The organism is Burkholderia sp. 4M9327F10, assembly GCF_005503145.1.
Lineage (GTDB): Bacteria > Pseudomonadota > Gammaproteobacteria > Burkholderiales > Burkholderiaceae > Paraburkholderia.
In genome coordinates, this window is record NZ_SCNV01000021.1 from 57672 (window position 1) to 113571 (window position 55900).

The following is a 55900-nucleotide window of genomic DNA, read 5'->3' on the forward strand; positions in this document are numbered from 1 at the left end:
GGTGAGACGCAGCGCATTGGCGGCAACATGCCGGTCGTAATCGTTGGACAGATAATTGGGCGCGATCAGCGGCGGCGCATCGGGCTCGGGCGAGGTGATATGGATACTGCCGCGCGAGGTGGGACGTAGCTGGCACACTGAGGCGGTGAACGCGTTGAAGCGATGCAGCGGCTCGCCGAAGCGATCGAGCGAGAGCGGCTGCACGTGATACTCGAGATCGGGGCGCGTGAGCGAACGGTCATCCGGGTCCGATTTCGCAAATGCGCCGAGCTGCGACGGCGCCATCGACATGGGCCCGCTCTGAAACAGCGCGTACTCCAGACCGATCATGAGCTTGCCCCACCAATGCGCCGAGGCGGTATTGAGGGTGCGCACGCCTTCGACCTTGTACGCCATGCGCAACTGCAGATGATCCTGGAGATTCTCACCTACGCCTGGCAGATCCTGGACGACGTCGATGCCAAGGTTTTGCAGCCGCGCGCCATTGCCGACACCGGAGAGTTCGAGCAATTGCGGCGAGTTGACCGCACCTGAACTGAGAATGACCTCGCAGCGAGCCTTGGCGAAATAATCGGTGTTGTTGCCGCGATATTCGACACCGGTGCAGCGCCGCCCATCGAACACGACACGTTGGGTGAGGGCACCGGTAATGATGGTTAGATTGGGACGCTTGAGCGCGGGACGCAGAAAGGCCTTCGATGCGTTCCAGCGGATGCCGCGTTTCTGGTTGACATCGAAGTAGCCGACACCGCTGTTGTCACCGCGATTGAAGTCGTCGGTGGCGGCGATGCCGGTTTCCTGAGCGGCCTGCGAGAAGGTTTCGAGGATTTTCCATTTGAGGCGCTGCTTTTCGACGCGCCACGGGCCGCCGGCGCCATGCGATTCGTTGGCACCGCCGTAGTAGTCTTCGCTGCGTTTGAAGATGGGGAGGACGTTGGACCAGGACCATGCCGGGTCATTGGTGACGCGGGCCCATTCGTCATAGTCTTCGCGCTGGCCGCGCATGTAGATCATGCCGTTTATTGATGAGCTGCCGCCTAGCACTCTGCCGCGGGGGTATGAGAGCGCGCGGCCGTTCAGGCCGGGTTCTTCTCTCGTTTTGTAGAGCCAGTCTGTGCGGGGGTCGCCTATGCAGTATAAGTACCCTACCGGGACGTGGATCCAGTGGTAATCGTCCTTGCCGCCGGCTTCCAGTAGAAGTACTGAGATTTCCGGGTCTTCGCTCAGGCGATTTGCCAGCACGCAGCCGGCTGTGCCGGCGCCCACGATGATGTAGTCGAATTCGCCCTCAAGGGTCCGGTCGCTTCGCGGTTGCTTCGTGTTCACCCTTTGTCTCCTTGTCGAGCCACCTAGCGTGGCATTCGGCTTTGCGGGTTTTCGTTGGGTTCCGCCGGATGTTCAAGCGGAAGGTGTTGCCCTATACGTACTTCTCTGCCTGCGCGGCGCTTTGGTGGTTGTTCCTATGGTGTTGGCCTTTCCTTGTTGTCTTGTCGGTCTATTAGCGTTGCCCCTGTGCGGGGCGGCACTTACTTTCTTTGCCGCCGCAAAGAAAGTAAGCAAAGAAAGCGGGCTGCAACCGCTAGCCAGTAGTGAGCCATCCCGGTCTGCTACCGGAAACGGCCCAAGACAAGACCCGCCCTCGCATATCCCCACTCAGTGACACAGCACTCATCCGCTCCAGCGTCGCGCTTCGCGCCCCGCCGAAGGGCATAACTTTGCGTCGCGTCACTTTGCTCGCTTTGCAACGTTCATGCTTAGGTATCCAAATTTAGTTTTCTACCACACTCAGCCAAGCCTACCACTCCAACACTCCACCCTACCGGCACTGCCCTCGAGACCTAGCACCCCAGCTCTCCGCCGCACAGGCACCACGAGCTAGGCCCACCAACCCCAGCGCTCCACCGCGCTGGCGCCGCCAGCCGGACCCGGCATCCCACCATTGGCGGACCCCTCCGCCGCGCACGAAGTGTGCAGGCGGGATGAATGAGCCCTTTGTCACTAACTGGTGTAGTGCGATGGCAGGTCTTGTCTTGGGCCGTTCCCGGTAGCAGACCGGGATGGCTCACTACCGGCTAGCGGTTGCAGCCCGCTTTCTTTGCTTACTTTCTTTGCGGCGGCAAAGAAAGTAAGTGCCGCCCCGCACAGGGGCAACGCTAATAGACCGACAAGACAACAAGGAAAGGCCAACACCATAAAAAAACCACCAAAGCGCCGCGCAGGCAAACCAAAAGAGCTTACTTAGCCACAGGCATCGTAAACTCAGCCCCCTTAGCAATACTGTCAGGCCACCGCTGCATAATGCTCTTATACCGAGTGTAAAACCTCACCCCTTCCTCACCATAGGCATGGTGATCGCCAAAAAGAGACCTCTTCCACCCACCAAAAGAATGCCAGGCCATAGGCACAGGAATAGGCACATTAATCCCCACCATCCCGATCTGAATCTGCCGGGAAAACGCTCGGGCCACACCGCCGTCGGAGGTGAAGCACGCCACCCCATTAGCAAACTCATTAGCATTAATGAGCTCAACCGCCGATGCAAAATCAGGCACCCGAACCACACACAACACCGGCCCAAAAATCTCCTCACGATAAATCTTCATCCCGGTCTGCACATCATCAAACAGCGTGCCGCCAAGGAAAAACCCTTGCTCGTGCCCATCCACCCGATGCCCGCGCCCATCGACAACAAGCTTCGCGCCTTCAGCGATACCCGCATCGATATACCCCTCAACCTTCGCGCGATGCGCGCCCGTCACGAGCGGTCCCATCTCCGCGTCCGGTTCCATCCCGTTGCGAATCTTCAGTGTCTTCACTCGCGGTGTCAGCCGCTCAATCAGCTCATCGGCAATATGCCCCACCGCCACCGCCACCGAAATCGCCATGCAGCGCTCGCCCGCCGAACCATACGCCGCACCAATCAGCGCATCCACGGCCTGGTCCAGATCGGCGTCCGGCATCACCACCAGATGGTTCTTCGCGCCGCCTAACGCCTGCACCCGCTTGCCGCGCTTCGTGCCTTCCGTATAGATGTATTCCGCAATCGGCGTCGAGCCGACAAACGACAATGCACTGACTTCCGGATGCGCCAGCAATGCATCCACCGCCACCTTGTCGCCGTGTACCACGTTGAACACGCCGTTCGGCAAGCCGGCTTCCTTGAGCAGTTCCGCAAGCCGGATCGATGCCGATGGGTCGCGCTCCGATGGCTTCAGCACAAACGTGTTGCCGCATGCGATCGCGACCGGAAACATCCAGCACGGCACCATCATCGGGAAATTGAACGGCGTAATGCCCGCCACCACGCCCAGCGGCTGGCGCAGGTTCCAGTTGTCGATGCCGCCGCCAATCTGGTCGGTGAAATCCGTCTTCAGGAGATTCGGAATGCCGCAGGCAAATTCCACAATCTCAATGCCACGCATCACCTCGCCCTTCGCGTCGGAGAACACCTTGCCGTGTTCGCGCGTAATCAGCTCGGCCAACTCGTCGTGGTGACGGTCGAGCAATTCCTTGAACTTGAACAGCACCCGGGCGCGCTTGATCGGCGCCGTTTCGCTCCACGCCGGAAACGCCGCCTTGGCAGCCGCCACCGCCGCGTCGACCTCCGCCACGTTCGCCAGCGGCACGCGCGCGCTCACCGAGCCCAGTGCGGGATTGAAGACGTCGCCGTAACGGTCGCTGGTACCGTCGATCGCATGGCCGTTGATGAAATGGGTCAGCGCGCGGGCGCGCGTCTCGCTCCGATGTGTCTCGCTCATGTTTGTCTGCCTCGTTCGATGAATAAACTTGCGCCAGTGATCTAACCGCTTTGTCTCGGCCCTTACCTCGCGATGTTCGCAGCGTAATCGCCAACCCCCTTTGAAATCCAATGAGTAATGCTCAATTGCGCTATAAGGCGCGCTAATATCAGGGGATGGACCTAACCCTGCTACGTGCGTTCGTCACCGTCGCCAATGAGGGCAACCTCACCCGCGCCGCGGTGCAACTGCATCTCACCCAACCGGCCGTCAGCCTGCAGATCAAACATCTGCAGGAAACGCTCGGATTGACGCTGTTCACGCGCACCTCCCACGGGCTATCCCTGACGCGCGATGGCCAGGCGCTGCTGCCGCATGCGGAACGCGCGCTCGGCGCCGCCGGCGACGTGCAGCGCGCCGCGGCTTCCTTGCGGCATGAGGTGCGTGGACGGCTGCGTATCGGCACCATCCTCGATCCGGAATTCTTACGGCTGGGTGGCTTTCTCAAGCAGCTCGTCGAAACCTGGCCGCATATCGAAACCGCCCTGCGGCATGGCATGTCGGGCTGGGTGCTCGAACAGATTCGCGCCGGCGAACTCGACGTCGGTTATTACATCGGCCAGCCGTCGGAAGACGATGCGCGCGACGGAACCGCGTTTCATGCCGTCACGCTCACGCACTTCCAGTACCGCGTGCTTGCGCCCGCCGGCTGGAAGGACCGTGTGAAAGGCGCGCGCGACTGGCGTACGCTTGCCGCGCTGCCGTGGATCTGGACGCCGCCCGCCTCCGCGCATCACCGGCTGCTGTCGCGGCGCTTTGCCGATGCCGGCGTCAAGCCCGTGAAAGTGGCGGAGGTGGATCAGGAGCCGTCCATGCTCGATCTGGTCAAATCGGGCGTGGGCCTCACTCTGGCGCGCGATGCCATCGCCATCGCCGAAGCGCACGCTCACGCGCTGACGATCGTCGAAGGCGTCACCGTGCCGACCCAGTTGAGCTTCGTCACGCTGGCCGCGCGCCAGGACGATCCGGCGATTGCCGCCGCGCTCAAGCTGATCGAACAGCAATGGGCGATATGAGCCCCGCTCATGACAGTTTGGCGGTCTGCGACGCAGGATCGCGGACACCGTAACACCACCGTCACGCGCTTTTTGCTAGATTCACAGTTTGCGCGTGTGGCCCGCGCCCGCCTTTGTTTCAGTTTCGTTCGAGTTTGTCCTTCCCGGCGCGCTTCACCCCTGCCCCACCTGAAGCCGCCGACAATCCATCCTTCCACAGGAGCCTGACATGGCACGCAACATCGAAATCAAAGCCCGCGCCCAGCACTTCGATCAACTCCGCGAGCGCGCCGCCGAACTTTCGCCCGAGGCTCCGCTGATCTTCCGCCAGCAGGACTTCTTTTACGATGTGCCGCGCGGAAGGCTAAAGCTGCGCCAGTTCGACGACGGCACGCCGGCCGAACTGATCTTCTACCAGCGCGACGATCGTGACGGCCCGAAGGCGTCGTACTACACGCGCAGCCCGGTGACCAATCCGGAGGCCATGCACTCGCTGCTCGCCACCGCCCTGACCACGCGCGGCATCGTCACCAAGGAACGCCATGTCTTCATCGCCGGACGCACGCGGATTCACCTCGACCGTGTAGACGGTCTAGGCGACTTTATCGAGCTGGAAGTGGTCCTCGCCCAAGACGATGACGAGGAAGGCGGTCATGCCGAAGCGCGTGACATGTTCGCAAGGCTCGGCGTGCCGGAGTCGGATCTGGTGGCGGTCGCTTATGTGGATCTGCTCAGCCCGGAGAGTGAGCCGCGTCAGGCCGCATAAGCAGGTTGCATAAGCAGGCCGCATACGCAGGTTGCGAGGCGCCGGCTCAGCGCCGGAAAAGCGATACAGCACCACAGCGGGATCGCCGGGCGCGGTCCCGCCGCCTCAGTCGGCGGCCGCGCCGGGCGCCAGATGCCCCAACGGCAGCGGGCCATTGCGCTTGAATGTGGTGAGCACGATATTCGAGCGCACGCTGTCCACGCCGGGCACCCGCATCAGTTTTTTCATCACGAACGACGACAGCGCATTTAGGTCCGGCGCGACAATGCGCAGGAGATAATCGGCATCGCCTACCACCGCGTGGCACTCGAGCACTTCCGGCAGCACGTCGATCTGTTGCTGGAACTGCTCGATGATCGAGTCGCCATGATGCTTGAGCTTGAGACTCGTGAATGCCGTCACGCCGAGGCCGAGCTTTTCCGGGCGCAGCACCACCCGATAGCCGTCCACCACGCCCGCCTGTTCCAGGCGCTGTAGCCGCCGGCCGATCTGCGACGGCGACAAAGGCACCTGCTCGCCGAGTTGCTGATGGGTCGCCCGGCCAAAGCGCTGCAGCACCTCCAGTAGCGCGAGATCGAAGTGGTCGAGTTCAAGCATGATAAATCTCCGCATCAATTTAGTATTTGATGCACGATTATTGCATACTCGACGATATTTACGCTCACTTTGCGCTCTTCCCGCAGATCACTCGCTCTACACTGGTCACATTGAAACAGCGCCGCAAGCGAGCCGCATCATGTCCAGTCCCAACACCGCCAAACTGCAGGAGCAATTCGACGCCGGCCTCGAGACCCGCGCCGACTTCACCATCGACCAGCCGCTGCATCGCTACGGCAGCGTCGATCACGCGGTGTGGAAACAGCTCTATACGCGCCAGACTGCCATGCTGACGGGCCGGGTCTGCGACGCGTTTCTGGCCGGTGTCGAGCGTCTGAACCTGTCGGCCGAGCGCGTACCGTCATTTGCCGCCATCAATACCCAGCTCACACCCGCCACCGGCTGGGAAATCGTCGCAGTGCCGGGACTCGTGCCGGAGCAGGTGTTCTTCGAGCATCTGGCAAACCGGCGCTTTCCGGTGACATGGTGGATGCGCCGTCCCGATCAGCTCGATTACCTGCAGGAGCCGGACTGCTTTCACGACCTGTTCGGCCATGTGCCGCTGCTGATCAATCCGGTGTTCGCCAACTACATGCAGGCCTACGGCCGTGCAGCGCTCGCAGCAGATAACGTGAGCGCCTTGCCTCTGCTCGCGCGGCTCTACTGGTACACGGTCGAATTCGGCCTGATCCGCGATGCGGCCAGCCCGGGCGGCGTGCTGATCTACGGAGCGGGGATCGTTTCGAGCAAGAGCGAGACGCTCTACAGCCTGGAAAGCGCGGCGCCGAACCGGCTCGGCTTCGACCTCGCACGCGTGATGCAGACGCGCTACCGGATCGACACGTTTCAGAAGACGTACTTCGTGCTCGACGATTTCGCGCAACTGTTCGAGCTGGCAAGTACCGATCTAGCCCCACTGCTGGCAAAACTGGCCGATGCGCCGCCGTACCCGGCGGGAGCCGTACTGGACTCCGATCGCATACTCAATCGCGGCAACCAGCAGGGGTGGCAGGTTGACGGAGACGTCTGACAGCGGCACTCCCCGATCCGTGAAAAAATAGACAGATGTCCGCGCCGTGCGCGCCGCTTTGACGCAAGCGCGCGGCCGGTCAACAGGACGCGCGTCGGCGCGCCGTTCCAGACAAGCGAGGCATCCTCATGATTCACAAACTCACTTCCGAAGAGCGTTCCACCCAATTGAGCCAGCTGCAAGGCTGGGTGGCAGTGGCCGGTCGCGACGCGATCCAGCGGCATTTGAAGTTTACCGATTTTAACGAGGCGTTCGGCTTCATGACGCGGGTGGCAATCAAGGCCCAGGAAATGGACCATCACCCGGAATGGTTCAACGTCTACAACAAGGTGGAAATCACGCTCTCAACACATGAGGCAAACGGCCTCACGGAGCGGGATATCGCGTTGGCCCGTTTTATCGATCAGGTGGCCAAAGGGTCGCAGCAGGGCTAACCACTAGACACACGCAAGCTGGCGATTGCAGTACGATGAAAGCACTTTGCAGGGCTTCCGGCGCGCTAACCTTCACTTCTACAGGCCATTCTTAAGGCGAACGTAAGAATTCCATGCTTCCCGGGCGGTCCCATCCAAACCTTCCGGTGATAGCGCGGTCTGACGCTGTACAATCATCAGCGCATACGGCTTGGAGAGCGCGCTTGCCTCCTTGCACAGAACGAGTTCGTCGCCGCTCGAAGGTGAGCGGGCGCGCCAGAAGTTGATCGCGGCTTCCAGTTCGTGGATCGTAATATCGGACATGACTTTCGTGATCGCTCCATGGCCGCGCAGGCACGGCGACGCCGCCAGGCACCCTGTGCAGCAGGCGCCCCGGCGAACCGCGTGCCCGAACGCCTAAACCCATTGTACTTGAGCGAAACCCATGCGACTCCTTCTGATCGAAGATGACCGCCCCATCGCACGCGGCATCCAAAGCAGTCTCGAACAAGCCGGCTTCACAGTCGACATGGTCCACGACGGCATTTTCGCCGAACAGGCCCTCACGCAAAACCGCCATGAACTGGTGATCCTCGATCTGGGTCTGCCCGGTATCGACGGCATGACGCTGCTCTCGCGTTTTCGCCAGAGCAACCGGCACACGCCGGTGATCGTGCTGACCGCGCGCGACGAACTGAACGACCGCGTCCAGGGGCTGAACTCCGGCGCTGACGACTACATGCTCAAGCCGTTCGAGCCGGCTGAACTCGAAGCGCGCATCCGTGCCGTGATGCGCCGCAGCGGTCCGCACGGCGACATGCCGCGTCCGGAAGTGTCGCTCGGCGGTGTGCGCCTGTCGGGCGTCGACCGTCGCATCTTCAATGACGACAAGCCGCTCGAACTCTCCCCGCGCGAATTCGCGGTGCTCGAAATGCTGCTGCTGCGCCACGGCCGCGTGGTCAGCAAGGCCCAGTTGCAGGATCACCTGACGCACTTCGGCGGCGACCTCGGCGATACCGCAATTGAAGTCTATGTGCACCGTGTGCGCAAAAAGCTCGAAAACTGCCGTGTCGAAATCGTCACGGTGCGTGGCTTCGGCTACCTGTTGCAGGAAATCCGTCAGGCCGCATAATGGCTATGAAGGCTCGGGCTATGGCATCTGTAATAAACCGTAATAGCCCGATGACCTGACGGCGCTGGGCCGGCTATGCGCATTCATCGCACGGATGCGCCGTTTGCCGGCTCCCAGCGGCTTTCGGCGGCGCCTCTGCCGCCCTGCCTCTTTTATCGCCTTCCATCATGCCCCACCCGGCCGCGAATAGCCTGCGTCGCACGCTGCTACGCCGCCTCGCCGCTCCCCTTTCCCTGCTCGCTTTGATGAGCGGACTGATCGCCTACTGGCTGGCGTGGCAATACACGCAGCATGTGGTCGACCGGTCGCTGGCCGACCTTGCCACCGCCATCTCCAAGCAGATCCAGATCGCCGGCCGGGACGCTTCGATCACCGTGCGTCCGCTCGCCCAGGCAATGTTCTCCGATCCGGTCGAGCATCTGGTCTATCGCATCAGCGACGGCGAAAGCGAGATTGCCGGCGACCCGAAGCTGCCGCTGCAGGGTCAAAGCGTGCGCATCATGCATTACGCGTACGTATTCGAGGCGCAGTACGAAGGCGTCACCATGCGCGTCGCCCAGGTGCGCGTCGATCAGCCGCAGGGCAATCCGATCGTCGTCGAGGTGGGCCAGCCGGTTCAGCACCGCATCCAGATCGCCGCCGAATTCCTGGTCGCGATCATGATGCCACTGCTATTGCTGCTGCTCGCCGGCTGGGTGATCGTGTGGCGGGTAGTAAACCAGCAGCTCAATCCTCTGACCGATCTGGCCGATTCGCTGAACCGGCAAACGCACACCTCGCTCGAGCCGGTGGACGAAACCTATGTGCCGGTCGAAATTCGCCCGCTGACCGGCGCGCTGAACGCCCTGCTCGATCGCCTGAAAACCGCCCTCGACGCCCAGCGCAAGTTCATTGCCGACGCCGCGCATCAACTGCGCACGCCGCTGACTGCCGTCAAGCTGCATGCCGAACAGGCCGCCGTGGCACGCGACCCCCAACACACGCTGGCCGCCGTGCGCGAACTGCGCGCCGCCGCCGACCGCGCAGTGCGGCTTTCGAACCAGTTGCTGTCGTTGGCGCGCGCCGAACCAGGCGAGCAGGCGGCGCGTTTCGTCAACGTCGATATGGCGGCGCTCGCCTTCGAGACCGGCGCTGAATGGGTACCGCGTGCGCTCGCGGCGCACGTCGACCTCGGCTTCCAGCGGCTCGACGACCCCGCCAACGATCGTCCGCTGACGGCACGCGGCAATCCCGTGCTGCTGCGCGAGGTCATCGCCAATCTGCTCGACAACGCGCTCAAGTATGTGCCGCCCTCGCGCTTCGACGGTGGCCGCATCACGGTCACCGTGTCGCAGAGCCGCAGCGACAATATGGCGATGGCCGAGATCATCGTCGAAGATAACGGGCCCGGCGTGCCGCTGAATCAGCAAGCGGATCTGTTCAAGCGCTTTTTCCGCGGCGACGGCCAAAGCGAAAGCGGCGTCGATAGCGGCGCGGGTCTCGGCCTCGCCATCGTCCACGACATCATGGTGCTGCATCACGGCAGCGTGCATTACGAGGACGCGCCCGACGGCGGTGCACGCTTTATCGTGCGGATTCCGCTAACTGCCAGCGATCCGCTGCGCGATGCCGACAACCGGCGCACGCAAAAAAAATCGGCGCACTCGGCGCCGATCGATCTGTAGCTCCACAACCGTCATTCCGCAGGCGGACGACGCAAACAAATGAAGCAAACTCGTGGCCGGGCTGCGCTCACGCAGCAGCCCGCAGGTCACTTCTTCTTTTTCTTGCTTTTCTTCTCGCCCTTTTCCTTTTCCGGCGGCGCCAGCATGGTGCCGCGGCACTTGCGCGCGCCGCAGCGGCATTCGTATTCCTTCTGCAGCTTCTTGGTCTGACGCGCGTCGATCACGAGGCCGTAGTCGTAGAACAGTTCTTCTTCGGCCGCGATATCGCGCAAGGCATGCACGTAGACGTGCCCGTCAATCTCCTCGGCTTCGCAATTCGGCGCGCAAGAGTGATTGATCCAGCGGGCGCTATTGCCCTTCACCTTGCCGTCGATCACGCCGCCGCCGTCGAGCGCGAAGTAAAACGTGTGATTCGGCTCTTTCGGATTGTGTGGATGACGTCGCAAAGCTTCCTTCCACGAGATGCGCTCGCCCTTGTATTCGATCAGGCGCTCGCCGGCTGCAATCGGTTCGACCGCAAACACGCCTTTGCCATGCACTCCCGAACGGCGCACGACGATCCTGCGTGAACTCATTGAATGAATCCTTGTGAAGAGCTGGGGTGAACATCTTATTTCCGGTCAGCATCGGCTGCATGAAAAACGCCGGCTTTTCTGACGCGAATAGCAAACGCGGCGCCTTGCGGGCGCCGCGTCGAGTTGCAACGCAAATGCGTCACATCCGGCATCGTACACGCTTGATATGGCTTCCTTCAACCGTCAAACAAGCATCAGCGTGTTCTGCCCGCGATAGACCTAACGCTGTCCGAACGAAATCTCGCCGAACAACGCTTTTTGATCGCGTGGCTGCGAGCGCCAGTACTGCGGCGGCGCTTCGACAGTCGCGCCCAGTTGGGCTGCGGCATGCCACGGCCAGCGCGGGTTGTAGAGCAATCCGCGCGCCAGTGCGATCAGATCGGCGTCGCCCTGTTCGATCAGTTGCTCGGCGTGCAGCGGATCGGTGATGAGGCCCACCGCGATGGTGGTGAGACCGGTTGCCTGTTTCACCGCGTGCGCGAACGGTACCTGGTAGCCCGGTTCGAGCGGGATCTTCTGCAATGGCGAAACACCGCCGGACGACACATCGATCCAGTCGCAGCCGCGCTTTTTCAGCTCAAGCGCGAAGGCGATCGTATCGTCGAGACTCCAGCCGCCTTCCATCCAGTCGGTTGCCGAGACGCGCACGCCCACCGGCTTGTCGGCCGGAAACGCCGCGCGCACGATCTCGAAGATCTCCAGCGGAAAGCGCATGCGGTTTTCGCGTGAGCCCCCGTATTCGTCCTCGCGCTGATTGGCGACCGGCGAGAGGAACTGATGCAACAGGTAGCCGTGTGCAGCATGTACTTCAAGTGCATCGATGCCCAGGCGCGCTGCGCGCCGCGCCGACGCCGCGAACGCTTCCCGGATCCGGTTGAGGCCTGCCGTATCGAGTGCCAGCGGCGGCTCTTCGCCGGCTTTGTGCGGCAGGGCCGATGGAGCATGCGGCAGCCAGCCGCCCTCGGCGACCGGAATCAGTTGCCCGCCTTCCCATGGGGCATGGCTCGACGCTTTGCGACCGGCGTGCGAAAGCTGCATCGCCACGGGAATGGAGGAATGCTTGCGGATGGCGGCCAGCACCGGCACCAGCGCGGCTTCGGTGACGTCGTCCCACAAACCGAGATCGCCCGGCGTGATGCGGCCATCGGGTTCCACGGAGGTGGCTTCGATGCACAGCAGGCCCGCACCCGATAACGCCATACTGCCCAGATGGATCATGTGCCACGCCGTGGCTTCGCCACGTTCGGCGGAATACTGACACATCGGCGACACAACAATGCGATTGGCAAGCGTCACGCTACGCAGCGTGAGCGGAGAAAAAAGCGCGCTCATGGATTACGCCCAAGGATGGCCGAAGAGCGAATGAGCATAGCACCGGGCCTGATTCGCTGCAGGACCGATGCCGGTGCAATTCAGCCGTGGCGCCTTACGTGGGTTCGCTGCCTGGTCCACGCACGGTTGCCCAATACGCCAGTCATGCCCGCTCGCCATGCCTGAGCGGGAGATTGCGCCTGGCACTGCGTACGGTTCAGGCCTTTTTCTCGACCTGATCGAGCCACTCGGCAAACATGCGCTGCGCCGCTTCCTCCAGACCGGGGCCGAAACGGGCGGTCTCGGCACGCAGTTCGCGCACGTCGATGCCCTCAGCGGCGATCTCCCCGGCATTCCCGATCAGCCAGGGTTCGAAGCGGTCTGCGCGAATTTCCGGGTGACATTGCAGAGCGAGCACATGCTGGCCCCATGAGAAGGCCTGGTTCTCGCAGGCTGGGGTCGAGGCAAGGTGTGTGGCGCCCGCCGGCAGATCGAAGGTATCGCCATGCCAGTGCAGCATGGAAGTCTGGGCCCCGTCCAGATGACGAAGCGGTGACAGCCGGCCCGCCTCGCTCAGCGTGAGCGGTGTCCAGCCGAGCTCGGTCTGCGCTGCCCGGTAGACTCGCGCACCCAGCGCCCGGGCAATCAGTTGCGCACCGAGACAGATGCCCAGCGTGGGCAGACCGGCCGCAATGCGTTTTTCGAGCATCGACAGCAAAGGCACGAGCGTCGGATAGCGTGCGTCGTCAGTAGCACTGATCGGACCACCCAGCACGACCATCAGCGAAGGCGCGACGGGATTGGGCGCCTCGATCCGGGCAAAGCCGACGTCGAGGTAGCGTACCGGCCGGCCACGCTCGCCCAATACCAGCTCGAGACTGCCCAGATCTTCGAAGTGGACATGGCGAATGGCCAGAACTTCGTGAATCATCGGCACAGCCCACCTTCAGTTTGACAAAAGGACACGCCGCAAAACGGCGCAAAACCGGCGGGGCAAGCCGCATCGAGCGGCTGCCATGGCCGGCTTGGCAGTGTGGCAGACCTCGCTTTACAGCGCGTAGATCTTCCAGTTTTTCTTCTGGGTCGCGACGTCGGCGGTTTCCTGAACCGAGCAATCGAGACGCACGTCCGTGTCCGACATCTTCAGGTCGAGCAACGCGCAATGATGCGGCGTTTTCTTCGGATTCTTGCTCGGCTCGAAATGCGTGCAGGTCAGGCACATGCGGTGCGACGGAATGTCTTCCTGCTCTTCGAGCTGGCGCACCGTCTTCAGCAGCGTGCGGTAGAACAGCGCCTGCTCTTCCTCGCGCAGCGTGCTGACTGCCTTGGCGAGAAAGTCCGGCCATTGCGCGGCGCGCTTGGCAGCCGTGCGGCCGCGGGCCGTTAGACGCACCGCGAGGGCGCGGCCGTCGTCGAGCGCCCGGCGCTTTTCGACCAGCCCCTTGCTTTCCAGGGTGCTGACCGCGTCGCTCGTGGTCGCGGCGGTCAACGCCGTTTCACGGGCGATTTCGCCAAGGCGCATCGGACCCTTGCGTTGCATCAGCAACACCAGAATCTCGCCTTGGGTGGGCGTCAGCCCCGCGCCTTCTGCCCACTCCCATGCCTGGCTCCGCATGGCCGTGCTCAGTCGCAATAGGCTGTGGGTAACTCGCCCGGTTGCCTGCTCTCCGTATACGCCTTCGCTCATAGTCTTTCGTTGGTTATTGACAGCATGCCGCTGCGTAGCTGGCCGTCGGGTGCCAAACACGCCGGCAGCCTGTATGGGGGCAGCCTCGTCCGGATCGCGGACGGACTGAATCTACTATCTCGAAAATTTACTGCTTCGCACGCCAACCATGGCGCACCCTACAACACTTTTTTGCCATCTCCAACCTGCATGCCGTCCAAACTTCCGGCCGGCGACGCCAACGCTTTGGAGCTGCGCACCGACATTCTATGCGAGAGCGGCGAATCGTACAGCTAACTTATTCACTGCGACCTGTGGATAACCACGGGAAAACACCCGGGACAGGGTGTGCATCGATTCTTGACAAGCCTCCCGCGCCCTTCGCGCCCACCGGAGTTATCCGCAGTTCGCGGCCCGGATGCGCCCCGGAACAGCATGGTTATCATTGGCGCATCGCTTTGACTTTGCAGGGAATTATTCAGTTGTCCACAGCCGATTGCAATGCTTGTTAACTACTACTACGGTTATATACGTAAACTTTGGAAACTTCTAAGGAAGCCTTATCTGGAATCGGGACCACAAAAAAATTCGCAAAAAATTTTCGCTCTCCGGGTTCCGGAGGGCGCACTCGCGCGCCCCTCGCTTGCCTCACCCTGCCTTACCTCGTCATGCGCGCCATTGCAGGCATTGTTGCCGAACCGCTTCGTGCAGCGACTTTTCATGTTCGAACACAGTACGCAGCCAGGTTGCATCGTTGACCTGACCACGTGCGATCGACGCCACTTCCGCCAGCGCCTTGCCCGAACCGAGTGCTTCCGCATGCGGTGCAATCCGCTCGAGCGTTTCAAGAATGTCTTCTGAAAGCGTCTTGCGTTCGCCGCTCTGCGGATCGATGCAGGTACCGGCCAGTCCGAAGCGGCAGGCCTCGAAACGGTTGAAGGTATAGACGAGGTAGTCGTCTTCCTTCGGTGTCAGCGGCTTGTCGAGCAACAGATGACGCGCAAGCGTCTGGATGTAACAGGCAATCGCCGCAGCCCGGTCAACCGACAGCGGCGTATCCATCACGCGCACTTCGATGGTTCCGAAGCCAGGCTTCGGACGAATGTCCCAGTAAAAATCTTTCATGCTGTTCACGACACCTGTGTGAACCATCTTCGAAAAATATTCTTCGAAGCTGTCCCACGTCAGCATGAAAGGTGCGCGGCCCGAGAGCGGAAACGCAAACACCGAGTTCAGACGCGCGGAGTGAAAGCCGGTGTCGACGCCCTGCACGAACGGCGAGGACGCCGACAGCGCGATGAAGTGAGGAATGAAACGCGACATCGAATGCAGCAGGTACAGCGCGCTGTTCGAATCCGGACAGCCGATGTGCACGTGCTGGCCGAACACTGTGAACTGCTTGGCGAGGTAGCCGTACAGTTCAGAGAGGTACTGGAAGCGCGGCGTGTCGACAATCTGCCGGTCGCTCCATTGCTGAAACGCATGCGTGCCGCCGCCGCACAAACCGACGTTCAGGTGATCGGCAGCACTGACGAGTGTGTCGCGGATCGTGCGTAAATCGGCCAACGCCTGCTCGTGCGTCGTGCAGATGCCGGTCGAAAGTTCGATCATGCTTTCAGTGATCTCCGGCGTGATGTTGCCGGGGATTTTTTCGTCCTGGATGAGCCGCAGCAGATCGGACGCGGCTTTGGTCAGATCATAGTCATGGGTGTTGACGATCTGCATCTCGAGTTCGATACCGAAGGTGAACGGTTGCGAATCGACGAAGCGTTCGAGTGACATGGCGTCCCCTGATTCAAGTCGGCGGGACAGGCTCGGCCTGCCCCACCGTTTTCAATGTCGCAAATGCGTGCAGAAAAGCGGCGCGCGGCATGGCGTGTGCAACGGCAAGCGGCTCATTGGCCTGCCCATTGGCCCGCTCATTCACGCCGCTCGCCTACCAGAGCGAGGCAACGATAGACGAGCCACGGTCCGACGATCTGCAACACGACAATCGAGCACATCATGATCGCGCGCAGGCTCGGATCCAGATTCGGATAAAGACTGTAGGTATCGTCGACCAGCAAATACGCGAGCGCCGACATGGGCGAAAGCGAAAGACCGAGCGCCACGCCCTGCTTCCAGTTCAAACCGCTCGGCTTGGCAAACGCAAGCACACCCACCAGTTTGCCGACGAGCCGCGCAACAATCAGTCCCAATGCGGCGACTCCGCCGATGGCGATATCGCGCCACTCGAACGAAGTCAGTGTAAGCACGAACAGGATCACCGTCAGCAACCAGCCCGCCGTGCCGAAATGCTGCGGCCAAAGTTGCGGACGCGCCTCCATGTTCTTCACGATGATGCCAGCGGCGAGCAGGCTAAGAATTGTCGAGAGCTTGAACAGATGGGCAATGGCAATCGCCAGCAGCACGAGGCCGAACAGCGCAACGAACGAATGCTCGTCCTGCATGTTCATGCGGCGATAGAAAAAGATGCAGGTACGCGCGAGCGCAAATGCGAGAACCAGCGAACCGACCAACAGATATAGCGGCTGCAGGATAGTCGCGAAAACGTTGCCGTAGGTTTCCTGATGCAACCAGCCCGACACGAGTTTCTCGATCACGACTGCGTACATGCTGTTGAGCGCGGTCAAGGTCAAGAGCCGTTGCGTGACCTGGCCTTCGGCACGCAGCTCCGTTTTCAGCTGGATCACCATCGCCGGCGACGTGGCCATCGCGATCGCCGCGAGCACCAGCGCGACGATCAGCGGCACATGCAAGAACAGCAGGATCGGCAGGACCAGCACAAATGTCAGTGTCGATTCGGCGATGCTCGACAGAATCAGCCAGGGATTGCGGCGGATCCAGCGCAAGTCGAGCCGGCTGCCGAGTTCGAACAGCAACAGGCCGAGCGCCACATCGAGCAGCGGCCGGGCCGCTCTCGCCGAATCCGCATCGATCACGCCGAAGCCAGCCGCGCCGGCCACGAGACCGATCACTGCATAACCGGAAATGCGTGGCAAGCGCCACGCGCGATAGCACAGCTCACCGCACAAACCGGCGGCGAGCAGCGCAAGGCCTGCCCAAAAAATCGCATCGGGTGAGAGCGGCCAGCCAGGAAAGAATGAAAACGCCGACTTCATCTTGGTGGGTTCTCCTTTGATCGGGTGAAATCTAAACGCGCTGCACCTGCAAACCTGCAAGCGGTGAGTTCGGATGTGCTGCCGCAGCATGGCTCGCTATCGCAGCGGATCCCGGCACAGGTGAAAGAACGCCGTCGACTTGAATCAGAGTCTGATGGACCGGCACCGTTCCATTGGTGCGTCCACCGCTTGACGGAGGGTAGGACGCGGAAAGAACGGCGATTGTGCCATAGCTTTTCGGCGTCGATTGAAAACGCTCGTTTGGGTGCGAGAAGCGGTAAAAATGCACCCGTTTGGCAGAAGAACAAGAAAAAGCGACCGGTAGCGATCAGCTTCGCGTGCCGCGGTGTTGACGGTTTTGTAGTCGGAAAAGATTCCTGAGATCCGGGGTCGGTGCGTGGCCGATAAGCGTCGTGTAGCGACGGCCTTTCTGCTTATTGGTTTACTCGTATGTATACGTAGTAGCAGTTAACAAGCCTGCTCGATTTCTGTGGATAACTCTGGTTTACCGAACCGAATCAGTGTCTTGCAGACTGCACAACCGGCTGTACAGGATGTGCGGCTGCGAGGGGGACAAGTGGGTAACTTTTTGCGCTTTCGGCGAGCGGCGAAGTTACCCCGTTTACGTCCACATCCCGTCCACACGCGTTTCACCTGCAATCAGACAGGTTATCCACAGCAAGCCGTGGATAACTTTTCGCGCGACAGGCTGATATCAGCGGGCGGTGCCCTGGCGTAAGGCGCGCAGCAGAAAACGGGCGGGGTCGAGATCTTCGGCGAGGTCGCGCGCGATCGGCCAAGGCTCGCCTTCGATCTGCGAGGCGATCAGCTCGGCACCGAGGCCCGCCCACACGAGACCGCGCGAGCCATACGCGAAGGCGCCGTACAGTCCGTGCGCGCGCGGCAGATCGAGTGGCCAGGCGCCGCGCAGGCGTGCGCTGTCATGGATCGCGGCGGCTTCGTCGGGCAGCGCGCCGATCATCGGTATACGGTCGCTCGTGACACAGCGAAACGCGACCCGGCCGGCCAATGACGCAGGGTTTTGCGCGTCGAGGGTGGTGGCCAGCGCGGGCAGCATTAGCGCGAGGCGTCGGAGATTTTCTTGGTGCCCGGCGGTTTGCACGGCGCGTTCGGGGTCGTCGATATCGTAGGTTGCGCCGGTTAGCGTGACGCTGTCGGCAAGCGGCACGGCGTAGCCATCGCCGATCACCGGCATGGCGAGCGGCGGCACGCTGCCGGCGGGCAGCAGCGTCAGTTGACCACGTACGCTGCGGGTGGGCGCGTAGCGCAGGCCAGCGAGACGCGCGGCGTCGTGGGCATTCGCGAAGATCACCACTGGTGCTTCGGCAAGCGTCTCACCGTGCGCATCGAGCACACGCCATCGATCGCCCACGCGTTCAATCCGCTCTGCCTGAACGCCGAAGCGCCGCTCGAGCAATGCGCCGGCAGCTGCGCATTGAGCCGCGCACAGCGATGCCGGATCGATCCAGCCGCCATGCGGAAACAGCCATCCACCCTGGCTGAGCGGGAGCTTCGCAATCCTCTGTGCCTCAGTGCGCTCAAGTAGCGTCACATACTCAGGCGGATACGCGAACCTGGCTAACGCCGCGGCCATCATGCCCGCTTCTTCTTCGTTTGCCGCTAGCTGCAGCAGTCCTTCGGCGCCGCGCACGGGCGCGTGGCCCGCGTCTGCGAGCATCGCCCAGCGCTGTCTTGCATACAGAAAGCCGGCTCGCGTGATGCGCGAGGCGACACCGTCGTCACGCGAGAGCATCGGATGAAACACGCCGGCCGGATTACCCGAGGCGTCGCGTGCCGGTGCGTCGTGCCGTTCGAGCGACTCCACGCGCCAGCCGCGTGCGGCAAGCCGTTCGATCACGGCGCAGCCTGCGAGACCCGCGCCGATCACCACCGCGTGCCGCTCGCTTACGGCGAGCGGGACCGGCGGTTCGTAGCGGCGTACACGCCAACGCGGCGCAAAGCGGCCCACCAGCATGGCGCGTTTCCAGCCGAAACCCTCCACCTTGCGGTATTCGAAGCCGGCTTGCGTGAGGGCACGCTTGACGTCACCGGCACTCGTATAAGTGGCGAAGGTGGCGTCGTCGCCCGCGAGCCGGGCAAGCGTTTTGAAAATCGCGGGTGTCCACAATTCGGGATTTTTAGCGGGAGCAAAGCCGTCCAGATAGAACGCGTCGGCGCGTAGCCAGAGGGTGGGCAACGTCTCGGCGGCGTCGCCGAAAACAAGCGTGAGGATGACTCGCCCACCTTCGAATTCGAGCCGGTGGGTGCCCGGCACGAGCATCGGCCACGCCTGCGCGAGGCTGTGGCCGAGCTCCGCAATCGATGCGTCTGCAACGGTCGCGGCATACGCATTTAACAAATCGGCCCTTGTAAACGGGTGTTTTTCTGTCGAAACGAAATGCAGCCGCTCGCAACGGTCCGGGTCGGCGCGCCAGGCTGCCCAGGTGACCAGAAAGTTGATGCCCATGCCGAAGCCCGTTTCCAGCACGGTGAAAAGTCGCCGGCGCTGCCACCGTCCGGGCAGGCTGTTACCTTGCAAAAACACGTATTGCGCCTGGGCAAGACCGCCCACGGCGCTGTGATAGATATCGTCGTGACGCGGCGAGAACGGCGTGCCGTTCTCGCGAAACGCCAGGATGGCGGGGAGCAGCGGATCGGTCATGCGAGGCAAAAAACCTTCGGGCAAACGGGTCGAGCGGTGCCGGACACAGCGCGCCGGCCATCGCGCAGCGGGCTATGGCGGGCCGCTCGACGCCTGGAACGTTGGCAAAAACCAACGCCGAACCCCCGTAAAGCCGCGCTTTGGCAGCCGTTTGGATTCCCGGAATAACAAAAATCGTCATTTCCCGGGTTACTCCACCTGGCAACCGTGTAAATCTTCGAAACCCTTATCCTGATTGGGTTTGCGCTGCGCTATCATAGCAAGCGCCGCAAAGGGAAGCGGCAGCACGGCCGTTACGCAGGAACTTGCCGACGGGTTTGTCCGGAACGCTCCGGAGCCGTAGCTGCTCGACGGCGCGGCGCGCGCACGTATAATCGGCGCGTTCGCGCTGTTCGTGTCAACCTAAACCAGAAAGGAACCTTAATGAACAAACAGGAACTGATCGACGCCGTCGCAGGTCAGACGGGCGCCAGCAAGGCTCAAACCGGCGAAACGCTGGACACGTTGCTCGAAGTCATCAAGAAGGCTGTGTCGAAGGGTGACGCGGTCCAGTTGATCGGTTTTGGTAGCTTCGGTTCGGGCAAGCGCGCAGCACGCACGGGCCGCAACCCGAAGACTGGCGAAACCATCAAGATCCCGGCCGCCAAGACCGTCAAGTTCACGGCTGGCAAGGCGTTCAAGGACGCAGTCAACAAGCGCTAAGCACATCCCTGCTTGGTTGTTGACACCCGCCACAGGCGGGTTTTTTTTCGCCTGCGCTTTTCGCCCGCGCACGATGCAAGCCGTGCGCGGACTTCGCTGATATGGCGTTCAGCCGTGAGGTCTCACGGCCTGCACTCAATAATTTCAGTGATGGTGATGGACGATTTCACCGTCGCCGTGATCGTGATCATCCTCGGCGTCGAGATCCCATGCCGGGAACGGATCGGTGAATTGCTGCCAGCCTTGCGCGCCCAAGGCGTATTCTTCGTCGCTCAACAGGCAGGCATCGAACTTCGCGCGCCATACTGCCGGCTCGATGCCGACACCGATCATCACCAGTTCCTGACGACGGTCGCCGATGCTGAAATCGTTCGCGTCGCCATACCAGTCGGCGGCGATTTCCGCGGCGAGCTCGTCGTCGCCGTCGGGCCATTCGCTGCGATCCTGCGCCGCCCACCACATTCCCGCCGGGCCATGACGGCACGCACCGCCCGCCTGGGAGAGCGAACCGGCGATGTCGTTGCGGGTGGCGAGCCAGAAGAATCCCTTGCTGCGCAGCACGCCCTGCCACTCTTCGTGCAGCAGTGCCCACAGGCGCTCCGGATGAAATGGCCGGCGTGCCCGGTAAATGAAATTGCCGATGCCGAACTCGTCCGCTTCGCCACTGTGATGGTGTTCGTGATGCAACGATGCGAGCCAGCCGGGCGCGCTCGATGCCTCGTCGAAATCGAAGCGCTTCGTGTCGAGCACTTCGTCGAGCGGCACCACGCCGAAGCGGCTCACCACCTGCACCGCGCGTGGATTGATGCGCGCCAGAATCCGTTGCAGGCGCGTGAGGTCGTCCGCGCTAACGAGATCCGCCTTGTTCACGACCAGCACGTCGCAGAACTCGACCTGCTCGATCAGCAGCTCGACCAGCGTGCGGTCGTCTTCTTCGCTTGCCGCAATGCCGCGTTCGGCGAGCGCGTCGGCCGAGGCATAGTCGCGCAGGAAGTTGAACGCATCCACCACCGTCACCATCGTGTCGAGCCGCGCGACATCGGAGAGCGAGGTGCCGTCATCGTCGACGAAGGTGAAGGTTTCGGCAATCGGCATGGGTTCCGCAATGCCGGTCGACTCGATCAGGATCGCGTCGAAGCGCTGTTCGCCGGCGAGGCGCCGGATCTCGGTCAACAGGTCGTCGCGCAAGGTGCAGCAGATACAACCGTTGCTCATCTCGACCAGTTGTTCCTCGACATGCGAGAGCGCGGCGGCATCGCGCACCAGGGTTGCGTCGATATTCACGGCGGCCAGATCGTTGACGATCACGGCGACCCGCAGACCGGCGCGGTTGGCGAGAATGTGGTTCAGGAGCGTGGTCTTGCCGGCGCCCAAAAAACCGGAAAGCACGGTGACGGGCAGGTTCGGCTGGTTCATCGCAGTACGGAAACGGAGAGGATTAAGAGGCGTGCCGGGCTTTTAAGCGAGACGCATGAGCGACGGCAGCACGAAGCCGCATTGTGCATCAAACCCGCGGCGTCCGCCTGCGCCGCTCGTGTTGCTCACCCAGGTGGGCCGCACTCACGTTCAGCGCGAGGCGTGCATCAGGTTCCACTTCTGCAGGATGGCCACGATCTGTTGCGCATACTTGTCGCGCAATGCCGGCGTTTCCGAATGATAGGCGCCGACCGCTTGCCAGGTATTGCCGTACTTGTTCATCTGCTGACGCAGATGCCAGGCGGCGATATAGACGTTCTTGCACGGCTCCATCAGCGTGTTGGTGGAGATGCCGTATTGGGCGAGCGTGGGCAGATGAATCGAGTTGATCTGCATCAGGCCGTAGTCGGTCGAACCGTTGGCGTTCTTATGCAGCGCCTCGGGCCGGTTATGCGATTCCTGCCACGCAATGGCCCGTAAAATCAGGGGGTTGACCTTCTGATAACGGGCCGCTTCATCGAAACAGTCGGCGTGTGCGGGCCCCGCTGCGAGCAGCGTGCCGAGTACGGCGCCAATGGTGAGAAGGGCTAGTTTCATCAGTCAAGATGACTAAGCAATTCACAAAAGTAAGACTAGGTAAGGCATTTCACATGCGATAGGATGCACCCGCAACCGCCTGCAAACCCGCCAACACTGAGCCCGCGCCGGACATCGGGGAAAACCCGTGTAGGCGGGTCACATCCAGCAGGGTCAACGGCCCGTATGATACCGGCAGGCGGTTGAGCGTCAAGTTAGCTACCCGACATAAGCTCGCGAAAAACGAAGGCAGCAAAATGCTTCAGTGAGTCCCTACCAGAGCTTTCAAAAATTTGACAGTGTGTGTGGTTGATTAGAGTAATCGCACCGGACCCGTTGTTTTGTGACAAATCCGACATGAAAAACTGTTACTGTTCATTTTTTTCGGACATAGGTTGGAAGGAAGATGGGGGAGCCTGCGCCCGAGGGGGCGTGAGCAGACCGAGAGGGCCCCTGGTCCGCAACCATGTTCGTCGCGCTTGACAGTCGGTCGCTCCGGCGATCGGCATCAACATCAAACTCCATGAGAAGAAATCGTATGGCATTGCGTCGCGTCGCAACGGCGCTGCTGGTGGCTGGACTGATCACTGCGCAGATCGCACACGCTCAGGTGACACTCAACTTCGTTAACGCCGACATCGATCAGGTGGCTAAGGCGATTGGCGCAGCAACCGGCAAAACGATCATCGTCGACCCGCGCGTCAAGGGTCAGTTAAATCTGGTCTCCGAGAACCCGGTCCCCGAAGACCAGGCGCTCAAGACCTTGCAGTCCGCCTTGAGGATGCAGGGCTTTGCGCTCGTGCAGGATCACGGCGTGCTGAAGGTGGTGCCGGAGGCCGATGCGAAGCTGCAGGGCGTGCCGACCTACGTCGGCAATACGCCAGTGGCAGCCGGTGATCAGGTGATCACGCAGGTGTTCCAGCTCAGGAACGAATCGGCCAACAACGTGCTGCCGGTGCTGCGTCCGCTGATCTCGCCGAACAATACCGTGGCGGCTTACCCGGCCAACAACACGATCGTTGTGACCGACTACGCCGACAATGTGCGGCGCATCGCGCAGATCATCGCGGGTATCGATACGGCTGCCGGCACGCAGGTTCAGGTGGTGCCGTTAAAGAACGCGAATGCGCTCGACATCGCGCCGCAACTGTCCAAGATGCTCGATCCGGGCGCGATCGGCGCGACCGACGCGACACTCAAGGTATCGATTACCGCGGACCCGCGCACCAACTCGCTGTTGATCCGTGCCTCGAACGGCTCGCGGCTCGCAGCCGCGAAGGAGCTGGCCAAAGAGCTCGATGCGCCGAGCAGCGTGCCCGGCAACATGCACGTGGTGCCGCTGCGCAACGCCGATGCGGCAACGCTCGCCAAGACCTTGCGCGGGATGCTCGGCAAGGGCGGTGACACCGGCTCATCGGGCGGCCAGAACAACGCGAATTCGTTCAACCAGGGTGGCGGCGGCGCGTATGGTAGCAATTCGACCGGCACCTCCGGTACGCCGCCACTGCCCTCGGGCGGACTCGGCAGCTCGGGCTCGTCGCCGCTCGGCGGCGGCAGCGGAGGAACGGGTACAGGCGGCGGTTCCAGCTCCGACGACCTGGTCGGCAGCGGCGACAAGAACAAGAGCGACGACAATCAGCCCGGCGGCATGATCCAGGCGGATACGGCGACCAACTCGCTGATCATCACGGCCCCCGAACCCGTGTACCGCAACCTGCGGGCGGTGATCGACCAGCTCGACGCACGGCGCGCCCAGGTCTATATCGAGGCGCTGATTGTCGAGCTGAACTCGAACACGAACGCCAATCTTGGCATTCAGTGGCAGGTTGCAAACGGTGCGCTGTTTGCCGGCACCAACCTGGCGACCGGCGCCGGCAACAGCATCATCAACCTGACGGCTGCTGCTGCCGGCGGTCTCCCCGCAGCGCTTGCCAGCACCAGCAATCCTGTCCAGCAGGGCCTCAACGTCGGCTGGGTGCACAATATTTTCGGTGTGCAGGGACTGGGCGCGTTGCTGCAGGCGCTCTCACAGACCGCCGACGCGAACGTGCTGTCGACGCCTAACCTGATTACGCTCGATAACGAGGAAGCGAAGATCGTCGTCGGCACGAACGTGCCGATCCAGACGGGTTCGTATTCGAACCTCACAAGCAGCACCGCGAGCAGTGCGTTCAATACCTACGACCGCGTCGACGTCGGCCTGACGCTGCACGTCAAGCCGCAGATCACCGACGGTGGGATTCTCAAGCTTCAGCTCTACACCGAAGACTCGGCAATCGTGAACGGCACGACCAACGCCACGACCAACCCGGCCGGCCCGGAGTTCACCAAGCGTTCCATCAGCTCGACGGTGCTTGCCGATAACGGCGAGATCATCGTGCTGGGCGGCCTGATGCAGGACAACTACCAGGTCAGCAACAGCAAGGTGCCGCTGCTGGGCGATATTCCCTGGATTGGCCAGTTGTTCCGCTCGGAGCAGAAGAGCCGCAACAAGACTAACCTGATGGTGTTCCTGCGCCCGGTGATCATCGCCGATCGCAATACCGCGCAAGCCGTCACGTCGAACCGCTACGACTATATCCAGGGCGTGCAGGGCGCCTACAAGTCGGACAATAACCTGATGAAGGACAATGACGATCCGGTGGTTCCGCCGATGCCGATTGGCCCGAGCCAGGGCGGCGCGCCCGAGATGAACCTGTTCAATCTCGACGCCATGCGTCGTCAGCAACTGGCGCCGCGGCCCGCCTCCGCACCGGCTGCGGCCACGCCTGCTCCTGTGCAGACGAACCCTCTGCCGGTCGCACCTTCCACGGCCACGCCGGGAGCGCAGCCGTGAGCACGCCGTCCACCCCGCCGTCAGCTTCTGCGTCATCTGCAGCGGCGCGAGCCGGTGCCGCGCCGCATGTCGAGCGCATTGCACCGTCGGCGGTCGCCGCGCGGCTCGTGCCTTACGGCTTTGCGCGCAGTGGCCAGATTCTGGTCGCGCATCAGCATGCTGACGGGCTGGAAGTCTGGATCAGCGAGCGTACGAGCGACGCCGCGCTCGCCGAAGTGGGGCGTAATTTTGGCGCGCTGACGGTCGTGCGCCTTCCTGCCGATGAACTGGCACTGGCTATCAACACCGCGTATTCGCGTCAGGACGGCAGCGCGGCGCAAGTGGTCGGCGAGGTGGAAGGCGAAGTCGATCTGTCGCGGTTGATGCAGGAGATTCCCGAGGTCGAGGACCTGCTGGAATCGGAAGACGATGCGCCGATCATCCGCATGATCAACGCCCTTCTCACCCAGGCGGCACGCGAACAGGCTTCGGATATTCACATCGAGCCGTTCGAGAATGCTTCGGTGGTGCGCTTTCGCGTGGACGGCACACTGCGCGACGTGGTGCGGCCGAAGAAGGCGCTGCACGGCGCACTGATCTCGCGTATCAAGATCATGGCGCAGCTCGATATCGCGGAGAAACGTTTGCCGCAGGACGGCCGGATCACTCTGCGCGTGGGCGGCCGGCCGGTGGATGTGCGGGTGTCCACGTTGCCTACGGGGCACGGCGAACGCGCGGTGCTGCGTCTGCTCGAGAAAGACGCCTCGCGCCTGAATCTCGAAGCGCTCGGCATGGGTTCGGACACGCTCACGAAGTTCGACAAGCTGATCGGCCGCCCGCACGGCATCGTGCTGGTGACCGGGCCGACCGGTTCGGGCAAGACGACCACGCTCTATGCGTCGATGTCACGCCTCGAGACTGCGACGACCAACATCATGACCGTCGAAGACCCGATCGAGTACGACCTCTCGGGCATCGGCCAGACCCAGGTCAACGAGCGGATCGGCATGACTTTCGCGCGGGCGCTGCGCTCGATTCTGCGGCAGGATCCGGACATCATCATGATCGGGGAAATCCGCGATCTGGAGACTGCGCAGATTGCGGTGCAGGCCTCGCTCACCGGCCACCTGGTGCTGGCGACGCTGCACACCAACGACGCAGCTTCCGCCGTGACGCGTTTGACCGACATGGGCGTGGAGCCGTATCTGCTCGCCTCATCGCTGCTTGGCGTGCTGGCGCAGCGGCTGGTGCGCCGGCTCTGTCCGGTGTGCCGCGAAGAGCGCACGGACGAACATGGCCGCGTGCAATGGCATCCGGTGGGTTGCGACAAGTGCGGACACTCCGGCTACGCAGGACGGCGCGGTGTGTATGAACTTCTGCTGATCGACGATTCGATCCGCACGCTGATTCACCGTAACGCAGCCGATTCGGAGATTCTCGACGCGGGGCGTGCTCAAGGCATGCACACGCTGCGCGAGGACGCCGACCGTTGGCTCGCCTCGGGCCTGACCTCGCTTGAGGAAGTGATCCGCGTGACGGGCGGAGCTTAAGTCCATGCCGGCATTTCGTTTCGAAGCGATCGATGCGACGGGCAAGGCGCAAAAAGGCGTGCTCGACGCGGACAGCGCGCGCGGCGCCCGCACTCATCTGCGTGGCCAGGGGCTGACACCGCTGCTGGTCGAGCCGGCCGCGAGCCGCACGCGCGGCGAGCGCAACCAGCGGCTCTCGCTCGGGCGGCGTTTGTCGCAACGCGAGCAGGCCATTCTTACGCGTCAACTGGCGAGCCTGCTGATCGCCGGCTTGCCGCTCGACGAAGCGCTCGCCGTGCTGACCGAACAATCGGAGCGCGACTACATCCGCGAACTGATGGCGTCGATTCGCGCGGAAGTGCTGGGCGGCCATTCGCTCGCCAATGCGCTGCAGCAGCATCCGAAAGATTTTCCGGAGATCTACCGCGCATTGGTGGCAGCGGGTGAGCATACCGGCAAGCTCGGTCTGGTGCTCTCGCGTCTCGCCGACTATATCGAGCAGCGCAACGCGCTCAAGCAGAAGATCGTGCTGGCCTTCACGTATCCGACCATCGTCACGATCATCGCGTTCGGCATCGTGACTTTTCTGCTGAGCTATGTGGTGCCGCAAGTCGTCAATGTGTTCGCCAGCACCAAGCAGCAGTTGCCGTTTCTCACCGTCATGATGATGGCGCTCTCAGGCTTCGTGCGCAAATGGTGGTGGGCGGTGCTGATCGGCGTCGCGGTGCTGGCGTATGTCGTGCGGTCGATTCTGGCGCAGCCGGGGCCCCGCCTTGCCTTCGACCGCTGGCTTCTGACCGCCCCGCTGCTCGGCAAGCTGGTGCGTGGCTATAACACCGTGCGCTTTGCCAGCACGCTCGGCATCCTGACGGCGGCCGGCGTGCCGATCCTGCGCGCGCTGCAGGCGGCGAGCGAAACGCTCAGCAACCGGGCGATGCGCGACAACATCGACGACGCAATCGTGCGGGTGCGCGAAGGCACGTCGCTGTCGCGCGCGCTGGGCAATACGAGGACGTTTCCGCCGGTGCTGGTGCACCTGATCCGCTCGGGTGAAGCGACCGGCGACGTGACGACGATGCTTGATCGTGCAGCGGAAGGCGAAGCGGGCGAACTGGAGCGCCGCACCATGTTCCTGACGAGCCTGCTCGAACCGTTGCTGATTCTGGCGATGGGGGGTGTGGTGCTGGTGATCGTGCTGGCCGTGATGATGCCGATCATCGAGCTGAACAACCTGGTGCAGTGAGGCGCTGCGGCGCGCGGGCGTGGTTAGCGCAACCGCATGACGCGATTGCGGCCAGATCGCTCAGCGCACGTAGATGGTGGGACCGGCCGGGTTGGCGGGCAGGAACACTTCGGAATGGACGCCGTTGCGGTCGATGATGATCGAACGGGCGCGCACTTCGTAGAGCTTGGCGCCTTGCATGATGACGCTGCCGAGCGAAACGGCCCGCGGCGGTTCGCCGCCTGCGCTGATGATGGCAGCGCCACCTTCCCGGAGCGACAGAATGCCGAACAGGCGCACGTCCTGGTTGACGCTGCGCTGCAGTTGCCCGCCGAACAGCGTGGCCGCCTGTTCGACCGAGATTGGCGCATGCACGGCGGCAGCCGGCAACGGACCACCACGCAGCGCGGTCAAAGTGACGAGCCAGTAGGTGAGCGTCGCGCAGAACACGGCGAAGAGCGCGAGCGAAAGAAGGCGGATTTGGGTGGCGTTCATGCGCACATTGTACGGACTATTGTGAATTTTGCGTTGAGGGAAGTGTCCCTAACCTGGCGCGAATCGCCAGGTTCCTCCGAGGGGAGGCGAGAAACTTCGGGAGGCCCGACGTTTTGTCGCAACCCTTCAACTGCATGACATTAAAATGACTGAACAGGAGTGTTAAATCGCGCACGGATTCCGTTTTGCGCAACACTCGCCTGACACGAAAATCTTCCTGAAAAGAGGTAGCAAGCTATGCAAATGTGGACCACTCGCCGCACCGAAATCGCGGGTCTGCGTAACCGTCGGCAACGCGGTTTTACGCTGATTGAAATCATGGTGGTGATTGCGATTCTCGGGATTCTGGCCGCGCTGATCGTACCGAAGATCATGAGCCGTCCGGATGAGGCGCGTCGTGTTGCTGCGAAGCAGGACATCGGCACGATCATGCAGGCCATGAAGCTGTACCGCCTCGACAACGGCCGCTATCCGACCCAGGACCAGGGGCTGCGCGCGCTGGTCGAAAAGCCGACTACCGATCCGGTGCCGAACAACTGGAAGGACGGCGGCTACCTCGAGCGCCTGCCGAACGATCCGTGGGGCAATCCGTATCAGTACCTGAACCCGGGCGTGCATGGTGAAATCGACGTCTTCAGTTATGGCGCCGACGGCAAACCCGGCGGCGAAGGCAACGATGCCGACATAGGCTCGTGGGAATAAACGCTTGAGCCTGTTGCGCGCCCTCTTGTTCGACGCCGGTACCATGCCTCTGTCCGATTACAGGTCTCGTGTTGCTTCGGCGTGTGTGGCGAGGATGCCGCACGCGCTGGAACCGGCATGCGGGGTACATCGCAAGCGCATGGTTCGGCAGGCAGGCTTTACGTTGCTGGAGATGATGGTGGTGCTGGTGATTGCCGGGCTGCTGGTATCACTGGCATCGATTGCAATGACGCGCAATCCGCGCACGGATCTGAATGAAGAAGCTCAACGGTTGGCATTGCTGTTCGAATCGGCGGGCGACGAAGCGCAGGTACGGGCGAGGCCTATTGCGTGGCAACCGTTCGACGGCGGGTTTCGTTTCGACATGCATACCGATGACGGCTGGCGTCCGTTGCGCGACGAGTTGCTCGGACCGCGCCGCTGGGAAGGCGGCGTGACGAGCGTGACGATCGACTATCCGGGGTCGGACGTGCATCCGTCGCGGGTGGTGTTCGGTACAGAGAGCATCGATACGCCGGTCCAGGTCACGCTGTTTTCCGCGGCGGGCCAGGCGACTATTGTGGGTACAGGCAATGGCCGCTATGAGGTACGTTGAGATGGACGGCGCGATCAGGGGTGCGGCGTGCGCGCGGTTGCGCGGCGGGACGCAGCGCGGCTTTACGATGATCGAAGTGCTGGTGGCGCTGGCGATCATCGCGGTGGCGCTGGCCGCGTCGCTGCGAGCGGTGGGCAATCTGGCGAGCAGCGAGGTGGAATTGCATCAGCGGCTGTTGGCGGGCTGGAGTGCGGACAACATGCTGGCGCAGTTGAAGCTGTCGCACAGCTGGCCGGATGTGGGGTCGAGCAGCTTCGACTGTTCGCAGGGGAATTTGCAGTTGCTTTGTACGGAACGGGTGACGGCGACGCCGAATCCGGTGTTCCGTCGCGTTGAGGTGTTGGTGACGACACCGGGCCGCGCCGGCAATCTGGCGCAGATGGTGACAGTGGTGGCGAATGAAACGAACCGTTCGCTCTGAGCGCCACCGCCGCCGTCCGGCGCACGGCTTCACACTGATCGAACTGCTGGTCGCGATTGCGATTCTGGCGGTGATCGCGGTGTTGTCGTGGCGCGGCCTGGACCAGATCATCCGTGGACGGCAGACGATCACCAACGCGATGGAAGACGAGCGGGTGTTTGCCCAGTTGTTCGACCAGATGCGGATTGACGTGAGGCATGCCGCGACCGATGACGAGTCGGGGCAAGCGGCGGTCTCGGTGAGTGGCGACGTGCTGCAGATCGTGCGGGAGCTGGATTTGCCGGAGACGGCGCCGCGTTTGCAGGTGGTGCGGTATCGGGTGGCCGATGGCCGGGTGATCCGGTATGCATCGCCACCGCTTGGCAACGTCGGTGAATTGCGGGGGGCTCTGCGGGGCGGCGAGGGAGAAGGCTGGAGCGCGGTGCCGTTGATGGGGGGTGTTGGGTCTATTGCTGCGCGGCTGTTTGTGCCGAAGGTGGGGTGGACGACGCAGATGAAAGATGTGCAGGATGCGATTACCGAGAACGATAACAATTTGAAGGTTCCCCAGTTGGGGAGTGCTCCGCTGCCGCGGTCTGTGACAGGGCTTGAGGTGATTATTGGGGCTACTTCGTTGGCGCAGCCGGTTACCAGGGTTTTTCTCGTCGGAGAGTGAGGGATGCAGGTTGTTTGGCTACCGCCGGGGGTTGGTTTTTCTCTTGCTGCGCAGGGAGGGGGGCTGTTTGCCTACGGTGTTGGGCTTTTCTTGCTTTGCTTTTCGTTTATTTGCGTTGCTGCCTGGTTGTTTGCACGTGGTGTTGGCCTTTCCTTGTTTTCTTATCGGTCTATTGGCGTCGCCCCTGTGCGGGGCGGCACCTACTTTTCTTTGCAGCGGCAAAGAAAAGTAGGCAAAAGAAAGCCGCTCACACCGCTAACTTTTAGGTGTCCACCCCTGTTCGTATCCGGTAGTGGTCCGAAAACAAGATCATCCCTCGCACCTCTCACTTCAGTGACAAGGCAGTCATCCGCTCCAGCGTCGCGCTTCGCGCCCCGCCGAAGGGCACAACACCCGGCACCGCCCCCAAGGGGCTTTGTCGTCGCGCAATACGCCTTGCAACCCACGGCCGGTTATGCCGAACCGACAAGCACGCAGTGCGTGGGCGGGATGAATGAGCGCTGTACCACGAACGGGGGAAGCGCGAGGGACGATCTCGTCTTCGGACCACTCCCGGGAAATTCGAGAGGCGGACACCTACAGGCTAGCGGTTGCAGCCCGCTTTCTTTGCTTACTTTCTTTGCGGCGGCAAAGAAAGTAAGTGCCGCCCCGCACAGGGGCAACGCTAATAGACCGATAACAAAGCAAGGAAAGGCCAACACCCCAGCCAAACAGCCAACCGCCGTAGGCAAGCAAAAAGCAAAAACCCAAACCGGCGTAGCCATAATCAGCGCACTACTGGTAGTGGCCCTATCAGCAATCCTGGTATCAGGCATTCTGTGGCGCCAGCAGGTTCAAATCCGAAGGATAGAAAACCAGCGCCTGCTATCGCAAGCACAGTGGATATCCAGAGGCGCTTTAGACTGGACAAGACTGATCTTAAGATCCGAAGCCGACACCTCAGCGGGTATCACCTACTTAGGGGGAGTATGGAGCGTCCCCATAGCCCGAACTCGCCTATCGGACTTCTTGGGCCAAATAGGCGAAGTCCGCGCCTCAGAAGGCGCCTCAACCTATCTATCAGGCTCGATAGAAGACGCCCAAAGCAAATTCAACCTGCGAAACCTGGTCTCAAGCCCGGCCCCAGGCGTATTGCAAGTCAACGTGGAGCAAGTCCAGGCCTTCCAGCGCCTGCTCGCCCTGCTCAGCCTCAACAGCCAGTTGGCGAAAACCGCCGCCGTCCAGATCCGCGACAGCCTCGCCCAATCCGCCACGCGTTTCCAGACACAAACCGCCACAACCGGCGGTACCGCCGCCCCCACCCTAGGCGGCGCAATCGGTGGCAACACGTTCACCGATAAACCCGGCATCGACGACAGCGACAGCAACCCCGACATCGCGCCGCTGCAGATGACCAGCGTCGACTCGCTGCTCGACGTGCCAGGCTTCACGCCCGACATGGTCGCGAGGCTGCGCCCGTTCGTGACCTATCTGCCCACCACCACGGCAGTCAATATGAATACCGCGCCGGCTGAAGTGGTCGCCGCCGTCGTGCCGGAAATGAACCTGTCCGCCGCTCAAGCGCTCGTCGCGCGCCGCGAGACTGTCTTCTTTCGTAACGTCGGCGATGTATTGTTGGCCTTGCAGGCGACCGGTGTTCAGCAAACGGCGATCGACCAGAGCCTCTACGACGTCAACACCAGTTACTTTTTTATCCACGGCCGTGTCGATCACGAACGCGCGGAAGTGGATCGCACGACCCTCGTTTATCGCGATGCACTGACGCATACCACCCGCATCGTGCGCGTACAAGATCAACTATGAATAACGCTTTTTCCGGAGAGAGTGGCCTTTGAGCACGCTGATCGTCCTTTTGCCGCCGCGTGACCCGGCGGTGCCGTCGCAGGAATGGCAACTGCCGGAATTGCCGTTCCTGTTGCTCGACAAATCGGGCCGCACGCAGCGCGCCGGCCGCTCGGCGCTCGCGCTGCTGCCGCGTGCGTCGTCGACGGTCCTGATGGTCGCCGCGCGCGACCTCCTGATGATGCCCGCAACCCTGCCCCCGCTGAAGGGGCCGCGTCTGCGCCAGGCCTTGCCGAACATCGTCGAGGATCAACTGATCCAGGACCCGCAGACCTGTCACATCGCGCTCGATCCGCAACCGCTCGGCAATGGCCGGCATCTGCTCGCCATCGTCGATCGCGGCTGGTTCCGCTTCATCTGCGAAGCCTTCACCACCGCCGGTCATCGCAGCATTCGCGCCGTGCCGGTCACGCGTTGCCTGCCGCTGCCGCCAGTTGCTGCCACGCCGCTCGCGCAAGCCGAAGCAGACGCGGCAACTGCTGCGCTGCAGCCGGCTGCGGCGGGTAAGCAGGCGGTTGACCTCGCCGTCGAGCCGCCGTCGCCGGTCGTCGCCGCTGTGCTCGGCACCGTGGTCTCCACCGCGCCCGCCCTGCTGCTCGAGATGACGCCGGAGTCCAGCACCACACGCGTGGAACTGGCGATTGCACGCGGTGTTCAGGGTGAAGGGCTCGCCGTGCCCGCGACGTCCGTCAATGCGACCCTCGACGCCCTCTCCGGCGCCGCGCCGGTCTCGCTTTATCTGCTCACCGAGGTACCGGGTAACGAACCCGGCATGGGTTCGAGCGCGCAAGCGAAGCTAGCGGCGCAGATCGCGGGCGCGCAGCCGCTGCCGTTCGAGAAGCTCGCTCGCCGCGCACTCGAGTGCCGCTTCGACCTCTGCCAGTTCGAGTTCGCCGCGCAACCGTGGCGTCTCGACCGCGCTACGCTGCGCCGTCTGCGCCTGCCTGCGCTGCTGGCCGCGGCCGCGCTGGTGGTGGCGATCATCGGCGCCAATGTGCAATGGCTGATGCTTTCGCACCAACGCGACGCGATCAACGCGCAGATGACCGAGTTGCTGCTCAACACGTTCCCGAAAACGACCGTCGTGCTCGACGCGCCCGACCAGATGTCGCGCCAGATGCAGCAACTCCGTGTGGCCGCTGGTGAGTTGTCGCCGGACGATTTCCTCTCGCTGTCAGCCGGACTTGCGCGCTCGCTCGGACCGGTGCCGGTCAACGGCATCGCAGCGCTCGATTATCACGACCATCGTCTTGATGTGACCTTCAAGCCCGAAATCAAGGTCGACGCCGGCCTGACACAGCGTCTGTCGGGCAACGGCCTCGCGGGGGCGATCGACAGCAACACCGGCAAATGGACCATCAGGAGCGGACAATGAAAAATGAACTTGCTCAAACATGGGCCGGATTCTGGGACGGGCGAAGCGAGCGCGAGAAGAACCTGCTGACGTGGGGCGGCGCAGTGCTGGGCGTGGTGATCGCGTGGTCGATTTTGTGGGCGCCGGCTCAGGACGGCCGCGCGCATTTGCGTGACTCGCTGCCGTCAATGCAGCGTCAGCTTGCGCAGATGACCGCCCAGGCCGAGGAAGCGCGCCGGCTGACGGCCGCAGCCCAAGGCGTTGCGCCGACCGGCGGCGCGCTCAAGGATGCCCTCACCGCTTCGCTCACCGATCACGGCCTTACACCGCTGCAAGTGGAGTTGATCGGCAATGCGGTGCAGGTCCAGTTAAAGAACGCTTCGTTTCCCGTCTGGACTACGTGGGTCGACGACGTGCGCCGGCAATTCAAGGTGCAGGTCGCCGAGGCGCACATTACCGCGCTCAAAGACGACGGACAGGTCGACCTGACAGCATCGCTGCAGCCGTCGACCGCGAAATGACGGTGCAGCTACAGGATCTCGCATGAATTTCTGGATGCGGCGCTTGCGCGCTGCCCTGCCGTGGCTGCTGGTCGCGGTGTTATCGAGCGGTACCGTCTTGCTGGTGCTGTTACCCGCCGCGTGGATCACACCGGCGTTCACGAAGGCGAGCGACGGTCACGTCAATCTGGTCGACCCGGCTGGCTCGCTGTGGCACGGCTCGGCCACGCTGATGCTGGCGGCCGGTGCGGACACCAGCGCCGCAACGCTGCTGCCGGGCCGGATTGAATGGCATACCGCGTTCTGGCCGCTTTTCACCGGCCGCATCCGGATGACGATGCTGCAAAGCGAAGCCATGCCCGACCCGATCACGGTCGATGCGACCGGGCGCGGCTCCACGGTGTCGCAGGGGACGATCGCCGTGCCGGCGTCGCTGCTCTCGGGTCTCGGTGCGCCGTTCAATACCCTCGATCTGCAAGGCGATGTGCGGCTCGCGTGGAGCGACTGGCGGACTTTCGGCAAGCAATCCTTCGGCCAACTAACGGTGACGCTCAGCGACGCAAGCTCACGCGTTTCGCTGGTCAAGCCGCTCGGCTCTTACCGGGTGGTGGTGCAGGCGGAAGGCGGCAGTTCGACGGTCGATCTCTCGACCCTCAAAGGCCCTTTGATGCTGAATGGTCACGGCGTGGTGGGCGGCGCGGTGACGTCGTTTAGCGGCACGGCGAGCGCGGCGCCGGAGCAGCGCGATAACCTTGCCGGCCTGCTGAACTTGCTCGGGCGGCCGAGCGGACCGGGCACGGTGACGCTGACCTTCGCTCGCTGATCGCGCCGCGTGCGGTCTCAGTCGTTGCCCGGCAGTACGTGCGGCGGTTCGATAGCCGCGGCCTTCTCCGTGCCCTGCGGATCCGCTGAACCCGTTCCTGCGCTGGATGCGGCCGGCACCGCGGAGGTTGTGGCAGGCGCGCTCGCCGCCCCTGCCCCAGCGTTTGCATTTGCGGCCGGCGGCGCAGCCACGCTGCCTGTCTCCCGCGCCATCTGCGAGACATCCCAGCCGCCACCGAGCGCCTTCACGAGCCCCACCGACGACACCATACGCTGTCCCGCCAGACTCGCGAGTTTCTGCTCCGCGGTGAACGCGGTGGTTTGCGCGGTCAGCACGCTCAGATAAGCCACGGTGCCCGACTTGTACTGATTCGTGACGATATCGAGCGCCTGCTGCGCCGATACGACGGCCTGCTGCTGCACGACGATTTCCTGCTCGAGAATCCGCTGCGAGGCGAGGTTGTCTTCTACGTCCTGAAACGCCGCCAGCACGGTTTGCCGGTACACCGCTACGTCCTGGTCGTAGGCGGCGCGGGCCGCGTTGGTCTGCGCTTCGCGCAGGCCGCCGTCGAAGATCGTGCCGGCCAGTTGCGGGCCGAGGGTCCAGAAGCGCGCCGGCGCGGTGAGCAATTGCGACAGCACCGAGCTCTGGAAGCCGCCGGTTGCGGACAGCGTCAGCGATGGGAAGAACGCCGCGATGGCGACGCCAATCTGCTCGTTCGCGGCCTTGGCGGCGCGCTCAGCCGCCGCGATATCGGGCCGGCGTTCGAGCAGCGCGGACGGCATCTGCGCCGGGACGGCAGGCGGCGTGGCGGTAAGCGGTGCCGGCGGAATCGAGAACGTCGAGGCCGGCTCGCCGACCAGCACAGCGATCGCATGCTCGTCCTGGGCGCGGGCGATGCCGTTGTCGATCGCAGCGGCCTGGGCTGACTGCAATTGCGCTTGCGCCTGGATCACGTCGGAGCGTGCGGCCACACCTTGCGCGTACTGATTCTGCGTGAGCTTCAACGACTTTTCGTAGGCAACCACGGTGTCGTCGAGCAGCTTTTGCATCGCGTCGAGCGAGCGCAGCGAGAAATAGGTCTGGGCGAGCGTGCCCTGTGCCGACAGCCGCGCGTTGGCGAGCGTCGCGGCCGCGCCCTGCTGGCTCGCTTCCTGCGCGCTGACTGTGCGGCTGACCTTGCCCCACAGGTCCGGCTCCCAACTGGCGTCGAGTTGCAGGTTGTAGCTGTTGTTGACGCTGGAGCGCGTGCTTCCCGAACTGCTGGAGAGACTCGCGGACGAGCCGTTGCCCGAGCGGGTCAGGCCGGCTGAGCCGCTGATCACCGGGAAATATGCCGCGCGTGCTTCGCCGACCAGCGCGCGGGCCTGACGGTATGCGGCCGCGTACTGCGCGATGGTCTGGTTGGAGGTGTTCAGCTTGTCTTCGAGCGCGTTGAGTTGCGGGTCGTCGTAGATCGTCCACCAGGCGCCGCGGTCATGCTGATCGGCGGGTTGCGCGACCTTCCAGCCGGGGGCGGCTTCCTTATAGGCGGCCGGTACCTCGGTGGTGGGTTGCCTGTAGTCGGGGCCGACCGCGCAGCCGGCCAGCACGGTGGCGAGCGCCGCGCCTACGGCGAGGGTCAGGGCGCGCGGAGCAAGTGCGCGCGTGCGCGAGCTTCGGTCAAACTGCATGCAATGAATTCCTGTCGATTCGGCCGACGCAATGCCCCCAGGCTCAGAGACCCGTGGGGCTTGGGAAGATCGGCGGGCGGCCGCCCTGATGGCCGGGTGGCAATGAGGGGCGGGAGGCCGCGACGCTTCGGAATGTTAACGTAAGCAACGTCGGTGGCACGTAAAACCGAAAGAGTAATGCGCGCCGCGCCGTGGGTGTGTAACTCGCGCAGCGGCGACCGTTACGTGCTATTACGGCGTATTCGCAGATGGGCGGGCGGCCGGGCGGCGCACTCTCGAAGGACAGGGGCTTGATTGAGCCCGCGAACGCTTTAGCGTCAGGGGCGCTGATCGGCGCTAGCGTGGCGAGCCTGTTTGCCGGCTGCAGCGCGGCAAGCCGGTGCGTCCGCACGGGCCTGGCAGAGTGCGGGGAGACGCGGTGCGGTTGCTGCACCCGGCGCCAGAATCCTTCCCGCAGCGGAGCTTGCGAGCAGCGCCACTACCGGTGCGGCGCTTGCTGCTGAACCTGGCTTGGCCTTACGGCCATTGCGGCGATGCTCGATCCATGCAAAGAACAACACCCCGAGCGATCCCCCCGGCATCACGAACATGACGACGTACAGCGCCAGCTTCCACCAGCGGTTCGGTCCTTGAAAGGACTGCACGGCGGAATCGTGAAGGGAGCGGCTCAGGCCGCCGAGGGTATTTTTCAGGTACAGCATAACGGGGGTCCTCTACGCACCGTCAGGTGGGGTGCGCGGCAAAACGGTCAGAACATGGTCTCGGGTGGCGCCAGCGGCGCGTAACTCGTTGCCTGCAATAATATTGACTATGCAATTAAATTTCAAGATACTTCGCCTCATGCCAGCCTGCCGTGTTGTTTTTTCGAGAGCGTGACAGTCGGGCCAGCGGCGCGTGAGATTGACTTGTCTGCTTAGGCAGCTAAAATTCGGCCTATTTTCTGCGTTGTGGCAAAGTAGGTGCAATTTAGGTGGCAGCTTATACGTCAACTGAAGTACCAAAGCGAATTCGATGACAGACGGTCCCTACAACGCCGACGAGATTCATCTCGAGTCGAGCCTTGGTCATTACCTGTCGAAAGCGCGCAATGTGCTGGTCGAGCGGATGGACCGCGCGGTCAAGCCGTTGGGACTCACCGCGCAGCAGATTGGCGTGATCCTGATGTTGTCGTGCGGGCGGGCGCATACGCCGTATGAGTTGTCGCGCGCCATGTCGTACGACAGCGGGTCAATGACGCGCATGCTCGATCGCCTTGAGAAGAAGGGCTTTATCGTGCGCATGCGCAGCGATGCCGACCGTCGCATGGTCAAGCTCGAACTGACGGCGCACGGCCGGGAAGTCGCCCAGCAGTTGCCGCGCGTGGGCTCGGTGGTGCTGAAGGAGCAGTTGCAAGGTTTTACAGCCGCGGACATCGCGACCCTGACGAACCTGCTTGGCCGCCTGATTGCAAACGGTTCGGGCAGCGGTGAAGCATGCGAGTTCACGGGATGCGAACTCCGCACCGCAGCAGAGCAGTCCCCGCCGCCAGACGGCGAAGCGTAACCCCGTGATGTAACCCCGACGCGTCGTTTCAGCGTCGATTCTCAAAGAAATATCTGTCTGGGCAGAAGGTGACGGAACATGCAAGCCGTCCGGTCGGACGGTGAAATATGCATGCTGAGTCAAGCTTTTGCCGGCAGCTTTGCAAGGGATTGGAGCAAGCCTCCGATCGACAGGAGACTCAATCATGGCCGCTACGGCTCCCGCAGTTGCCGCACCCGTTCCGGAACCCGCCCCGCTAGCCGGCGGGACGCTGGCGTTGCTCACCGTCGGACTCGCGCTCGGCACGTTCATGGAAGTGCTCGACACGTCGATTGCCAACGTCGCCGTGCCCACCATTTCGGGCAGCCTTGGCGTAGCGACCAGCCAGGGCACCTGGGTGATCTCGTCGTATTCGGTCGCCTCGGCGATTGCCGTGCCGCTCACTGGCTGGCTTGCCCGCCGGGTCGGTGAGGTGCGCCTCTTCACGCTGTCGGTGCTGCTCTTCACGATCGCTTCGGCGATGTGCGGCTTCGCGCAGAACTTCGAGTCGCTGATCGCCTTCCGGCTGATCCAGGGATTGGTTTCCGGGCCGATGGTGCCGCTCTCGCAAACCATCCTGATGCGCTCGTATCCACCCGAGAAGCGCGGCCTCGCGCTCGGCCTATGGGCGATGACGGTGATCGTCGCGCCGATCTTCGGGCCGGTAATGGGCGGCTGGATCACCGACAACTACACGTGGCCATGGATCTTCTACATTAACGTGCCGATCGGCCTGTTTTCAGCGGCATGCGCTTTCCTGCTGCTGCGCGGGCGTGAGACCAAAACCACCAAACAGCGTATCGACGCCATTGGCCTCGCGCTGCTGGTGACCGGCGTGTCGTGCCTGCAGATGATGCTCGACCTCGGCAAGGACCGCGACTGGTTCAACTCGAAGTTTATCGTCGCGCTGGCGATCATCGCGGTGATCTCGATTGCCTTCATGCTGGTCTGGGAGATGACCGAGAAGGAGCCGGTCGTCGATCTCTCGCTCTTCAAGGACCGCAACTTCGCGCTCGGCGTGCTGATCATCTCGTTCGGCTTCATGGCGTTTTTCGGCTCGGTGGTGATCTTTCCGCTCTGGCTGCAGACCGTGATGGGCTACACGGCCGGCCTCGCGGGTCTGGCGACGGCGCCGGTCGGCTTGCTGGCGCTGGTGCTCTCGCCGATGATCGGCCGCAACATGCACCGGCTCAATCTGCGGATGGTGGCGAGCTTCGCGTTTATCGTGTTCGCTTTCGTGTCGCTCTGGAACTCGACCTTCACGCTCGACGTGCCGTTCAATCACGTGATCTGGCCGCGTATCGTGCAGGGGATCGGGGTGGCCTGCTTCTTCGTGCCGATGACCACAATTACGCTCTCCAGCGTGTCCGACGAACGTCTCGCGAGCGCCTCGGGTTTGTCGAACTTCTTCCGTACGCTCTCGGGGGCGATCGGCACGGCGATCAGCACGACCTACTGGGAAAACGACACGATCTACCATCACGCGGTGTTGGCGGAATCGGTCAGCAACTATGCGCCGAACACGACCGCGTATAGCGACTCACTGGCGAGCCTCGGCTTTGCGGGCCAAAGTCTGACGGCGCAGCTCAACCAGATCGTGACGCAACAGGCGTACATGATGGCGACCAACGACTTTTTCCGGATTTCGTGCGCGAGTTTCATCGTGCTGGCCGGGCTGGTATGGATCACCAAGCCGCGCTCGGGTGCGGGCCCGTCGCTGGGGCATTGAGGGGCGCACCCGCAGCGCCACCTCGCAGGGTGGCGCGTGCGGTTTATTGCGTGACAGGCACATCGCCCGGCGAGCCCATCGACTGCGCCGGCGCACCCTCTTGCGACGGATTCGACGGCGCGGTGCCGTCCGTGCCGTTCGTGCCTTGTGGCGGTACGTTGCTCGCTGTTCCGCTACGCACGAACTCCTTGAAATCGGCGCCGGCTTCCCACGGATTCGGCTTGCAGCCGAGCGAGCTGTCGCAATGCGCGGCGAAACCGATGGTGGCGGTGCCGTCGTTGTTTGGCGTCCTGGTGATCTGATAGGCCAGCGCCCGCTTGCCGCCATCCGGCCCGGTGGTCTGGATCAGCGAGTCGGTGGCCGCTTCGATCTTGTAGGTGGAATGGTTTGTCACCCACGTCTGGGCGCGTTGCCACCAGAGACCGCACTCATTCGCATTCGCGCACGTCAGCGGCGCGGTGGCAATCTGCATGACGTCGGGATTCACCTGCCCGCGCGTCGAACAGCCCGACGCGGCGAGAACACACAATGTTGCCAATAGAGCTTTCTTCATCGCGTTGCTTCCTCCCTGCGTGGACACGACCGGATGCGCGCACCCGGCGCGCGAGCGATCATTCAGTGTAAGGGTTGGACCCGTGCGAGCGGGCGGTGTTTCATACGCGTGGCCGAAACATCGCGCTGGGGAATTTCTTGCCGAGGCGAGACGCCACGGCCGCATGGCTCGCGTAGCCGTTACCGGTTGCATGGGTGGAGGCGGGTTGAAGAACACCCCCTGGAGCCATTGCTGCCAAAAGAAAAGGCGGCCCATCAGGACCGCCCTTCTCTACTCTTTTTATGCCGACGCAGCGATACTCATTTCCGCAGCCGCGTTTCTCCCGGCTTGCTACTGCGCCGCCGCGCCGCCGCGCCGTCAGACGCTAAAGCGATTCAACGTGTAGGCTCGATACGCAGCCACGAAGGCATCGAACGAGCCGACCTCTTCACGCTCGAGCCGCGCCTGCTCGTCGAGCGAATGCACGGCGAGTTCCGCGAAGGCCTGTTCGGCGGCGGCGTCGAGCGGCCGCGAGCGGAAATATGCCGCATGCGCTTCGCTTTGTTCGAGGCCGAAGGCGAGGAAACTCTGCTGCTTGTCACGCATCGTTTGCAGTACGCGTGCCGACGGCGTCAGCGAAACATCGGCCAGCTTTGCGCGTTGCGCGGCGAGTGCGCGCACGTGGCTATCATCGCCGTGCAGGGCGTCCAGCGCTTTCGCTGCGACCTCGATCTTCGCGAACAGCTCCTCGGCCCACTCGTGCATTGCAACCGGCTTGCCGTCGCGCGTCAGTTCGAGGCCGGGCTTGCGCCCTTCCGTGGTCACGCGGCCGAAGTTCTGATTGGCTTCGCAGTAGGCGTTCGGAGGCAGCGACGGGCTGTCTTCGAACGCGCAGACCAGCAGGTACGCGTCGAGAAAGCGTGCGGTCTCGAGCGCAATACCGGTCGGCTCGAACGGATCGATATCCATGCAGCGCACTTCGACGTATTGCACGCCGCGTGAGGCAAGCGCATGCAGCGGACGCTCACCCGGATAGGTAACGCGCTTCGGGCGGATCGTCGAATAGAACTCGTTTTCGATCTGCAGCACGTTGGTGTTGATCTGTACCCACTCGCCGTTGCGCTGCGTGCCGATTGCCTCGTACTGCGGATAGGGTTGGCTCACGGCCTTGGCCAGCGCGTCGAGATAGCCCGGCAGCGTGTCGTAGTCCGCATGCAATGCCGCTTGCGCGGTGGTGTTCGAATAGCCGAGGTCGCTCATGCGCAGGCTGGTCGCATACGGCCGGTACAGCGTATCCGCGTCGAAGGTTTCGAGCGTGTGCTTGCGATCGCGCAGAAAACGCCGGTCCAGCGCAGGCGAGGCGCCGAACAGATACATCAGCAGCCAGTTGGTGCGGCGGAAATTGCGGATCAACGCAAGGTAGCGCTCGGACTGGAAATCCACCGCGCTCGCCGTGGATTGCTGGTCCGCGTGCAGCACGCGCCACACTTCTTCGTTGAGCGAATAGTTGTAGTGGATGCCGGCAATGGTCTGCATCGTGCGGCCGTAGCGCAGCGCGAGGCCCACGCGGTACACGTATTTCAGCTTGCCGATATTCGACGAGCCGTATTGCGCAATCGGAATGCCGTCGTCGGTGGCGGGCAGCAGGCCCGGCATCGAGTTGTTCCACAGGATCTCGTCGCCCAGCTTTGTGTAGACGAAACGATGCAGCTGGTCGAGCCTGTCGAGCGTGATCTCGGCGTCGTGTTCCGCCGGCGTGATCAGCTCGATCAGCGCCTCCGAATAGTCGGTGGTCAGCGACGGATGCGTCAGCGCCGAGCCAAGCGCGCGCGGATGCGGCGTGAGCGCGAGCTGGCCGCTGTGCGTGACGCGCAGGCTTTCCCTCTCGATGCCGCGCAGGCCGGTCATCAGCGCGTGGCCATGCGCACCGGAAGCCAGCACGGACAGGCGGTGCGCAAACAGGTCGGTCGGGCGAGAAATGGTCGTGTTTGACATTGATGCGAGTCGGACGTTGTCGGCCGCCATGTGCCGCTCATGTGAGGCTATGTGCGGCCGACAGCATCCGGCGGAATTTTCAGTAGCGGGCACTTTAACATCTCGCCAAAAGGCCTGCTTGAGGCCCGCTCGGCCGCGGCTGGCCCGCTCTTTGGACGGATGCCGGGGGGCGCCGCGTCGAGCCCTCGCGAGCTATTATCCGCCGCGTGCACCGCCCGCGCGGTCCGCTACTTCATTCCATAGATGCATTGCCGCGTAGGCACGCCACGGACGCCAGGCGTCGGTGCGCACGCGCTGCTGGGTTGGGCGCCGCAGCGAGGGATCGCGTGCTGCGATCGACTGCATCAGCACCAGATCCCACGCGGGCCACGCGTCGGCGTCGCGCCAGGCGCGCATCGCCACGTATTCGACGGTCCACGGCCCGATGCCCGGCAGGGCCAGCAGCGCGGCGCGCAAGGCGGTGCATTCGGCGCTGTGGCCGGTGGCATGGGTGCGATGGCTGTCGAGCGGCACGGCGCCGCTCGCCACGGCTGCGGCAACGCCTTGCAGCGCCGCGACGCGCTTGCCCGGCATGCCGATCTGCGTCATGTCCGCCGTGGCCAGCGCGGCCGGCGTCGGGAAGCGCCAGGCGGTGCCCTCGTGCGGATGGTGCTCGATTCGCTGACCGGCGCGCTGCACCAGCCGGCCGATGATGGTGGTCGCGGCCTTCACGCTGACCTGCTGCCCGACGATCGCCCGTACGACCAGTTCGAAGGCCGACCATGCGCCCGGCACGCGCAGACCCGGCGCGGCCTCGATGAGCGGCGCAAGCCACGGGTCGGAGGCGAAATGCGCGCCGATCGCCTTTGGGTCGGCGTGCAGATCGAACATTCGGGCAATCGGCGCGCTCAATGCCTCAGCGTGCCGCCCGGCGGGCCCTTCGATGGTGGCGACGAGGCAGCGCTTGCGGGCGTGTGGCCGCACGGTCAGGGTGCCGCTGTCGCCGGCCCAGTCGATGGCGCGGCGGTACGCGCCGTCTTCGACCACTTCGACACCGGGCGTGGCGCGGCCGGCGAAAAAGCGCAGGATGCGCGGCCAGTCGAACGGCGCCTTGAAGGGCAGCTCAAGAACGGCGAGGTCAGTGACAGTGCTCACGCGGCGTTATCCAGATCAGCGGTGGTGGTAAGGGCAGGCTGTGCTTCGACCTTGAGCAGCGCGGCCTTGCGCGGCAGGCCCCAGCGGTAGCCGGCCAGAGAACCGCTCTTTTGCAGGACGCGATGACACGGGATCGCCAGCGCGACCGGGTTCGATGCACATGCGCTTCCCACGGCCCGCACCGCGCGCGGCGAGCCGACTTCCTCGGCGATCTCCGAATAGGTGCGGGTCTCACCGTACGGAATGCGTTGCAGGGCATCCCACACGCGCTGGCGGAAGGCTGTCGCAGCGATATCTAGCGGCAGGTCGAAGCGCTGGCGCGTGCCGTGCAGGTAGGCCTCGATCTGCGCGATGAACGGTGCGAGCCGACCGGCGTCCTCGACCAGTTCGGCATTGGCGAAATCGCCGCGCAGCTCGCCTGTGATTGCCGCGGCGTCGTCACCAAAGCCGATCTTGCAGATGCCTTTGGCGGTGGCGCCCACCAGCACGAAGCCGAGCGAGGTCGGCGCGCAGGCGTAGTACACGGTCAGGCCTGCGCCCTTGCGACGGTAGGCCGACGGCGCCATGCCCAGCTCGGCCGGCGCGGATTCGTACATGCGCGACGGCGAGCCGAAGCCGGCGTCGACGGTGGCGCGCGTCACGCCGGCTCCGCGCTGGAGTGCGTCGCGCAGCGCCGCGCCGCGCTGGGCGGCCTGATACTGGCGCGGCGATACGCCCACTACGCGCTTGAAGAGCCGTTGCAGGTGGAAAGGGCTCACATGCACGGCGTCGCTCAATTGAGCGAGCGTGAGCCGTTGTTGCGGGTCGGCGTCGAGCGCAGCGCAGGCGCGCTTGACGATCTCGAGCTCGCGCGGCAGGCCGCCGGGCTGGCAGCGCTTGCAATCGCGATAGCCGGCGTTGCGGGCGGCGTCCGGTGTAGCGAAGAAATCGACATTTTCGCGGCGCGGCAGACGCGACGCGCACGACGGCCGGCAGAACACGCCGGTCGTCTTGACGCCATAGAAAAAGGCGCCGTCGGCGTGCGAGTCGCGTTGGGTCACGGCGGCCCAGCGTTCGGTGTCGGTAGACCAGGCAGATGTCACGGTGCGGTTCATGATGTCCTCGAAAAGACAGTTTCGATGGTCACCAATGTAATTTGCAAGCCCACACACTACGCTCCGGTTCTTGCTCTGTCATTGCCTGGCCCTTGCGGCGACGGGGGGTTCGGGGTCAGTTTCCGGCGAGTTGCGACAAAACGCCACCCTATCGGGTTTTCCCTTAAAAAGTTATTGCGTCGCACCAACCCCGTGTGTATAGTAGTTCCTGTCTCCTCCATGTCTCCTCCTGATATGGATTCAGCCTGCTCCCTGAGAGCGGGCTTTTTTTTGCCTGTCGTTTTTGCCCACCGGTTCGCCGATTTTGCCGTCGCGCGCTGGTCGAGCCCTTAATGACCGCCTGTCTGTCGGCCGCGCTTCCCGGTCCTCCCTGCACTGCTGCCTTTCCCTTACACTTTCGATGATTCCCAGTTCATCGCATCGGCAACTGGTCAAGGGGCGCTTTTCATGAAAATCCATATTCGCGAGATCGACCATGTGGTCATCCGGGTGGCGGATCTCGAAGGCATCACCCGTTTCTATTGCGACGTGCTCGGTTGTAGCGTCGAGAAAGAGCAGCGTGAGATCGGCCTAGTTCAGTTGCGCGCCGGCCGCTCGCTGATCGATTTGCTAAAGGTGGGCGCAAAGATTGACCGGGCCGAGAGCGGCACACCCGGCGCGGGACGCAATATGGATCATCTATGCCTGCGCGTCGAAGGTTTTGATGGCGAGGCGCTCAAGGCGCATCTGCAGGAGCATGGCGTGCGGATCGGCGAGCTGGGTGTGCGCTACGGCGCGGATGGATTCGGTCCGTCACTGTATCTGTTCGACCCTGAGGGCAATATGGTCGAATTGAAGGGGCCGCCGGAAGCGGCGCGGACGACCTCGCTATAGAGACTGGAGGCGCGTCCTGACGGGGACAGACGCAGGTTTGGACCGCGCGCTGCCCTGCTTCCGTCAGGCGTTAGCCGGCGCCTTCAGCACGGTCCATTCGATCGGCACCGGATCCGAGTCGGCGCTGCCGAGCCAGGCTGCGCCGTCCTGCACCGTGCATTGCAGGCGCATGGTCCGCTCCGCGAGCTTGCCGAGCGCGGCGCCGACCTCTTCGCCCAGCGTCCAGACCGTTACGTTACGCAGCCGGTCCACCTTGTTACGCACCCCCTGCCACCAGATTTCGGAGGTGCGGCCGCCGTAGGCGATCACCACGACTTCGTTGGAGCGGCCGCTCGCTTTGGCGATACGCCGCTCGTCGGGTTGCCCGACCTCGATCCAGGTTTCGATGGCGCCGGTCAGATCCTTTTGCCACAGATCGGGTTCGTCGGCGTCCGACAGTCCTTTGCAGAATTCCAGCCGTTCCTGCGCGAACAGCGCGAACGCCGCCACGCGCACCATCATGCGTTCGTCGGTTTCCGACGGATGCCGTGCGATCGTCAGCGAATGATCGGCGTAATAGTGCCGGTCCATATCCGCAATCTGCAATTCCGCTTTATAAATCGTCGATTTGAGAGCCATGCCACACCAGGAGCCCGCGCTAGCGGACCGAACAGAAAAGGAATCATCGGCGGCTCGTTGCCGCTTACCGTGTTGTTTGTACATCGCTCGCTCCTCCACAGGGCTGCGGGGGCCGATGCAACGTTGCCAGATGAAAATGACAGCGAAACGGCGCCGGCCGGGCTGCAGCCGTGGGATGGCGAAGGTCGCTCATGCACGATGGGTCGCGTGTCCTGGCTGCTGTTTGCAGTCCATACACAGCATTTAACGTGCCATCGTGAGGTCGAAGGCCGCACCTTACACGCGTGCGGCCGCTCTGTGCAAGCTTTCCCGCTATCGGCGCCGACGGTGGCGACTGAGACGATGCGTGCAGGATGGGTCCGGAACGTCTCAATTCTGAATCATCGGACCTTTGCGTTCGTCTTCGGGGTGCGATCGTGCTGCCGGAATGGGTACCGGTCTTACAGGCGGCGTGTGACAGGCATCACGGGATGCAGGCGGGTGACGCGGTTACGCACGGGTTGCCGGCTCAGGAAACGCTTGGCGTGTCTTCCCGTGGGAGATTTGATATCAATGGATAGCAATCCGAATCAATTCGGCCAGTCGCATACAGTTTGAAAACCTGGAAAGCGAAACGGCCGGGCACATGCCCAGCCGTACTCATTTGCGTCCGTCGCGAACGCAAGGTTCCACTCGCATCCAATCATCGCCGGGCCGGTTAAAGGCCTCGGCATAGCAATCACATCAACCAGGTTTTAAACCCGGCCGTAGTGCGTTTATTGCTTGATGAATCGATCGTTAGCCCAGAGGCCTTCCGTATCGCTATTGCCCGCATTGACGAACTCGACGTCATGTCCGACTACGCGCACGACGCGGAAACTCGAATTCTCCGGAGTGGAAATGCATTGGTATCCGGAGAAGAATTCCTGCATCTGCTGCTGCTCGCCGGCCTGCGCATGCTGATCGGCGGCGTCGAGCTTGTCCTTCGACAGGCAGCCATATGCGTTAGGCTTGAACTGGATCGTTTGCTGCGGCTTGATCACGCTGTCCTGGGCCTGCACCGCGGAAGCGGCTACCAGTCCCGCAACGGCGAAAAGAATAGCGACTTGTGCTTTCATATGTGCCTCCGTGCGGGTAATTGCTCAGGTTAGCTATGTATTTAACTTGTAGATCACACCCGCATCTTGCACTTTAGAAGAAAGCAGCCCACCGACAAGCACATCTTGTGTGCGCCCGCAACAGCGGCGAATTGCCGCACCTTCTTTGGCAGGGTATTTGGTGTGGAGAAATGACGTTAAAAGGCGATCTTGTGACGGATTTCTTGAAGCCGGGTAACGCGGATTGCTTTAACTGGCAACCCTTTGCGAGGTGCATACGAGTAAACGAGCACCCCTAATTAAGCGGCTTAATACGAAAGTTGTCCGGCTTGATGCGGCGCACACAAAGTCATTCCGCAGATAATTTAAAAAGCCGCAGATAAGGGGCTAAATGCAGAATAAAAAGAGTGCCAGGTTTGCTGGTGCCCGACATGCGACAGGCTTAAGGCGACGCGTTCGCCCGTCGGCATGGGCGATCTGCGTCAATCCTTGCGCGGATTCGCGGCGAAGAATTCCTGCTGGAAAAGGCACATGCGCAAAGCATTGTGGTACTTGCCGTTGCCGAAAAATTCTTCGATAAGTTCGGCTTCGTGCCTGAAGCCGCATTTCTCGTAGACGTGAATTGCGGCCGCGTTCGACTTGTCGACGATCAGATAGATCTTGCGCAGGTTCAGCACCGAAAATGCGTAATCGATCGCAAGCCGCGTGGCCACGCTCGCATAGCCGCGCCCCTGAGCCTGCGGAGCGATGATGATCTGGAATTCCCCGCGCCGGTGGATATAGTCGAGTTCGATCAGCTCGACGAGCCCGACTGTCTCGCCCTCGTTATCGATTGCGACGAAACGGCGCTCGCGCTGATCGTGCACGTGCTGGTCGTAGAGTTGTGAGAGTTCGGAGAAGGTTTCATAGGGCTCTTCGAACCAGTAACGCATGATCTTCGCGTTGTTGTTCACCTCGTGGACAAAGCGCAGGTCGTGGCGCTCCAGCGGCCTTAAGGTCAGGCGGATATCGTGTTCAATAGTCATGGAATTCCCCTCGAGAATTATTGGTTTTAGATTGCGTTGAGCTGGCTGCCGCGAAACTACACGGGCGATATGAGCGGCGTGTCTGGCGGCAGCAATCTCCGGCAGCTAAGGGTTAGTCCGGTGCCGCGCTCAGGAGTTCGCCACGGGGGCTTCGGCCGGTCGTGCTGCAACGCTCGCGCGACAAGGCGTGGCAAGGGATTTGCAGGCGCGAGGCGGCGCGTTGTCGCATGCGGGGCCGGATGTTTGTGAGCGCACGGGCACACACCGGGCACGTGGAGTGCGTCTACAATGGAACCACTGGGCGATAGGAGGATGCTGTGATGGAGCACCTGATACTGGGCGCGTTTCTGGTCGTGCCGCTACTGATCGTCGCGTTCCTCTTCTCCGATGAGCTATGGCAGGAACATCAGCTACGCGCTCAGAAAGACCACCCGCGGCATATCGACTGGCACCATCCATTGCGCAGTCTGCTGCATCGCCATTGATGGCGTTTGAGGGGGTTAACGTGCGCCGTTGCCGAGTTCGGCACGGATGCGTTGCGCGAACCCTTCAAGCGTCGCCTGCTCGGCGATTTCTCGCCCATGCATGCGCAGCGGCACGCCGTCCCAGCGTGGGATGACGTGAAAGTGCACATGCGCGACTGTCTGGCCCGCCGCCGCACCGTTGAACTGACCGATAAAAATGCCGTCCGGCCGCAGTGCCTCGCGCAAGGCGAGGGCGATTTGCTGCGTCATGCGCATGCATGCCATGGTTGCTGCGTCGGAGAGGTCGAAAATCTCGGCGGCGGCTTCTTTCGGCACCACCAGCACGTGTCCGTCCGCCTGCGGCATCAGATCCATGAAGGCCAGCGTGTCATCCGTCTCCGCGACTTTGATGCACGGTAGTTCACCGCGCAGAATTCTCGCGAACGGGTTGCTCTCGTCGTATTTCATGACGTTCCTTGAGTTGGGCGGGTGGCCGTGTGTGTAGTTGCGTGTAGTTCTGTTGGTTCTGTGATCGGCAGCGCGATTGCACGAACGTGCGACCAACCATTCCGTGTATCGCGGCCCAGCGCATTTTTCACAGCAGGATCATGATGCGAGTGCCTGCCGCGCGCAAGGGCGGCGGCGTCGCAAGGGCGCTGGCCAGTCAAGCGGTGCAACTTCCCGATGCTTACGCCGGTAACGTCCAGTTACCACTTGCATCATCTGTATCTGAGGTTCCCGATCACAATCCGCCTCACATGCTTACATAGCCCGATGGCGGAGCAAAAAATGCGAAAAATAGCGGCAGCGGTGTTGATGGTCGGCGGCCTGGCCGTCGCTGGTCAGGCTTCGGCTCATAACGGGGCGGACGTGGTTGGCGCACTGATTGGCGGAGCCGTGCTGGGCGCGGTGGTCACTTCGGCGCTGAACCCCGCGCCGGCCGTCGTGTATCAGGCGCCGGCTTATGCACCGGTGTATCAGGCTCCGGTCGTCTACCAGGCTCCGGTGTACCAGCCGGCGCCCGTGTACGCAGCGGCGCCGCCGGGATACTGCTATGACCAGTACCGTGGCGCATACGTCGCATGCGCTCCGGCGCCGGCGGGGCCGTATGGATATGCGCCGCCGCCTCAGCCGGGTTGGTAAGGGCGCGAAATGCGGATATACCGTGTATGCAGTGGCGTCGCTGATGCCGTGTGAATACGGTATCCGCCTTCCGGTAGATGGATTCTACGAATCAAGCTCGAACTTCGCGTTCGGACACTAAAGTTTGCGCAAAACAGGCCGTCATCCTGGCAATGAACAACGACGATCCATTCATCCCTTTTGGGCCGGAGGATTCGCAGTATCTCGAGGCGCGAGCACTCGCGCTGAGTATCGCTGCCATCCGCAAGGCTCAGGGAAAGAAAAATCCGGTCGATTACGCAGTCGGCTCACCCGATTGGGAGACTGCGGACGAGGATTTTGCGCGGGACGTATTGCGCATCCTCGACGGCCGATAGGTTACCGGCTTCGGACCTCAGGCCGCTTGCCGGTACCCGTATCGCGTGCCGCTGTGCACGCTGCCTGCTTTTGCGCCGGGCCTCAATGCCGGTGCCGCATCCAGTCCACGTGATGCGTATCGAGCCAGCGTTCCGGACGCTCGCTCCGCTCGCCATGGTCGCCGTCGTGACGGTAATGAGAAACGGCCCATAACGCGACGCCCACCACTGCCATCACAAGTGGTCCCAGCAAATATGCCATTACCGATTCGTTCATGAGACCCTCCGTCGAGCTCGCGAGCGCCGCACATTTCAAGCTTTTATTCTAGGCGATCGCCGCGCGAAAGCAGGGCTTTAAGTAGTGTCGGTTCGCGCGGGCCGGCCAGTAGAAAATCGCCAAAGTTAAGCACAATCTTGGTTTGCCTTCGCACATTCTCATGCGCCGGGGTGAGCGACGATGCGTCTGCGCTAGCCGGTCCCCGGACAGCGCGTGTGAGAAGTGAGCAGTTCCCTTAGCCCGCCTCGTGCGGGCTTTCTTTTGCGCAGGACGGCGGGTGCGTGGGTCTGTTGGGAATCCGGTTGCTGTCCCAACCGATGCTGGCAGATGTCGCAGCTCTTATCCCGGTAATTGGGTATTCACCTGTTAAAAACATCCCCGACAACCTAAGATGAATCCCACCGGCTTGGCGACAAGGGGGCAACCATGGACGAGACAACAGTGGGCGTCGCGATGGGTTTCGCAGTGCTGCTGATTGCTGCGCTTCTGGTGATCGGACACTACCGCCGTGAGCATTTGCGGCGACGCCTGATTCGCGGAATGCACGGACAGCGTCTGTACGATTTCACCCGGCCGCGGCACTGAGCGCGCTCAGCGGATGTTGTGCTTCTCGAACCATTTGATCAGCCGATCGCGGTTGAGATGGGTCGCCCGTATCGCGGTACCGAACACGATCAGAATGGTTGCCATCGAAATCGCCAGCATTGATTCGGTCATGGCTGCCTCCCTCAAGCATGCAACCTTGCTTGAAGTTTAGGTGGCCAGAAACGCGTAAGAGGACGCGCGGCGGTTGAATTTCACGCTGACTACGCCGTTGGCGAAACACGTGGAATCCCCTGCGGAAACCACGCTGGACAGATGCCCTGAAGCGAGTCAACAAAAAGGCCGCCAAATCGGCGGCCCAAAAATGGTACTACATGCGCGGGGGATCACGCACGGGACTGACTCTAAGCCATCGCAAATGAGGATGTGTTTCGAGCGCCGCAGCATTCTGTGATTTGTCGGAATCGGACTGCATTGGTTGTTAAAAGCCTCGTCGACGCGAGGCTTTCTGTTTTGCGATGAATTGTTCTGGAGGGCTAACGGTCTCGCGAATGAACATGCTGCCGCAAACCGTCCGACGAAATCACGTGTGAGGGTGTTGCTCGCGGACTTACCGGCGTGTCTGGCGATGGTCGCGCGCAGCGCCGGCAGGCTGGGGCGCAGTTGCGGCGTCTCGCTTTGAACCCTGTCCTCAGTCAGATCAGGGTTTACACCTAATTCGATAACAATCCCTTCCAGGTGAGGTGCTTAATCTTAAGCACTCGCTTACCTAGACTGTCTTCACTGGTTACGAACAAGGGTGTTCGTAGCAGGACAAGAACAGATTCTCGAGGTAAGTCACCATGAAATCGCTGATTCAAGCTGTTGTCGTTGCCGCTGCGTTGATCGCTCCGGCCCTGTCGTTTGCCCAATCGAATGCGCCTGTTACGCGTGCACAGGTCCGTGCCGATCAAAAGGCCGGCTACCACCCCGGCGACGACGAAACTCATTACCCCGTGGCCGTGCAGGCCGCCGAAGCGCGCATTGCCGCACAGAAAGGCGCGGCAAGTGGTTACGGTGGCGCCGTGAGCGGCGTGTCGGAGTCGGGCCGCAGCAATGTGTCGCCCGCTGACTGGAATGCGATGTACGGCCGTCCGTGAGGTGTGGCTGCGTTGCCCGAGGGGATGCGAGGGTGGTTATGGTGGCGGGTCTACGGGGCGGTCGGGCCTGCCTGAGGCTCACGAGGTCCGCCACATGCATTTCTCCGAGATGTAACCTCGCAAAAATACTTCTTTCCGTTGTCTAGTCTGGATTAGGTGGGTATGAGCGAAAATGTGTGTACCAAAAACCGGTCCATCCACCGTGGATGCGCTCCATCCGTCCGGTGAGGTTCTCCGCGTATAACCGCTAAGACCTCACCCGCGAGCGGCCCGCGCCCGCGTTGGGGCTTTGCGCAACCTGCTGCGCTTCGACAAAATCCGCCCAGTGCTGCATCACGTTGCGCTGCTCGGCGCTCAGGTCCGGCGTCTGCGCTGCGTTCTCTTTAGGCATACGCGCCAGCACCATCTCGATGGTGTCAGCCGCTTGCCCCATCGCCTGCAAATGCACCTGCGCCGTCCGTCTGAAGTCGTGCAAAACGAAGTGCTCGACCTCGAGTCCGAGCGCTTTGACCGCCTGGTTCAGCGTGCTCTTCGCGATGGGACGATCGTCGCCCCTGACCGTCGGAAACACATAGGTCCGGCTACTCTTCGTTTCGCGTAACTCCCGCAACATCGCGACTGCCTGGTGCGGCAAATACACCTGATGTTCACGGCCGCTTTTCATCCGCGTGGCAGGAATCTTCCACAGCGCCGCTTTGAGGTCGAATTCGGCCCAGGTCGCCTCGATCAGTTCGGACTTGCGGACCATCGTCTGGACGAGGAGGTGCAAAGCGAGCTTTAGCGGCCGACGAATGCGCGAGGCATCGATTGCGCACAGCGTGGTTCCGAGCTCCTCGGCGGTGAGCACGCGGGTACGGTTGTCCGGCGTGGCGATAAAACGCGCCGGAACGACCGCCGCAGGATTGTGAGTGGCGAGTTGCCGCGCAATCAGGAATTCGTAGAGCCGCTTGACCACATTGCGCGTATGCAGCGCCATCTTCGGCGAGCCGCGTGATTTGATCCGTTCGCAAATCGCGAGGATGTCCTCGGACGTCACCGCGCCGATCGGCTTGCTGCCGATTGCCTGCAGGACGTCCTTGTCGAGCGCGCGCCGCGTCGTACGCTGATATTCGTCGGACTTGTTCGCCATGGCCGCCGTCATATACAGCTCGGCGGCGTCGCGCAGCAGGTCGACGCGCTTTTCCGCGCCGCGATCGCGGCGTGCGGTTGCGGCCGGCGATGTGCCCGCCGCAACCATCTCGGCGTATTTACGCGCCCGTTCGCGTGCGACCCGCAGCGAAATTCGTTTGTAGTCCCCAATGGTGGTGAGCGGCTGCCGCTCGCCGTCGAGCGTATAGCGAAAACGCCACACCTTGTTGCCGGTCGGCATGACCTCCAGGATCAGCCCATTGCCGTCCGCGACGGAGTAGCGGGTCGCGCGGGGCTCCATTGCGCGAATCTGGGTTTCGGTGAGAGGGGGGACTCGCTTGGGCATGCTTTTGTTATTGGTACACAGGACATTTGAAATTGCGGAAGTTCAAGTCTGTGTACCAATATTTCGGGTTTGAACAAGCTTGAGAGTATAGCGGCGCGAACCCGGTTTGATGCACAATTTAAGGGGGTTTGTTGATCTCCTTGACTCTCGTGCCGCAGCCGCTTACTTGCCGATGCAGAATCGGCTAAAAATCACTCCTAAAAGATCGTCCGACGTAAACTCGCCAGTGATCGAATTGAGCTGCTCCTGCGCCAGTCGCAATTCCTCAGCGAATAGATCGAGCGCCTGGGCGTTCTGGTCCGCATGTGCCGCCGCGGTTGCCAGATGCTCCTGTGCCGCGCGCAAGGCAATCAGGTGCCGCTCGCGCGCGAGGTAGACGCTTTCCGCGCCCGCTTGCCATCCTGCGATCCGTAGCAGCTCCGCGCGCAACAGCGCAATGCCGTCGCCTTTCTTGGCGGACAGGCGCACTTCGCACAAATCGACGCCCGCCGTCTCATCCAGCGCATGCACCGCCGGCGCCAGCCCGGTCAGATCGGTCTTGTTCAACACCCGCAGCACCGGCACGCCGGCCGGGAAGCGGGCGGCAATCGCATCGTCCTCGGCCGTCATGCCAATCCGCGCGTCGAGCAGATGCAGCACGACGTCGGCGCGTTCGATCTCGTTCCACGTGCGCTCGATGCCGATCTTCTCCACCTCGTCCTCGGTTTCGCGCAGGCCGGCGGTGTCGATCACATGCAGCGGAATGCCTTCGATCTGGATGGTTTGCGCAACCTTGTCGCGCGTCGTGCCGGCGATCGGTGTGACGATGGCCAGCTCGGCGCCTGCCAGCGCATTCAGCAGCGACGACTTGCCCACGTTCGGTTGCCCCGCCAGCACCACCGACAGCCCCTCGCGCAGCAGCGCACCCTGGCGCGCCTCGTTCAGCACATGAGCCAACTGCTCGCGGATCCGGGCGAGCTTGCCGCGCGCATCCGCGGCTTCGAGGAAGTCGATCTCTTCCTCGGGGAAATCCAGCGTTGCCTCAACCAGCATCCGTAGCGTGATCACGTCTTCGACCATGGCGTGGACGTCGCGCGAGAACGCGCCCTCAAGCGAGCGGCCGGCCGAACGCGCGGCCGCCTCGGTGCTTGCCTCGATCAGGTCCGCGACCGCCTCGGCTTGGGCCAGATCGAGCTTGTCGTTGAGGAAGGCGCGGCGCGTGAACTCGCCGGGCTCCGCGAGACGCAGACCCACGTCGCGTCCGGCGTCGATGCAGCGCTGCAGGACCAGTTGCAGCACGATCGGGCCGCCGTGGCCCTGCAATTCGAGGACATGCTCGCCGGTGTAGGAGTTCGGCGCCGGGAAGTACAGCGCGATGCCGCGATCGAGCGCGTTGCCGTTGGCGTCTAGAAACGGCACATAGCTCGCATGGCGCGGAGTCAGCGACTGGCCGGTGAGCGCGAGCATCAACGGCTCGGCTGCCGCCGCACCGGCCCGTCCGAACGAAATCCGGACTACGCCGATTCCGCCACGACCTGGCGCGGTGGCAATGGCGACGATGGGATCGGAGTCGGTGGCGAGCATGGGATCAGGAGCAAAAGCAGAGGAACGGAAGGCCCAGAAGGGGCGCGAGGCATTGTAACGCGGCCCGTCCGCGCGACTCCGGGTGAGGCCGTCGAATAGGACGGCCCGGTTTTTATCAGACAAATAAGGATTTATCTCATATACGTTAAGATAAGTCCGTAAGGTGAACACAACTGTCGGGCGGGCGTGGTGACGCGGAACGTATGCTGCAGAAGGAAAAAGGCGTCATTTGCTAAAATTGCGCGACGCTTTATC

Annotated in this window: 54 protein-coding genes (1 of these 54 running past the window's edge); 26 read left to right on the forward strand and 28 right to left on the reverse strand. The window is 62.6% G+C overall.

The window, feature by feature from the left end:
* Window positions 1-1326 carry the 5' portion of a choline dehydrogenase gene (locus tag FFS45_RS19765; protein WP_137956322.1) on the reverse strand. 381 nt of this gene lie to the left of the window's left edge, so 1326 of the gene's 1707 nt are visible here — the first part of the coding sequence; its start codon is at window positions 1324-1326; the stop codon falls past the left edge of the window.
* A gap of 908 nt (window positions 1327-2234) precedes the next feature.
* Complete coding sequence (locus FFS45_RS19775; RefSeq protein WP_137956324.1) at window positions 2235-3758, reverse strand: CoA-acylating methylmalonate-semialdehyde dehydrogenase; 1524 nt, start codon at window positions 3756-3758, stop codon at window positions 2235-2237.
* A gap of 155 nt (window positions 3759-3913) precedes the next feature.
* On the opposite strand from FFS45_RS19775, the gene FFS45_RS19780 reads away from it, so the two are divergent.
* Window positions 3914-4813 (forward strand): LysR family transcriptional regulator, encoded by a 900-nt coding sequence (locus FFS45_RS19780; RefSeq protein WP_137956325.1) that lies wholly within the window; start codon window positions 3914-3916, stop codon window positions 4811-4813.
* A 208-nt stretch (window positions 4814-5021) separates the two neighbouring features.
* Window positions 5022-5558 (forward strand): class IV adenylate cyclase, encoded by a 537-nt coding sequence (locus FFS45_RS19785; protein WP_137956326.1) that lies wholly within the window; start codon window positions 5022-5024, stop codon window positions 5556-5558.
* Window positions 5559-5663: 105 nt separating this feature from the next.
* Here FFS45_RS19785 and FFS45_RS19790 read toward each other — a convergent pair whose 3' ends face one another.
* A complete protein-coding gene (locus FFS45_RS19790; RefSeq protein WP_171029687.1) occupies window positions 5664-6155 on the reverse strand; it encodes an Lrp/AsnC family transcriptional regulator in 492 nt (163 codons plus the stop codon).
* A gap of 139 nt (window positions 6156-6294) precedes the next feature.
* On the opposite strand from FFS45_RS19790, the gene phhA reads away from it, so the two are divergent.
* Both phhA and FFS45_RS19800 read left to right on the forward strand, forming a co-directional pair.
* Window positions 6295-7185, forward strand: a complete 891-nt coding sequence (phhA, locus tag FFS45_RS19795; RefSeq protein ID WP_249362853.1) for a phenylalanine 4-monooxygenase — start codon at window positions 6295-6297, stop codon at window positions 7183-7185.
* Between the two features lie 128 nt (window positions 7186-7313).
* A complete protein-coding gene (locus tag FFS45_RS19800; protein WP_137956329.1) occupies window positions 7314-7619 on the forward strand; it encodes a 4a-hydroxytetrahydrobiopterin dehydratase in 306 nt (101 codons plus the stop codon).
* 78 nt (window positions 7620-7697) lie between these two features.
* Here the strand turns inward: FFS45_RS19800 and FFS45_RS19805 are convergent, their stop codons facing one another.
* Window positions 7698-7922, reverse strand: a complete 225-nt coding sequence (locus FFS45_RS19805) for a DUF3717 domain-containing protein (RefSeq protein WP_137956330.1) — start codon at window positions 7920-7922, stop codon at window positions 7698-7700.
* 121 nt (window positions 7923-8043) lie between these two features.
* Between FFS45_RS19805 and FFS45_RS19810 the strand changes: the two genes are divergently transcribed.
* The gene (locus FFS45_RS19810) at window positions 8044-8730 is read left to right on the forward strand and encodes a response regulator transcription factor (protein ID WP_074262960.1); all 687 of its coding nucleotides are present in this window, start codon (window positions 8044-8046) and stop codon (window positions 8728-8730) included.
* Between the two features lie 167 nt (window positions 8731-8897).
* Complete coding sequence (locus tag FFS45_RS19815; protein ID WP_137956331.1) at window positions 8898-10394, forward strand: sensor histidine kinase; 1497 nt, start codon at window positions 8898-8900, stop codon at window positions 10392-10394.
* Window positions 10395-10480: 86 nt separating this feature from the next.
* Here FFS45_RS19815 and FFS45_RS19820 read toward each other — a convergent pair whose 3' ends face one another.
* The 7 genes from FFS45_RS19820 to mnmC all read right to left on the reverse strand — a co-directional run bounded on the left by FFS45_RS19820 (window position 10481) and on the right by mnmC (window position 19751).
* A complete protein-coding gene (locus tag FFS45_RS19820; RefSeq protein ID WP_137956332.1) occupies window positions 10481-10969 on the reverse strand; it encodes an SET domain-containing protein-lysine N-methyltransferase in 489 nt (162 codons plus the stop codon).
* A gap of 219 nt (window positions 10970-11188) precedes the next feature.
* Window positions 11189-12301 carry an NADH:flavin oxidoreductase/NADH oxidase gene (locus FFS45_RS19825; RefSeq protein ID WP_137956333.1) on the reverse strand — a complete coding sequence of 371 codons (1113 nt, stop codon included), beginning with the start codon at window positions 12299-12301 and terminating at the stop codon, window positions 11189-11191.
* Window positions 12302-12497: 196 nt separating this feature from the next.
* Complete coding sequence (locus FFS45_RS19830; RefSeq protein WP_137956334.1) at window positions 12498-13211, reverse strand: glutamine amidotransferase; 714 nt, start codon at window positions 13209-13211, stop codon at window positions 12498-12500.
* 117 nt (window positions 13212-13328) lie between these two features.
* Window positions 13329-13967, reverse strand: coding sequence for a MarR family winged helix-turn-helix transcriptional regulator (locus FFS45_RS19835; protein WP_137956335.1), 639 nt, complete (start codon window positions 13965-13967; stop codon window positions 13329-13331).
* A gap of 645 nt (window positions 13968-14612) precedes the next feature.
* Window positions 14613-15728: a YbdK family carboxylate-amine ligase gene (locus FFS45_RS19840; RefSeq protein WP_137956336.1), complete on the reverse strand. Its 1116-nt coding sequence runs from the start codon at window positions 15726-15728 to the stop codon at window positions 14613-14615.
* Between the two features lie 137 nt (window positions 15729-15865).
* Complete coding sequence (locus FFS45_RS19845) at window positions 15866-17068, reverse strand: cation:proton antiporter (RefSeq protein WP_137956337.1); 1203 nt, start codon at window positions 17066-17068, stop codon at window positions 15866-15868.
* A 715-nt stretch (window positions 17069-17783) separates the two neighbouring features.
* A complete protein-coding gene (gene mnmC / locus FFS45_RS19850) occupies window positions 17784-19751 on the reverse strand; it encodes a bifunctional tRNA (5-methylaminomethyl-2-thiouridine)(34)-methyltransferase MnmD/FAD-dependent 5-carboxymethylaminomethyl-2-thiouridine(34) oxidoreductase MnmC (RefSeq protein WP_137956338.1) in 1968 nt (655 codons plus the stop codon).
* 423 nt (window positions 19752-20174) lie between these two features.
* On the opposite strand from mnmC, the gene FFS45_RS19855 reads away from it, so the two are divergent.
* Window positions 20175-20453, forward strand: a complete 279-nt coding sequence (locus tag FFS45_RS19855; RefSeq protein ID WP_074262967.1) for an HU family DNA-binding protein — start codon at window positions 20175-20177, stop codon at window positions 20451-20453.
* Window positions 20454-20597: 144 nt separating this feature from the next.
* Here the strand turns inward: FFS45_RS19855 and FFS45_RS19860 are convergent, their stop codons facing one another.
* On the reverse strand, window positions 20598-21869 hold the full coding sequence (locus FFS45_RS19860) for a GTP-binding protein (RefSeq protein ID WP_137956339.1): 1272 nt from the start codon (window positions 21867-21869) through the stop codon (window positions 20598-20600).
* 150 nt (window positions 21870-22019) lie between these two features.
* Window positions 22020-22466, reverse strand: coding sequence for a lytic transglycosylase domain-containing protein (locus FFS45_RS19865; RefSeq protein WP_137956340.1), 447 nt, complete (start codon window positions 22464-22466; stop codon window positions 22020-22022).
* A gap of 517 nt (window positions 22467-22983) precedes the next feature.
* On the opposite strand from FFS45_RS19865, the gene gspD reads away from it, so the two are divergent.
* The 3 genes from gspD to gspF are packed head-to-tail and all read left to right on the forward strand — an operon-like array spanning window position 22984 to window position 28032.
* Window positions 22984-25281: a type II secretion system secretin GspD gene (gene gspD / locus FFS45_RS19870; protein ID WP_137956341.1), complete on the forward strand. Its 2298-nt coding sequence runs from the start codon at window positions 22984-22986 to the stop codon at window positions 25279-25281.
* Window positions 25278-26810 carry a type II secretion system ATPase GspE gene (gene gspE / locus FFS45_RS19875; RefSeq protein WP_137956342.1) on the forward strand — a complete coding sequence of 511 codons (1533 nt, stop codon included), beginning with the start codon at window positions 25278-25280 and terminating at the stop codon, window positions 26808-26810. The genes gspD and gspE overlap by 4 nt, the downstream gene beginning before the upstream one ends.
* A 4-nt stretch (window positions 26811-26814) precedes the next feature.
* Entirely contained in the window at window positions 26815-28032 is a 1218-nt protein-coding gene (gene gspF / locus FFS45_RS19880) for a type II secretion system inner membrane protein GspF (RefSeq protein ID WP_137956343.1), read from the forward strand.
* Between the two features lie 60 nt (window positions 28033-28092).
* Here gspF and FFS45_RS19885 read toward each other — a convergent pair whose 3' ends face one another.
* Complete coding sequence (locus tag FFS45_RS19885; RefSeq protein ID WP_137956344.1) at window positions 28093-28506, reverse strand: type II secretion system protein N; 414 nt, start codon at window positions 28504-28506, stop codon at window positions 28093-28095.
* Window positions 28507-28743: 237 nt separating this feature from the next.
* Between FFS45_RS19885 and gspG the strand changes: the two genes are divergently transcribed.
* From gspG to FFS45_RS19925, 8 genes are all read left to right on the forward strand, one after another.
* Entirely contained in the window at window positions 28744-29208 is a 465-nt protein-coding gene (gspG, locus tag FFS45_RS19890) for a type II secretion system major pseudopilin GspG (RefSeq protein WP_137956345.1), read from the forward strand.
* A 94-nt stretch (window positions 29209-29302) separates the two neighbouring features.
* Complete coding sequence (locus tag FFS45_RS19895) at window positions 29303-29803, forward strand: GspH/FimT family pseudopilin (protein WP_249362855.1); 501 nt, start codon at window positions 29303-29305, stop codon at window positions 29801-29803.
* 1 nt (window position 29804) lies between these two features.
* On the forward strand, window positions 29805-30224 hold the full coding sequence (gene gspI / locus FFS45_RS19900; protein ID WP_137956374.1) for a type II secretion system minor pseudopilin GspI: 420 nt from the start codon (window positions 29805-29807) through the stop codon (window positions 30222-30224).
* Window positions 30202-30879, forward strand: coding sequence for a prepilin-type N-terminal cleavage/methylation domain-containing protein (locus FFS45_RS19905; RefSeq protein ID WP_137956347.1), 678 nt, complete (start codon window positions 30202-30204; stop codon window positions 30877-30879). Before gspI ends, FFS45_RS19905 begins: the two co-directional genes overlap by 23 nt.
* A 675-nt stretch (window positions 30880-31554) precedes the next feature.
* On the forward strand, window positions 31555-32682 hold the full coding sequence (gene gspK, locus FFS45_RS19910) for a type II secretion system minor pseudopilin GspK (protein ID WP_283204762.1): 1128 nt from the start codon (window positions 31555-31557) through the stop codon (window positions 32680-32682).
* Window positions 32683-32710: 28 nt separating this feature from the next.
* Window positions 32711-34096: a type II secretion system protein GspL gene (gspL, locus tag FFS45_RS19915; protein WP_137956348.1), complete on the forward strand. Its 1386-nt coding sequence runs from the start codon at window positions 32711-32713 to the stop codon at window positions 34094-34096.
* Window positions 34093-34596 carry a type II secretion system protein M gene (locus FFS45_RS19920; RefSeq protein WP_137956349.1) on the forward strand — a complete coding sequence of 168 codons (504 nt, stop codon included), beginning with the start codon at window positions 34093-34095 and terminating at the stop codon, window positions 34594-34596. Before gspL ends, FFS45_RS19920 begins: the two co-directional genes overlap by 4 nt.
* A gap of 22 nt (window positions 34597-34618) precedes the next feature.
* On the forward strand, window positions 34619-35398 hold the full coding sequence (locus tag FFS45_RS19925) for a type II secretion system protein N (protein WP_137956350.1): 780 nt from the start codon (window positions 34619-34621) through the stop codon (window positions 35396-35398).
* A gap of 17 nt (window positions 35399-35415) precedes the next feature.
* Here the strand turns inward: FFS45_RS19925 and FFS45_RS19930 are convergent, their stop codons facing one another.
* Together FFS45_RS19930 and FFS45_RS19935 are read right to left on the reverse strand one after the other, a co-directional pair.
* On the reverse strand, window positions 35416-37071 hold the full coding sequence (locus FFS45_RS19930; protein WP_137956351.1) for an efflux transporter outer membrane subunit: 1656 nt from the start codon (window positions 37069-37071) through the stop codon (window positions 35416-35418).
* Window positions 37072-37388: 317 nt separating this feature from the next.
* Window positions 37389-37772, reverse strand: coding sequence for a hypothetical protein (locus tag FFS45_RS19935; RefSeq protein WP_137956352.1), 384 nt, complete (start codon window positions 37770-37772; stop codon window positions 37389-37391).
* A 310-nt stretch (window positions 37773-38082) separates the two neighbouring features.
* On the opposite strand from FFS45_RS19935, the gene FFS45_RS19940 reads away from it, so the two are divergent.
* Both FFS45_RS19940 and FFS45_RS19945 read left to right on the forward strand, forming a co-directional pair.
* Complete coding sequence (locus FFS45_RS19940; RefSeq protein WP_137956353.1) at window positions 38083-38613, forward strand: MarR family transcriptional regulator; 531 nt, start codon at window positions 38083-38085, stop codon at window positions 38611-38613.
* Window positions 38614-38797: 184 nt separating this feature from the next.
* Window positions 38798-40360, forward strand: a complete 1563-nt coding sequence (locus tag FFS45_RS19945) for a DHA2 family efflux MFS transporter permease subunit (RefSeq protein WP_137956354.1) — start codon at window positions 38798-38800, stop codon at window positions 40358-40360.
* Between the two features lie 43 nt (window positions 40361-40403).
* Here FFS45_RS19945 and FFS45_RS19950 read toward each other — a convergent pair whose 3' ends face one another.
* The 4 genes from FFS45_RS19950 to ada all read right to left on the reverse strand — a co-directional run bounded on the left by FFS45_RS19950 (window position 40404) and on the right by ada (window position 45115).
* Window positions 40404-40913, reverse strand: a complete 510-nt coding sequence (locus FFS45_RS19950) for a hypothetical protein (RefSeq protein WP_137956355.1) — start codon at window positions 40911-40913, stop codon at window positions 40404-40406.
* 357 nt (window positions 40914-41270) lie between these two features.
* Window positions 41271-42887: a glutamate--cysteine ligase gene (gene gshA, locus FFS45_RS19955; RefSeq protein ID WP_137956356.1), complete on the reverse strand. Its 1617-nt coding sequence runs from the start codon at window positions 42885-42887 to the stop codon at window positions 41271-41273.
* Window positions 42888-43082: 195 nt separating this feature from the next.
* On the reverse strand, window positions 43083-44021 hold the full coding sequence (locus FFS45_RS19960) for an AlkA N-terminal domain-containing protein (protein ID WP_137956357.1): 939 nt from the start codon (window positions 44019-44021) through the stop codon (window positions 43083-43085).
* Complete coding sequence (gene ada, locus FFS45_RS19965) at window positions 44018-45115, reverse strand: bifunctional DNA-binding transcriptional regulator/O6-methylguanine-DNA methyltransferase Ada (protein WP_137956358.1); 1098 nt, start codon at window positions 45113-45115, stop codon at window positions 44018-44020. The genes FFS45_RS19960 and ada overlap by 4 nt, the downstream gene beginning before the upstream one ends.
* Window positions 45116-45562: 447 nt before the next feature.
* On the opposite strand from ada, the gene FFS45_RS19970 reads away from it, so the two are divergent.
* Window positions 45563-45988 (forward strand): VOC family protein, encoded by a 426-nt coding sequence (locus FFS45_RS19970; protein WP_137956359.1) that lies wholly within the window; start codon window positions 45563-45565, stop codon window positions 45986-45988.
* 63 nt (window positions 45989-46051) lie between these two features.
* On the opposite strand, the gene FFS45_RS19975 is transcribed toward FFS45_RS19970, so the two are convergent.
* From FFS45_RS19975 to speG, 3 genes are all read right to left on the reverse strand, one after another.
* On the reverse strand, window positions 46052-46606 hold the full coding sequence (locus FFS45_RS19975; RefSeq protein WP_137956360.1) for a YaeQ family protein: 555 nt from the start codon (window positions 46604-46606) through the stop codon (window positions 46052-46054).
* A 755-nt stretch (window positions 46607-47361) separates the two neighbouring features.
* Window positions 47362-47703, reverse strand: a complete 342-nt coding sequence (locus FFS45_RS19980; protein WP_090681046.1) for a surface attachment protein Sap1 — start codon at window positions 47701-47703, stop codon at window positions 47362-47364.
* A 461-nt stretch (window positions 47704-48164) separates the two neighbouring features.
* Window positions 48165-48707, reverse strand: a complete 543-nt coding sequence (gene speG, locus FFS45_RS19985; protein ID WP_137956361.1) for a spermidine N1-acetyltransferase — start codon at window positions 48705-48707, stop codon at window positions 48165-48167.
* Window positions 48708-49027: 320 nt separating this feature from the next.
* Here speG and FFS45_RS41770 point away from each other — a divergent pair, with 320 nt between their 5' ends.
* Window positions 49028-49192, forward strand: a complete 165-nt coding sequence (locus FFS45_RS41770) for a hypothetical protein (protein WP_171029686.1) — start codon at window positions 49028-49030, stop codon at window positions 49190-49192.
* A 15-nt stretch (window positions 49193-49207) separates the two neighbouring features.
* Here the strand turns inward: FFS45_RS41770 and FFS45_RS19990 are convergent, their stop codons facing one another.
* A complete protein-coding gene (locus FFS45_RS19990; protein ID WP_137956362.1) occupies window positions 49208-49639 on the reverse strand; it encodes an HIT family protein in 432 nt (143 codons plus the stop codon).
* Between the two features lie 321 nt (window positions 49640-49960).
* On the opposite strand from FFS45_RS19990, the gene FFS45_RS19995 reads away from it, so the two are divergent.
* Both FFS45_RS19995 and FFS45_RS20000 read left to right on the forward strand, forming a co-directional pair.
* Window positions 49961-50314 (forward strand): ecotin precursor, encoded by a 354-nt coding sequence (locus FFS45_RS19995; RefSeq protein ID WP_137956363.1) that lies wholly within the window; start codon window positions 49961-49963, stop codon window positions 50312-50314.
* A gap of 152 nt (window positions 50315-50466) precedes the next feature.
* Window positions 50467-50670: a hypothetical protein gene (locus FFS45_RS20000; RefSeq protein WP_137956364.1), complete on the forward strand. Its 204-nt coding sequence runs from the start codon at window positions 50467-50469 to the stop codon at window positions 50668-50670.
* An 82-nt stretch (window positions 50671-50752) separates the two neighbouring features.
* Here the strand turns inward: FFS45_RS20000 and FFS45_RS41775 are convergent, their stop codons facing one another.
* Window positions 50753-50926 (reverse strand): hypothetical protein, encoded by a 174-nt coding sequence (locus FFS45_RS41775; RefSeq protein WP_171029688.1) that lies wholly within the window; start codon window positions 50924-50926, stop codon window positions 50753-50755.
* 426 nt (window positions 50927-51352) lie between these two features.
* Here FFS45_RS41775 and FFS45_RS41780 point away from each other — a divergent pair, with 426 nt between their 5' ends.
* Entirely contained in the window at window positions 51353-51511 is a 159-nt protein-coding gene (locus FFS45_RS41780; protein WP_171029689.1) for a hypothetical protein, read from the forward strand.
* Between the two features lie 6 nt (window positions 51512-51517).
* Here FFS45_RS41780 and FFS45_RS42755 read toward each other — a convergent pair whose 3' ends face one another.
* Entirely contained in the window at window positions 51518-51643 is a 126-nt protein-coding gene (locus FFS45_RS42755) for a hypothetical protein (protein WP_283204761.1), read from the reverse strand.
* Window positions 51644-52311: 668 nt separating this feature from the next.
* Here FFS45_RS42755 and FFS45_RS20005 point away from each other — a divergent pair.
* Window positions 52312-52608 (forward strand): DUF4148 domain-containing protein, encoded by a 297-nt coding sequence (locus tag FFS45_RS20005; RefSeq protein WP_137956365.1) that lies wholly within the window; start codon window positions 52312-52314, stop codon window positions 52606-52608.
* A gap of 247 nt (window positions 52609-52855) precedes the next feature.
* Here the strand turns inward: FFS45_RS20005 and FFS45_RS20010 are convergent, their stop codons facing one another.
* Both FFS45_RS20010 and mnmE read right to left on the reverse strand, forming a co-directional pair.
* On the reverse strand, window positions 52856-54082 hold the full coding sequence (locus tag FFS45_RS20010; RefSeq protein WP_137956366.1) for an integrase arm-type DNA-binding domain-containing protein: 1227 nt from the start codon (window positions 54080-54082) through the stop codon (window positions 52856-52858).
* A gap of 162 nt (window positions 54083-54244) precedes the next feature.
* Window positions 54245-55645 carry a tRNA uridine-5-carboxymethylaminomethyl(34) synthesis GTPase MnmE gene (gene mnmE / locus FFS45_RS20015; protein WP_137956367.1) on the reverse strand — a complete coding sequence of 467 codons (1401 nt, stop codon included), beginning with the start codon at window positions 55643-55645 and terminating at the stop codon, window positions 54245-54247.
* Window positions 55646-55900: the final 255 nt, after the last annotated feature.

Bases quoted from the DNA above. Each gene is read 5' to 3' on its own strand.
- gshA (WP_137956356.1), bottom strand. From the start codon at position 42,887: ATGTCAAACACGACCATTTCTCGCCCGACCGACCTGTTTGCGCACCGC.
- ada (WP_137956358.1), bottom strand. From the start codon at position 45,115: ATGAACCGCACCGTGACATCTGCCTGGTCTACCGACACCGAACGCTGG.
- mnmE (WP_137956367.1), bottom strand. From the start codon at position 55,645: ATGCTCGCCACCGACTCCGATCCCATCGTCGCCATTGCCACCGCGCCA.
- gspI (WP_137956374.1), top strand. From the start codon at position 29,805: ATGGACGGCGCGATCAGGGGTGCGGCGTGCGCGCGGTTGCGCGGCGGG.
- FFS45_RS20000 (WP_137956364.1), top strand. From the start codon at position 50,467: ATGAACAACGACGATCCATTCATCCCTTTTGGGCCGGAGGATTCGCAG.
- FFS45_RS19820 (WP_137956332.1), bottom strand. From the start codon at position 10,969: ATGAGTTCACGCAGGATCGTCGTGCGCCGTTCGGGAGTGCATGGCAAA.
- FFS45_RS19995 (WP_137956363.1), top strand. From the start codon at position 49,961: ATGCGAAAAATAGCGGCAGCGGTGTTGATGGTCGGCGGCCTGGCCGTC.
- FFS45_RS19845 (WP_137956337.1), bottom strand. From the start codon at position 17,068: ATGAAGTCGGCGTTTTCATTCTTTCCTGGCTGGCCGCTCTCACCCGAT.
- FFS45_RS19980 (WP_090681046.1), bottom strand. From the start codon at position 47,703: ATGAAAGCACAAGTCGCTATTCTTTTCGCCGTTGCGGGACTGGTAGCC.
- FFS45_RS19835 (WP_137956335.1), bottom strand. From the start codon at position 13,967: ATGAGCGAAGGCGTATACGGAGAGCAGGCAACCGGGCGAGTTACCCAC.
- FFS45_RS19970 (WP_137956359.1), top strand. From the start codon at position 45,563: ATGAAAATCCATATTCGCGAGATCGACCATGTGGTCATCCGGGTGGCG.
- gspG (WP_137956345.1), top strand. From the start codon at position 28,744: ATGCAAATGTGGACCACTCGCCGCACCGAAATCGCGGGTCTGCGTAAC.
- FFS45_RS19940 (WP_137956353.1), top strand. From the start codon at position 38,083: ATGACAGACGGTCCCTACAACGCCGACGAGATTCATCTCGAGTCGAGC.
- FFS45_RS41770 (WP_171029686.1), top strand. From the start codon at position 49,028: ATGGAGCACCTGATACTGGGCGCGTTTCTGGTCGTGCCGCTACTGATC.
- FFS45_RS19990 (WP_137956362.1), bottom strand. From the start codon at position 49,639: ATGAAATACGACGAGAGCAACCCGTTCGCGAGAATTCTGCGCGGTGAA.
- FFS45_RS19930 (WP_137956351.1), bottom strand. From the start codon at position 37,071: ATGCAGTTTGACCGAAGCTCGCGCACGCGCGCACTTGCTCCGCGCGCC.
- FFS45_RS19935 (WP_137956352.1), bottom strand. From the start codon at position 37,772: ATGCTGTACCTGAAAAATACCCTCGGCGGCCTGAGCCGCTCCCTTCAC.
- gspF (WP_137956343.1), top strand. From the start codon at position 26,815: ATGCCGGCATTTCGTTTCGAAGCGATCGATGCGACGGGCAAGGCGCAA.
- FFS45_RS19905 (WP_137956347.1), top strand. From the start codon at position 30,202: ATGAAACGAACCGTTCGCTCTGAGCGCCACCGCCGCCGTCCGGCGCAC.
- FFS45_RS19855 (WP_074262967.1), top strand. From the start codon at position 20,175: ATGAACAAACAGGAACTGATCGACGCCGTCGCAGGTCAGACGGGCGCC.
- FFS45_RS19790 (WP_171029687.1), bottom strand. From the start codon at position 6,155: ATGCTTGAACTCGACCACTTCGATCTCGCGCTACTGGAGGTGCTGCAG.
- FFS45_RS19885 (WP_137956344.1), bottom strand. From the start codon at position 28,506: ATGAACGCCACCCAAATCCGCCTTCTTTCGCTCGCGCTCTTCGCCGTG.
- FFS45_RS19975 (WP_137956360.1), bottom strand. From the start codon at position 46,606: ATGGCTCTCAAATCGACGATTTATAAAGCGGAATTGCAGATTGCGGAT.
- FFS45_RS19830 (WP_137956334.1), bottom strand. From the start codon at position 13,211: ATGATTCACGAAGTTCTGGCCATTCGCCATGTCCACTTCGAAGATCTG.
- FFS45_RS20005 (WP_137956365.1), top strand. From the start codon at position 52,312: ATGAAATCGCTGATTCAAGCTGTTGTCGTTGCCGCTGCGTTGATCGCT.
- FFS45_RS19785 (WP_137956326.1), top strand. From the start codon at position 5,022: ATGGCACGCAACATCGAAATCAAAGCCCGCGCCCAGCACTTCGATCAA.
- FFS45_RS19945 (WP_137956354.1), top strand. From the start codon at position 38,798: ATGGCCGCTACGGCTCCCGCAGTTGCCGCACCCGTTCCGGAACCCGCC.
- FFS45_RS20010 (WP_137956366.1), bottom strand. From the start codon at position 54,082: ATGCCCAAGCGAGTCCCCCCTCTCACCGAAACCCAGATTCGCGCAATG.
- FFS45_RS19920 (WP_137956349.1), top strand. From the start codon at position 34,093: ATGAAAAATGAACTTGCTCAAACATGGGCCGGATTCTGGGACGGGCGA.
- FFS45_RS19865 (WP_137956340.1), bottom strand. From the start codon at position 22,466: ATGAAACTAGCCCTTCTCACCATTGGCGCCGTACTCGGCACGCTGCTC.
- FFS45_RS19815 (WP_137956331.1), top strand. From the start codon at position 8,898: ATGCCCCACCCGGCCGCGAATAGCCTGCGTCGCACGCTGCTACGCCGC.
- FFS45_RS19825 (WP_137956333.1), bottom strand. From the start codon at position 12,301: ATGAGCGCGCTTTTTTCTCCGCTCACGCTGCGTAGCGTGACGCTTGCC.
- FFS45_RS41775 (WP_171029688.1), bottom strand. From the start codon at position 50,926: ATGAACGAATCGGTAATGGCATATTTGCTGGGACCACTTGTGATGGCA.
- FFS45_RS19780 (WP_137956325.1), top strand. From the start codon at position 3,914: ATGGACCTAACCCTGCTACGTGCGTTCGTCACCGTCGCCAATGAGGGC.
- mnmC (WP_137956338.1), bottom strand. From the start codon at position 19,751: ATGACCGATCCGCTGCTCCCCGCCATCCTGGCGTTTCGCGAGAACGGC.
- FFS45_RS19840 (WP_137956336.1), bottom strand. From the start codon at position 15,728: ATGTCACTCGAACGCTTCGTCGATTCGCAACCGTTCACCTTCGGTATC.
- speG (WP_137956361.1), bottom strand. From the start codon at position 48,707: ATGACTATTGAACACGATATCCGCCTGACCTTAAGGCCGCTGGAGCGC.
- FFS45_RS42755 (WP_283204761.1), bottom strand. From the start codon at position 51,643: ATGACCGAATCAATGCTGGCGATTTCGATGGCAACCATTCTGATCGTG.
- FFS45_RS19925 (WP_137956350.1), top strand. From the start codon at position 34,619: ATGAATTTCTGGATGCGGCGCTTGCGCGCTGCCCTGCCGTGGCTGCTG.
- FFS45_RS19800 (WP_137956329.1), top strand. From the start codon at position 7,314: ATGATTCACAAACTCACTTCCGAAGAGCGTTCCACCCAATTGAGCCAG.
- FFS45_RS41780 (WP_171029689.1), top strand. From the start codon at position 51,353: ATGGACGAGACAACAGTGGGCGTCGCGATGGGTTTCGCAGTGCTGCTG.
- FFS45_RS19805 (WP_137956330.1), bottom strand. From the start codon at position 7,922: ATGTCCGATATTACGATCCACGAACTGGAAGCCGCGATCAACTTCTGG.
- FFS45_RS19810 (WP_074262960.1), top strand. From the start codon at position 8,044: ATGCGACTCCTTCTGATCGAAGATGACCGCCCCATCGCACGCGGCATC.
- FFS45_RS19895 (WP_249362855.1), top strand. From the start codon at position 29,303: ATGCCGCACGCGCTGGAACCGGCATGCGGGGTACATCGCAAGCGCATG.
- gspD (WP_137956341.1), top strand. From the start codon at position 22,984: ATGGCATTGCGTCGCGTCGCAACGGCGCTGCTGGTGGCTGGACTGATC.
- FFS45_RS19775 (WP_137956324.1), bottom strand. From the start codon at position 3,758: ATGAGCGAGACACATCGGAGCGAGACGCGCGCCCGCGCGCTGACCCAT.
- phhA (WP_249362853.1), top strand. From the start codon at position 6,295: ATGTCCAGTCCCAACACCGCCAAACTGCAGGAGCAATTCGACGCCGGC.
- FFS45_RS19860 (WP_137956339.1), bottom strand. From the start codon at position 21,869: ATGAACCAGCCGAACCTGCCCGTCACCGTGCTTTCCGGTTTTTTGGGC.
- FFS45_RS19950 (WP_137956355.1), bottom strand. From the start codon at position 40,913: ATGAAGAAAGCTCTATTGGCAACATTGTGTGTTCTCGCCGCGTCGGGC.